This is a genomic window from Nonomuraea sp. NPDC049725 (genome assembly GCF_040674795.1).
In the GTDB taxonomy this organism is placed as follows: domain Bacteria; phylum Actinomycetota; class Actinomycetes; order Streptosporangiales; family Streptosporangiaceae; genus Nonomuraea; species Nonomuraea ceibae.
This window is the reverse complement of the sequence record NZ_JBFANJ010000002.1, coordinates 512,589-569,650: the sequence shown is the minus strand read 5'-3', so window position 1 is coordinate 569,650 and position 57,062 is coordinate 512,589. Positions and strand designations below refer to the sequence as shown.

The window sequence follows — 57,062 nt, the reverse complement described above, 5'->3', positions numbered from 1 at the left end:
GTGCCCGTGGCGGTGGGCGCGGGCTCGCCGGCGCCGCCGCCGGAGGATCGCAGCCGTGCCGTGGCCGTCGCGCTGCACCGCATCACCCGCGGCTACAGCCTCCTGGGCCTCGTGGTGCCCGCCGCCGGGCTGGTGCTCGCCTTCGCCCAGGGACGCAGCGGCGAGATCTGGATCACGCTCTCCATGATCCTCACCGCTGCCGCGGGCGTCCTGCTGGCCCTGCAGATCTACCCCCGCCAGCGCGACGCGCTCGCCACCCCCGGCGACCGCGACCGGCTGCGCCCGCTGTCCATGCTCGCCGGCGTCTACAACCTGCTGTGGGCCGCCGTCGTCGTCATGATGATCGTGCGCCCCGGCGCCGGCGGAGGTGCGTGACCGTGCTGCTCGCGCTCCGGATCGCCGCCGCCGTCGAGGCCGCCAGCCTGGTGGTCCTCCTCACCAACGTCTTCACCGTGCACCACGACGCGATCACGTCGCTCGGCGGCCCGCTGCACGGCTCGGCCTACCTCACCGTCCTGGTGACCACCATCCTGTCGCCCGCCGTGGCCTCGACCGCCACCCGCTGGCGCGCCGCGGTCCCCGGCATCGGCGGCCTGCTCGTGCTCCGGCACATCCGGCGCACCGACCCCCAAGGAGGCTGACGTGCTCGACACGTACGGGAACCTGACCTTCCCCTGGACCGGGCTGACGCTGAACGCCGTCCGCTTCGCCCGCGACCTGGTGGCGCGCCCGATCTTCAACCACTGCATGCGCGCCTACCTCTACGGACGCTTCCTCGGCGAGCAGCAGGGGCTGCGGCCCGGCCAGGACTACGACGACGAGCTGCTGCTGCTCGGCTGCGTGCTGCACGACGCCGGGCTGAGCGAGCGCGGCGACGGCGACCAGCGCTTCGACCTCGACGGCGCCGATCTGGCCGCCGGGTTCCTCGCCGAGCAGGGCGTCGCGCCGGAGCGGGTCGAGGTCGTCTGGGACGCGATCGCCCTGCACCTGCACCCGCAGCTCGCCGCGCGCAAGCGGCCGGAGATCGCCCTGGTCGCGGCCGGGTCCGGGTACGACCTCGGGCCCGACGGGCCGGCCCTGCCGCCGGGCTACGCCGACAGGATCCACGCCGTGCTGCCCCGGCTGCACGCCGCCGCCGTGCTCCACGACGCGATCGTGGGCCAGGCGGCCGCCAAGCCGCAGAAGGCGCCGCCGTACACCATGCCCGGCGAGCTCGTCCGCCAGGCGGCCGGGCAGCGCTGGCCCACCTGGCGGGAGCTGATGGAGGCCGGCGGCTGGGGCGACTATGACGGCTACGGGGGCTGAGCTCACGGCGGGCCCAGGACCTCCGGGGTGAGCAGGGCGCGGGCGGCGGCGGCGAAGTACGGCTCCGAGGCCGTGTCGGCCAGGCCGAGCACGACGCCCTGGCTCAGACCCGTCAGCAGCCCCCTCAGCGCCGTCTTCAGGCGCCGCGCCTGCCGCTCGGTGATCCGGGCGCCGTCGTGCGTCCTGCCGGTCAGCAGCGCCACCAGGCGCTCCTCCTGGAGGCGTACGGCCTCGGCGAGCTTGGGGCGCAGGGCGGGCTCGCGCAGCCCGAGATCCTGGAGGCTGAGCTCGAACGAGAGCCGCTGCCGCGCCTCGGGGTCGTCGCACAGGCGGCGGTGGTGGCGGGCGAAGGCGTCGACCGTCCCGGCGAGGTCCAGGTCGGGCGGGAAGGCGCGGGCCAGGTCCTCGTACTCGGGGTCGAGGTAGTCGGTGGCCAGCGCGACCAGCAGGCCGTTCTTGCTGCCGAACAGGGAGTAGACGGCCCCGGTGGTGAGCCCGGCCTGTTCGGCGATCTCCTCCAGCTTGGCGCGGTGGCCGTCCCTGGCGACGATCCGGCGCGCGGCGTCGAGCAGGGCGCGCCGGTTGCGCTCCTTCGTCTCCGCCCTCGTCATTCTCATAATCCGATTATTACAGTAATCTCGTTAGGAGTCGACACCAGGGAGAACGGACCTATGGACATCAGGGCGGCCATCGCGGCCGAACGCCGGGAGCTGGCGGACATGCTGGACGGCCTCTCACCCAGGCAGTGGGACGAGCCCACGCTGTGCGCCGGATGGCGGGTGCGCGAGGTCGCGGCCCACATGTCGCTCGGCTTCCGCTACCCGCTGCCCAGGATGGCGCTGGAGCTCGTCAAGGCCGGAGGCAACCTGAACCGGATGACCGACCGGTGCGCCCGCAAGGACGCCGCCGGCCTGTCCACCGCACAGCTCGCGGCGGCGCTCAGGGACAACGCGCACCACCCGTGGAAGCCGCCCGTCGGCGGCGTGGCCGCGGCGCTCGGGCACGACGTGGTCCACGGCCTCGACATCACCGTCGCCCTCGGCCTGGAACGCGCCGTCCCCGAGGAGCGCCTGCGCGTGCTCCTCGGCCAGGTCACCCCCAGGACCACCAGGTTCTTCGGCGCCGACCTGGCCGGCGTCGAGCTGCGCGCCATCGACCTCGACTGGTCCTTCGGCTCCGGCACCCCGCTCAGCGGCGCCGCCCAGGACCTCCTGCTGCTCGCCTACGGCCGCAGGCTCCCGCCGGGCCACCTCCAGGGCCAGGCCCGCGACCGCTACACCGCCGTGTGAACGCTCCACCGCCCGGGTGAGGGGCGATCCACCCGCAGGCTGACGACCGTCCGTGCCCGCGCTGCCTAACGTTCGCGGCATGCTCAACGACCAAGTGACCTTCAGGCGCGTCTCGGCGGGCCTGCTGCTGATCGTCGCGCCGCTGCTCCAGGCCGTGGCCGTCGTCGTCGACCCCGGCACGTGGGGCGACGACCGCGAGGCGGTCAGCTTCGGCGACAACCCGGCCCTCGCCCAGACCCAGTCCGTGCTCTACCACTGGAGCTGGATGCTCATGGCCGTGGCCGCGTTCGGGCTGGTCCACCTCACCCGGCGCAAGGCCGTCACGCTCGGCCACGTCGCGGGCGCGAGCACGGTGATCGGCTACCTGTCGCTGTCCGGGCTGCTGCTCAGCGACCCGGTGGAATGGTGGCTGGGCCAGCGCCACCCGCCGGAGGAGGCGCAGCGCATCCTCGACGAGATGCTCGGCCTGCCGGGCGTCACGTTCGGCTTCCAGCTGCCGTGGATGTTCCTCGGCTTCCTCGGGCTGCCCGTGCTCGTCGCCGCGGTCTGGCGGGCGGGGTTCGTCGGCTGGTGGGCGCCGGCGCTGGTCGCCGCCGGCTACGTGGGCTCCTTCACGGTCTCGTACGGGCCCCTCACCGTGATCTTCTGGACCGTGCCGGTCGTCGCACTGGGCTGGATCGGCGTGCGCATGCTGCGCATGGGCGACGAGGCGTGGGCCGCCTACTACCCGGCCCGCGCGTGAATGACGTGATTCAGCTCTTGACCGTGAGCGACGACGGCGCCGGCGGCAGGATGTGCACCCGCGCCGAGCCGATGTCGAAGTAGAGGCCCACCAGCTTCAGCCGCCCCGCCCTGACCTGCTCGTCCACCTTGCGGTAGGTGCGCAGGTTCTCCAGCTGCTGCTGGACGTTCACCCGGCACAGCACGTCCAGCGCGCCGCCGTCGAGCCGGTCGCCCTCCGTCTCGATGAACCTGGCCAGACTGTGGTTGCCGTGCCGCAGCCAGCGCCGCATCCCCGGCAGGCTGCCCGCCTTCACCCCGCCGCTCAGCAGCCCGGCCATCGCCCCGCAGCCCGAATGGCCGCACACCGTGATCGTGTGCACGCCCAGCACCTGCGTCGCGTACTCGATCGCCGCGCTCACCGAGTCGTCGCTCGGCTCGGCGCCCCGGCGCGGCACCAGGTTGCCGATGTTGCGCACGGTGAACAGGTCGCCGGGGCCGCTCGACGTGATCAGGCTCGGCATGATCCGCGAGTCGGCGCACGTGATGAACAGGTGCGTCGGCTGCTGCTGCTTGCCGGCCAGCTCGGTGAGGATCGGCCGCACCAGCGGCGCCGTACGCCGGTGATACTCCCGCGCCCCCACCGTGAGCTGGCAGTCGGCCGGGTGCAGCGGCAGCATCCGGTGCGGCTTGCGGCGACCCCGGTGCGACCACGGCAGCCACGACCGGTCCGGCGGGCGCGCCGGCGTCTTGGCCGGGTACATGCGGGCGCCGCTGGCCGCCAGTGTGTACCACTCGTCGTGCAGCTCGTCGATGTCGACGGTGCCGCCCGACCTCTCGTGGTCCAGCCGCCAGGAGTGGATCGCCTCGAACGCCGCGTTGTCCATGAAGTCGATGTTGAGGTCGAGGTCCACCGACGCCCCGGCGGGGATGGCGCGCAGCTCCTGGGTGAGCCTCGGCACCCCGAGGAACGTCAGCGAGCCCGAGATCGTCGCGTGGTGCCGCCCGCCGGCCTCCTGCCGCGTCCTGACCGTCACCCACGTCAGCCGCCGCAGCGCCAGCAGCGCCGCCAGCGCCAGGCCGAACAGCACCCCCTCGGCCAGCCCCAGCACCACCACACCGGCCATCGTCACCATGTAGACCGGGACCTCGCCGTGGCCGTGCACCTTGCGCACGTGCCCCAGGTTGACCATTTGCACGCCGATGAACACCAGCAGCGCCGCCAGCGCCTCCATCGGGATCAGCTGGATCGCCCAGCCGAAGCCCAGCGCGAACAGCAGCACCCACACGCCGTGCAGGATCGCCGACATCCGGCTGCGCGCGCCCGCCTTCACGTTCGTGGTGCTGCGCACGATCACGCCAGCGAGCGGCAGGCCGCCCAGCGCGCCCGCCACCATGTTGGCCACGCCCTGACCGGTCAGCTCCTGGTCCAGGTCGCCGCGCGGGCCCTTGTGCATGCTGTCGACCGCCACCGAGCACAGCAGCGACTCCACCCCGGCCAGCAGCGCCAGAAGCAGCACGGCCGCCACGATCACGTGCCAGTCGCCCTGCGGCAGCACCGGGAACGACCACTCGGTGAACGTGCCGGACAGGTCGATGCGGGTCACGTCCCAGCCGAACGCCCACGCGCTCAGCGAGGCGATCACCAGCGCGGCCAGCGGCGCCGGCACCGCCTTGACCGGCTTCGGCAGCCTGCTCCACACCGCCAGCACGGTGATCATGAGCAGGCCGACCGCGATCTTGTGGCCGTGCAGCTCCGCGAGCTGGCCGGGCAGCTCCACCAGATTCGCCATCGCCGAATACTGGGGGCTGCCGCCCAGCACGACGTGGAGCTGCGCGAGCGCGATGACCACGCCGACGCCCGCGAGCATGCCGTGGATCACCGCGGGCGACACCGCCAGCGCCGCCCGCGCCGCCCGGAACACCCCCAGCACGAGCTGCACCGCCCCCGCCAGCAAGGTGATCATGCAGGTGGCCCGCCAGCCGTAGGTTTGGACCAGGTCCGCCACCACCAGCGACAGGCCCGCCGCCGGGCCGCTCACCTGCACGGCCGAGCCGCCGAGCGCCCCGGCCACGATCCCCCCGACCACGGCCGCGATCAGCCCGGCGGCGAACGGGGCGCCCGAGGCCATCGCGATTCCCAGCGAAAGGGGCACGGCGACCAGGAACACCACGAGCGAGGCGGGCACGTCGTATCGGAGCGTGGCCATGACGCTACTCTTCGTGACGCGGAACATGCGAAAACCCTAATGCCGCTGGGGCCGCGCGTAAGACGTGCACCCCGGGTTTTACCGAAGGGCCACGAACCCTCGGCCTTCGAGCCCGGGAGGAACCGCTCCCTGACGGGACAGTCCGCCGCTCCCCGACGGACGTTCCTGCCGTCCCTGGCGGATGGTCCCGCGTCCCTGACGGATGGTCCGGCCGTCCCTGACGGACGGTCCTGCCGTTCCTGGCGGACGGTTCGGTCGTCCTGACGGGACGGTCCGGCCGGACGCGCGAGATCCCCGCCCTGGGAACCAGGACGGGGATCTCGGCCGCCGGATGTCAGCGGTAGTAGTCGGGGAACTCCTGCTCGGGAGTCGGCCGCGGGCGCGGGGCGGGTCTGCCACCCGGCTCGGGCGCGCCGTAGCCCGGCCACCCGGCGGCCGGCGCCGGCGGCTCCGGCCACGCGGCCTGACCCGGCTGGGTCATCGCGGGGCTGGTGAAGTCGCCCGTCTCGTACGCGTAGGACTGCCCGGGGACCTGCGCCGGAGGCGGCGCAGACAGCACGTCGTCGTAGGCCGACACCGCGCGGGCGGGCGCCGTCGGGGTGCCGGTGACGGGCGACGGGCCGGTCAGCGCGTCGGAGTCGTCGGCCACCGCCCACCCGGCGCGCACCTCGTAGGAGGCGGGGTAGGCCGGCTGCTGCGGCTCGAAGGCCGGCCAGGAGCCGCTCGGGGTGGAGGCGGGGCCCGGGTCGTCGAGGATGTCGGGAGAGGCCGCCCAGGAGCCGGACGTGGTGCCCGGGGAGGAGATGCCGGGGGAGGCGCCGGGAGGGGCGGGCCACGGGGAGTCGAGCGGGCCGGTGGAGCCCTGGGCGGAGCCGCCGTTGTAGGCCGGGAACGGGTCGCTGGTCGGGGCGCCGTGGATGGGGGAGGCGGGCACGGCGGTGAAGGCGCCCGTGGAGGCGGCGCTCGTGGCGGGGAACGAACCGCTCGACGGCGAGGCCGCGGCCGGGAAGGAACCGCTCGACGGGGAGCCCGCGGCGGGGAAGGAGCCGCTGCCCGGGTAGGAGCCGGTCGGCTCGGGGCGGGCGGGCGGCACCGGCTGGGCGCCCGCGCCGAGGATGGACAGCACGTCGGCCGTCGGGGCCGCGAACGTCATCGTGCGCTGGTCGGCCAGGTCGGCGCTGGAGCGTGCGGGCCGCTGCACCGGCTCGACCAGGTCGGCCAGGCCCGAAGCGGCGGCGGCCGGAGCCGGGGCCTTGGCGGGCCGCTGCGGCAGCGGCGCCTGCACGGTGGCGGCGTTGGGGTCGGCGGCGACGGGCTCGCGCTTGGCCCGGCGCGAAGGACGCTCCGGGCGCCCGGCGGGCCGCTCGGCGGCGGGCCGGTCAGCGGGCCGGTCAGTAGGACGGTCGGCGGCGGCGGGACGCTCGGCGGGCCGGTCGGCGGCGGGACGCTCGCGCTCGACCGGCCGGGAGGCGCCCTTGCGCGCCGCGACCGTGCCGCCCGCGCCGAAGCCGCCCTCCTCCGCGTCGCTGCGGATGTTGGCCCAGAACTCCTCGTCCTCGTCGTCGGAGTGCGGGTTGCCCCACTCGTCGACGCCACGCTTGCCACGCTGCCCCGTACGCACCGGTTTGGGCTTCGGCTCGTCGATCGGGCTGAAATCCGGGCTGAACTTGCTCATCCGCGGCTCGTGCGCGGCGAACTCGTCCGTCGACCGCGCGTGCGTCTTCTCCTCCTTCTCGGCCATCTCCTTCAGCCGTTCGGGAGGGAGAGAGCTCTCCCGCCGGTTCATGGAACGCATGCCCAGTGCCACGACGACGAGCACGAGGAGCACGACAGCGACCAAGCTCACGATAACCGCGGTCATTGCACCACCCTCAAAGCCATGGCCTCCCTGTGGCACCGGTGAGATCGCGCGGCCATCGACGCGATCTGCCCCCTTTGATCACCAGCGCCTAACAATTGGATCTGATTCTGGCGGACTACGACGAGCGTTGTCACACCCTAAGTGAAGAATTGGTAACCAGTACTACCGACTGCTTCCGGGCTGTCACTCAATGTCGACCGCCGTGAGCCGTCCGCGGGCAATGGTCTTGTCCGCGATCTCCTTCAAGATCGTGGAAAGCGGAGCGTCCTTCTCGGACTCCACCTTCCCGCTCAGTGTGTAGACACTGAAACGGTAGCTGCCCTTGTCGTCGCACGGGGGCTGATAGCCCGTCTTCCCTCCGGTGACCACCGCCTGACCCGAGCCCTCCGGCGGGCTCTCCGAGGCCCCCGGCCCCAGCTCGGTCGTGGTCGCCGGGATGTTGTAGATCACCCAGTGCACGGCAGGCTCGGCCTGGGTGTGGGAGTCCACCACGATCGCGATCGACTTCGCGTCGGGCAGCGGACGGCTCGACCAGCGCAACGCCGGGCTCCCCGCGGTGCCCTTGCAGGAGTGCTGGCGAGGCAGCGGCTTGCCCTCGCGAAGATCCGGCCCGGAGACGTTGATCCGCGCGATGTCGCTGGCTTCGGACCTTCCGAAGACGGTGGCGCACCCGGACAAAGCGAACGCGCTCGCCACCGCTGTCACCATGACGGCGATGCGTCGCACGCGTCCAGCCCTGTTACGCAGCCCCATGCCGGATGATGCTACGCGCGTCTCGGCGGTGCGCCGACCGTTTCGCCAGGGTCGGTGGCCGGTGGAGGGCCCGAAATCCGCCACAATCGAGGGATGGAGCGGGACACCAGCATCACCTTCGCCGTCCTCGGCCCGCTCGAGGTGCGGCGAGACGGCGAGCTCGTCGACATCGCGGGACGGCGCCTGCGCACCCTCCTTGGCCTGCTCGTTCTCGACGCCGGCCGGACCGTTCCAGTCGAACGCCTCGTCGCCGGGATCTGGGACGACCGCGAACCCGCCGCCGTCGCCAACGCCCTCCAGGCGCTCGTCTCCAGGCTCCGCACGGCGCTCGGAAAAAACTGGGCACGCCAGCTCGTGGTGGCCGATCCGTCCGGGTATCGGCTGATCGCGGATCCCGATCAGGTGGACGCGCGACGCTTCACCGTCCTCGCCGGGCAAGGGCACGCCGCCCTCGCCGCCGGCGACCCCCGCACCGCCGCCGCCCTCCTGCGCGAAGCCCTCGCCCTGTGGCGCGGCCCCGTCCTCGCCGGCCTCCCCGGCTGCGCCGCCGGCCCCGCCGCCGGCCCCGCCGCCCACCTGGAGAGCCGCCGCCTGTCGGCCGTCGAGGACCGCATCGAGGCCGACCTGCTCCTCGGCCGCCCCGCCGGCCTGCTCGACGAACTCGCCGGCCTCCTCGCCGCCCACCCCCTCCGCGAGCGCCTGCACGCCCAGCGCATGCGCGCCCTCCACGGCGCGGGCCGCCGCGTCGAGGCCCTGGCCGCGTACGAGGAAGCCCGCCGCACCTTCCGCGACGAACTCGGCGCCGACCCCTCGCCCGCCCTCACCTCCCTCCACCTCACCCTCCTCCGCGACGCCCACCCCACCCCGGAAACCACACCCCCTCGGGAAAGCACCCTGGACCTCCCGGAAGAGCCCCCCGGCACCGAGCCACCCCCTCCAGCCCCGCGCCCCTCCAACTCCACCTTCTGTCCGCACCTCTCCGGCGAGGGCGCCCACCCAGCGGAGGGGGTCCCGTCCGCCCTGGTGACGGGTCCCGCCGATGCGGCGCCTCCCGTACGTCCGCACCCCTTCGGGGAGGGCGCGCACCCTGCGGAGGGGGCGGCCCCTCACGGCGGCGCCCCCCGCCTGGGAGGCGCCCCGCGCCCCTCCAGCCCCACCCTCCGTCCGCACCCCTCCGGCGAGGGTGCACACCCCGAGGGGGAGGTGGCCCCTCACAGCAGCGCGCCCCGCCCAGGAGGCGCCCCCCGCCCGCAGGGTGCGCACCCTGCGGAAGGGGCGGCCCCTCACAGCGGCGTCTCCCGCCCAGGAGGCGCGGCCCGTGCGGAGGGGGTGTGGGCGGGGGAGGGGGGATCGGCCCGGGCCGGCGGGGTGGGGGCGTTCGAGTACGAGGGGGGCAAGCGGGGGAACGTGCGGGCGCGGTTGACGAGCTTCGTGGGCCGGGAGCGGGACCTCGCCTACACCGCCGGGCTGGTGGGCGGGCATCGGCTGGTGACGCTGATCGGTCCAGGCGGGGCGGGGAAGACGCGGCTGGCCACGGAGGTGGCCGGGAGCGCGGAGCTGCCCGACGGGGTGTGGCTGGCCGAGCTCGCGCCCGTACAGGACGAGGCGGGCGTGGTGCAGAGCGTCACGAGCGCGCTGGACGTGCGTGACGCGTTGCCGCAGGCGGCCGGGCTGGGCGTGACGGAGCCGCTGGACCGGCTGGTGGCGGCGCTGCGCGGCAAGCGGCTGCTCATCGTGCTGGACAACTGCGAGCACGTGGTGGAGCAGGCGGCCCGGGTGGCGGACCGGGTGCTGGCCGACTGCCCGGGGGTGCGGATCCTGGCGACGAGCCGGGAGCCGCTGGGCATCACCGGTGAGGCCACCTGGACGCTGCCGCCGCTGGGCCTGCCGCCTGCGGGGACGGGCGCGGACGAGGCCGGCGCGTACCCGGCCGTGCGGCTGTTCGCCGAGCGGGCCGCCGCCGTGCGGCCCGGGTACGAGGTGGGCGCGGACACCGAGGCGGTCGTGGCGATCTGCCGGGCGCTGGACGGGATGCCGCTCGCGATCGAGCTGGCCGCCGCCCGGCTGCGGTCGATGTCCGCCTCGGAGATCGCCTCCCGGCTGGGCGGCGTGGGCCAGTTCCGGCTGCTCAGCAGCGGCAGCCGGACGGCCCAGCCGCGCCACCAGACGCTGCGGGCGGTGGTGGAGTGGAGCTGGAACCTGCTGGACGAGCAGGAGCGGGCGCTGGGCCGGAGGCTGTCGGTGTTCGCCGGGGGCGCCGGGCTGGCGACGATCGAGCGGCTGTACGGGGACGTGCTGGAGCCGCTCACCCGGCTGGTGGACAAGTCGCTCGTGGTGTTCGACGGCGGACGTTATCGGATGCTGGAGACGATCCGCGCGTACGCCCACGAACGCCTCGCCGAGTCGGGCGAGCTGGAGGACGTGCGCCGCAAGCACGCCCATCACTTCACGGAGCTGGCCGAGGCCGCCGAGCCGGGCCTGCGCACCGGCGCGCAGCTCGACCGGCTGGCCGAGCTGACGGCGGAGCACGAGAACCTGACGGCCGCCCTGCGCTGGGCGACCGCCACCGCCACCGACAACGCCGCCGCGTCCGGCGGGGGAGCGGCCGTGGCGTTGCGGCTGGTCGGGGCGCTGGGCTGGTACTGGTGGCTGCGCGGCCACCGGCTGGAGGGCGCGCTCAGGGCGCGCGAGGTGCTGGAGGCCACGCCCGGCGCGCCGGGACCCGCGCGTGCCCTGGGCCTGGCCGTGTACGTGCTGAACGGGCTCGGCACGATGCTGTCGTGGGAGGAGGCGGGCGAGGCCCAATCGGAGATCGGCAGGCTCAAGGGCCCGCCGCCGCACCACCCGCTGGTGGCGATGGTGGGGCCGATGTTCGTGATGTTCGGCGCCACCCAGCCGGAGGCCGAGCAGCTCATGGCGGAGATGGCCCGCCACCCGGACCCGTGGGTGGTGGCGGCGGGGCAGCTGTGCGGCGGGCTGGCCCACTACGCGGCCGGGCGCATCGAGGAGGGCGAGCGCGACTACCTGGCGGCGCTCGACGGCTTCCGCGCGGCCGGTGACCGCTGGGGCGCCGGCACCGCCCTGGCCGGCATGTCGGACGTCCTCCTGCTGCGCGGCGAGAGCACCCGGGGCATCGCCGTCATGCGGGAGGCGCTGCGGGTGATGGACGAGCTGGGCGCCCAGGACGACACCGCGTACATGCGGGCCAGGCTGGCGCTCGGGCTCAACCAGCTGGGCCACCGGGCGGAGGCGGAGGAGATGCTGCGCGAGGTCGTCCGGCTGGTCACGGAGAACGGCGACCAGGTGGGCGAGGCGGGCGTGGTGGGCGCGTGGGGCGAGTTCGCCCGCCAGGACGGCGACCTGGCCACCGCCCGCGAGCTCTTCGCGCGGTCCGCGGAGATCATGGAGCGGGCGCGCGGGGTGCCGCTCCAGATGGTCTCGGCGGTCAACGCCTCCCGCGGCCTGCTGTCCGTACAGGAAGGCGATCTTCCCGAAGCGCGGCGGCTGGTGGCGCTCGGGCTGGAGCAGGCGGCGCAGTCGGGCGACGCGCAGCTCATCGGCATCGCGGTCATCGCCTGCGCCGCCGTCGCGCTCGCGGCCGGGCGGGCCGAGGACGCCGCCGCGCTGCTGGGCGGGGCCGAGGCGGTCAAGGGCATCGCCGCCGTCGTGGACTTCGACCATGTACGGATCACCGGCGACACCGAGGCCGCGCTCGGGGCGGCGGAGTTCGGACGCCACCTCGCGCGCGGCCGCCGGATGGACCGGGACGCCGTCATCGCCCTCGCCCTGCGGGTCTGACCCGCGAGACCCGGAACCGGGCTCGCGGGAGCCGGTCAGAGCCGGGTGCGGAAGACCCTGATGGCCAGCGGCGCGAACACCACCACGAAGCCCGCCGACCAGAGCAGCGACACCAGCGCCGGGGAGGCCACCTCGCCGCCGATCATCAGCCCGCGGATCGCGTCGGACAGGTGGCTCACCGGGTTGACGTCGGACCACGCCTTCAGCCAGCCCGGGAACGTGTCGGGCGACACCAGCGCGCTGCTGGTGAACGTCAGCGGCATCATCACCGAGAAGGCCACCATCTGCACCTTCTCCGGGCTCGACGCCTTGAGCCCGATCAGCACCGACATCCACGACATCGCCAGCGCCACGACCACCAGCAGCGCCAGCGCGCCCAGCAGCCCGGCCACGCCGGTCGTGACCCGGAACCCGAGCGCCATCCCGAACCCGACCAGCAGCGCGAACGCCCACACCTGCTTGAACGTGTCGGCGATGACCCGCCCGGCCAGCGGCGCGGTGCGCGCGATCGGCAGGCTCCGCAGCCGGTCGAAGACGCCCTTGGTGATGTCGGTGTTGAGCCCGATCGCCGTGGACAGCGTGTAGAACAGCGCGTTCTGCACGAGCAGGCCGGGCAGCGCGAACTGCAGATAGTCGCCCGTCGAGCCGGAGATCGCGCCGCCGAACACGTACGTGAACAGCAGCAGGAACATGATCGGCTGGATGCTGAGATCGAGCAGCTCCCACGGGTTGTGCTTGATCTGCACCAGGCTGCGCCACGCCAGCGTCATCGTCTGGCCGACCGTGGCGCCGGGGCTCACCCGCCTCGGCGGCGCGGGCAGGGAGGCGGTGGTCGCGGTCATGCGTAGGTCTCCTCGTCGGTCTTCTCCGGCTCCTCGGCGCGGTGCCCGGTCAGCGCCAGGAACACCTCGTCGAGGCTGGACTTGCGCAGCGCCAGCTCGGTGGCCACGATGCCGAGGTCGTCGAGGCGGCGCACGACGGCGGGCACCACGGCCGGGTCGCGCACGGCGGCGGTGACCTTGCCGCCCGCGATCGCCGGGGTCTCCTCCACGACGTCGGTGACGACCTTGGCCACCAGCTCCAGCTGGTGCTCCTCCATCGGCCGCACCTCCAGCACCTGGGCGCCGGTGGTGGCCTTGAGCTGGTCGGAGGTGCCGGTCGCGATCACCTTGCCGTGGTCGAAGACCACGATGTCGTCGGCGAGCTGGTCGGCCTCCTCCAGATACTGGGTGGTGAGCAGGACGGTCACCCCGTCGGCCATCAGGCCGCGCACCACGCCCCACAACTCGGTGCGGCTGCGCGGGTCGAGGCCGGTGGTGGGCTCGTCGAGGAACAGCACCTTCGGCCGGCCCACCAGGCTCGCGGCCAGGTCGAGCCGCCTGCGCATGCCGCCCGAGAACGTCTTGGCGGCCCGCCCCCCGGCCTCGGTCAGGTCGAACCGCTCCAGCAGCGCCGTCGCCTCCCGCCGCGCCTCGCTCCGGGACAGGCCGAGCAGCCGGCCGATCATGATCAGGTTTTCCACCCCGGTGAGCATCTCGTCGACGGCGGCGTACTGCCCGGTGAGGCCGATCAGCGACCTGACCTGGTGCGCCTGGCGGCCGATGTCGTAACCGAGCACCGAAGCGCGCCCGGCGTCGGGCACCAGCAGGGTCGCCAGGATGCGCACGGCCGTGGTCTTGCCCGCGCCGTTGGGCCCGAGCACGCCGAGCAGCCGGCCGGCCGGCACGGCGAGGTCGACGCCGTCGAGCGCCTTGGTCTCGCCGTAGTGCTTCACCAGGCCTTCGGCTTCAATCGCGTATCCCATGGGCATCACCCTGCCCGACGCCACTGACACTTTGCCCACATGCTCCACCGGCCGCTGACAGATCGCTGACATGGGCGCGAGCCCTAAGCTGGAGTCGTGAACTCAACTGGCCCGCTCCGCGATCCGGCGAACCGCGTCTCGCCCAGAGCCCGCGGGCTCTGGCTGCTGGAGGCGCTGATCGGGTTCGTGCTGCTCGTGGGCGGGTCCATCCTCGTGGGCGGCTGGGTGGGCGGCAGCGGCTGGTCGTGGGTGCCCGGCTGGTTCGCCAGCGCGCCGTGGCTGCTGCCGGTCGTCGTGGGCGTGCTGACGACGCCGTTCCTGGTGGCGGAGCCGTTCGTGCGCTACGCGGTGCACCGGTGGGAGTTGTCGGGAGATGTCGTCTACGCCCGGCAGGGGTTCCTGACCCGGGAGTGGGTGTTCGTGCCGGTCAGCCGCATCCAGACGGTCGACAAGGGACAGGGGTGGATGGAACGGATGCTCGGGCTGGCGACCCTGGAGATCCGCACCGCCTCGCACGCCGGGTCCTCCACGATCAAGGGGCTCGACTACCAGGTGGCGGCCGGGCTCGCCGAAGAGCTCGCCCGCCGCGCCGAGCAGCTCAGGGACGACGCCACGTGACCGGCGCCCCGCCTCCGCCCCCTCCGCCGCCGTCCCTTCCGGAGGGTCCCGCGGGCCCGCCGCCGGAGGGGCCCGGTACGTTCCCGCCGCCCCGGGCGCCGCTCAGGCTGAGCCCCAAGGTGCTGCTCATCGACCCGGTCCGGATGCTGCCGTCGCTGCTCGTGCCGCTCGTCGGCGTGCTCGTCGTGGGCGGCTTCTCCGGCCGGTCCTACCTGTGGGCGGCGCTGGGCCTGGTCGGCACCGTGGTGTTCGCGGTCGTCCGCTGGGCCACGTTCACGTACGAGATCATCGGCGACCGGCTGGAGATCAAGCGCTCGCTGATCAGCCGGTCGGTGCGGACGATCCCGCTCGAACGGGTGCGCGGCGTCGACGTGTCCACCCCGCCCATGCACCGGCTGCTCGGCCTGTCCGTGCTGAAGATCGACACGGGGGCGAGCGGCGGCGACGGCGAGGCCACGCTCGACGGCGTCACCCGCCACGAGGCCGAACGCCTCAAGCCCGTCCTCCTGCGCCGCGCGGCAGCCGCCCGCCACGCGCACCCCGCCGGTTCCGGGGTCGCGACCGCCGTGCCCGAGGGCGTCCTCGACCCCGCCGGGCCGGGCGCCGTGCCGGAGCGGCCGCACGAGCCGGAGGAGCGCGTCATCACCGCCGTGCCGCGCCGGTGGCTGCTGTACGGGCCGCTGTCGGGGGCCTACCTGCTCACCCCGTTCGCGCTGGCGGGCGGCGCGGTGGGGCTGGCGTTCCAGTGGGGGGACGAGCTCGGGTTCGGCAGGGACGCCGCCTGGACGGCCGGCACCTGGCTCTGGGAGCACCCGTGGCTGCTCGTGGCGATCGCGGTGCTGCTCGTGGTGGCCATGCCGTTCGTGGGCGGCGTGATGTACGCGGTGTTCAACTGGGACTTCAAGCTCAAACGGCGCGACGGCTACCTGGTCGCCGAACGCGGGCTCGTCAACCGGCGCAGCGTGTCGCTCGAGTCGCGGCGCGTACGCGGCTACGAGATCGCCGAGGGCCTCGCCGAACGCTGGGCCGGCGTCGCCAGGGCCTGGGCCATCGTGACCGGCCTGGGCGACTCCGAGACGCGCGGCCAGCTCCTGCCGGTGGTGCCCAGGGCCGTCGCCCGCCAGGTCACCGGCGACGCCGTCGGCCCCTACCGGGCGGAGCTGCGCCCCCATCCGCCGGTGGCGCGCAACCGGCGGCTGTTCCGCGCCGTCTTCCCGTGGCTGGCCGTCGCCGCGCTCGCCACCGCGGCCGCCGTGCTGACCGCCTCGCTGATCTGGTGGATCGTCCTGGTGCTGGCCCTGCTGCTGGCCGCCGTCGGGGTGCCGCTCGGGCTCGACCGCTACCGCTCGCTCGGCCACGGCTACGACGGCGAGCGGGTGACCGTCCGCGGCGGGTCGCTGCGGCGTACGCAGGCCGTGGTGGAGCGGCGCGCCGTCGTGGGGTGGCGGCTGCGGCAGACCTGGTTCCAGCGGCGCGCCGGCGTCGTGACGCTGACGGCGGGCGTGGGCGCGGGCCGGGGCGGCTACTCGGCCGTCGACGTCTCCGAGGCCCAGGCCAGGGACTTCCCGGCCGAGGTGACGCCCGACTGGCTGGCCCCCTTCCTGGCACCCGTCCCCGAGCGGGGCGGGCACGTCCCCGAGCGGCACGGGGAGCTCTCTGAGCGGCAGGGGGACGGCTCCGAGCGGCACGGGGACGGCTTCGAGCAGGGCGGCGAGAGCTCTGACGGCCCGGACGGCCCGGACGGCCCGGGAGGGTCCTGAGGGCCGGTCAAGCGGGGCGGGCGGCCAGCCTGGCGGCCACGGGCCGGTCGATGGGCGGCGATGACGGCCGTCGGCCTGGAACGCCTCGTGAGCCCGGACCCCGCCGACGCCCTAGCCTTCTTCGACGCTCTGCAACCGTCCTGACCGCGCCCGTTCTTGGGGGATCCGGGGGCGAAGAAGGTCGCTTACGGCGGGTTTGTGACCGGGTGGGGCTGTCATCCAGCTCCACCCGGTCGTTCTGCGCGGATGTGGCGGGTCAGTCCTGGCGGCGGGCGCCGAACATGATCTCGTCCCACGTCGGCACCGAGGCGCGACGGCCCCGCGAACCCTTGCGGGCCTGCCGGGCAGCCGGGGCGGGCGGGGGAGACGGGACCGGCACCGGCGGCTCCTCCTTGGCCGCCGGCTTGTCCTTCGCGTCCTCCTCGCTCGGCCGTGCCGCGGGCACCGGCTTGGGCCCGGGCTTCGGCCCCGGCTTGGGCGCCGCCCCCTTGGCTTCGGCCTCAGCCTGTACGTCAGGCTCGGGGGGCGTGGTGGAGGCGGCGGCCTCCTCGGGCTCGCTCTGAACCTCGGGCTCGGCGGGCTCTTCTGCCTTCGCGGCGGTGGGCTCCTCGGCCTTGGTGGCGTCCGCCTGTGCGGGCTCGTCGGCCTTGACCGCGACCGGCTGTGCGGGTTCCTCGGGCTGGGCGGGCTCGTCGGACTTGGTGACGACGGGCTCTTCTGCCTTGGCGGCGGCTGGCTCCGCAGGCTCCTCCGCTGTGGTGGTGTCGGGCTGCGTGGGCTTTTCGGCCTCGGTGGGCGCGTCGGACTTGGCGACGGGCTCCTCGGCCTTGGCCGCCTCGGACTGTGCGGGCTCGTCGGCTGTGGTGGTGACCGGCTGGGCGGGCTTGTCCGGCTCGGCGGCCTGTGCGGCCTCGGGCTGGGTGGGCTCCAGGGAGTCCTCGGTCTTCGCGGGCTCGGTGGGCTGCGCGGTGGCGGGCTCCGGGAGCGGGGTGGCCGGCTTCTCGGCGGCCTCCGGCGCTGGTTCCGGGGTGGCGGCGGCCTGGGGCGCTGCGGGTTCCGGGGTGGCGGCGGCCGTGGGGGCCTCGTCCTGGGTTGCCTCGGCAGGGGTGGCGGACGGGGCCGGAGCCTCCTGGGCAGGGGGCTTCGGCTGGTCCGCTGTGGTGGGCAGGGTCGCGTCGGTGCGGGCGCTCTCTTCCTGTACGGGGAGCGCCGGGGCAGCGGGCGCCGGGGCCTCCGGGGAGGCGGTGGCCGCCTCGACGGGGGTCGGGGCGGCGGCGGGCGTTTCCGGGGCGGCATCCGGCGTTGCCGGTGCGGTGTCCGGGGTGGCGGGCGCGGTCTCGGGGGCGGCTGCTTCGGCGGCCGGCGTGGGCGTGGGCTGGGACGGCGTTGCGGCAGGCTCGGGGGTCGCTGCCTGAGGCGTGGTGTCGCTGGTCGCCGGTGAAGGCTCCGGGGCGGCGGGCTCGGCGGGCGTGGCAGCCAGCGGGGCCGGGGCCGGCTCCTGGTGGGCGGCCGGTGCCGTCGCGGGCTGGGCCTGCGCGGGAGCCTCGGTGTCCGGGGCTGGGACGTCGGCGGCCGGGGGGGCCGCAGCGGCGGCGGCGGGCAGGGACGGGACGGCGGTGTCCTCGGGCTGGGCGGAGGACGGTGAGGCCGATGGCGGCAGGAAGGAGGGCGGCGACGACCTGTACGGCGACGGCGGCTCGGGCGACCGGGTCTCGGCAGGCGGCCGCGACTCGGCGGGCGCGTACGGCTCGGCCGAGGGCGAGGACGCGGCGGGCGATGGCGGGGCCGGTGGCGCGGCCGGTGGCGGGGTGAAGGAAGGCTGGGGGTCGGGGTCGCGGGTGGGGCGGGGGGCGTAGAAGGACTCGGAGTCCGTCGCCCGTGACTGGCCGAAGTCGGGCAGCCAGGGTGAGGAGCCGGCCCGGCGGTGCGGGTCGGCGGCGGGGCGGGTCTGGCCGGTCTCCCGGGCGGGGTCGCGCGGCGGCTGCCGGTCGAACGGCGCCTCCAGGGCGGGCTCCGGATCGGGCTCGTTGCGGATGACCGAGGGGAACGGCAGCGGGTCGGAGGCCAGCGGCGGCACCGGCTGGAGCTTGGCGACGCGGGGCGTGAAGGGCGTGACCGTGGTGTCCTCGGTCACGGGGTCGGGGTCGAAGTCGGCGGACGACAGGCGCAGCGCCTCGTCGTCGTGCGGGGTGACGTGGCGGCGGCGCGGGTCGAAGAGCCATTCGGCGTGTCTCGTGTGACCGTTCCACACGTAGCCGAGCTTGACCCGCCACAGGCCGTCGTCGCGCTTGGCGGAGTCCCAGTCGATCTCGTCGGTGGGCACGCCGCGGCGGTTGAGGCGCTCGGCGACGAGCTCGCCGAGGGTGGGGCCGGGCGAGGACTCGCCGGGCATGCGGACGGTGACGCGCTGGGCCTGCTGGGCGACGTACTCGCGCTCCTGGAGGACCGGGCCCTCGAACCAGCGGACGCGCTCGACCGGGATGCCGGCGGTCGCGGCGATCTCTTCCGCGGTCTCACCTGCTCGGATGCGGGCCTGGATCTCCTTGGGACGCAACGGGCTCTCCACTTCGATCTCGTACTGGCCGAGACGGGAGAAGTTGCCGCGGACGGCAGCACGGAGCCGGTCGTCCACGGGGAGCGTGAAGCGTGTACCCCGTCCGGCAGTCGCCAGCACGAGGTAGGTGCCGTCCTCACTCACCGCGACGAGTCGGAGCTCCTGCATGCGAGTCCCTTCGTCAGCGTCGCCATTCTTCCCCCGGACCCTTGAGTCTCTCGCGTGTGCCGGTTGCCTGCCAGCACCGTACCCGGCATGTCCGAACATCGCCTTCCTGGGATAGCCCGGAGGCGATGTGACGCCGGTCACATTTGACGAATCCATCCCCTTCAGAGCCCACCGGTGCGCAGGAGGAGGTTAGAGCTCCTCGACGGATTCTGGCGAATCGCGCCGCGCACCGCCGGGCACTTGAGCCAAGTCGCCAGATCCGCCGGATTCGCGCCCGGATGGGACTCCAGGTATCCGGCTGCGGCGCCGGCGAGATGGGGTGCGGCGGCGGTGTAGGCGGGTTCGCCGGGCGCGGTCCGGCAGGCGCCGGGGCCGGTGGCGGTGACGAAGACGCCGGATCTGACGAGGGCGCGCAGGGCGGTGGTGAGGGCGGGGGAGCCGGCGGTGTCGAGCGGGACGCTGGTGACGGCGGGGCCGCGCGCGTGCCGGCGCACCCAGTCGAGCCCGGCGAGCACGTCCGAGAGCCTGCCGGCGCCGTGGCAGCCGAGCGTCCGGACGGAGGCGATCCTGGCCTGGGGCGCGGCGGCGGCGACGGCGCGGGCGGCGCGGGTGCCGTGCCCGGTGCAGTCGTGGCCGGTGCCGCCCGTGGCGTCGAAGGCCCGCCAGGCGCGGTCGCCGAACCGGTCCACGTCCATGCCGCTGCCGACCACGTACACGGTGACGCCGCGCCCGCCGGGGGTGCGGGCGGGGGTGGCCGCGCGCCCGGGGGCGGGGCGGATCGCGCGGTCGGGTTCGAGGGCGAGCACGCGCGGGTCGGCGCGCAGCTCGGCCTCCTCGGCGGCGTTGAGCACGGTGGCGAAGCCGGGCAGGGCGGCGGTGTAGTAGCGGCGCACCCGCCAGCGCACCTCGCCGACGAGGTCGCGGGCGGCCGCCCGGTCGCGCGCGGTGACGATGTACGGGCGCGCGGGCTCGGCGTGGCGGGGCCGAGCGGCCAGGCCGGAGGCGGGCGTCATGAGGGGGACAGCGGTGGTGACGGCCGTCGCGGCGGCGGTGACCACGGCCGCCGCGAGGTACAGGGAGGGCAGGCCGAATCGTCGGGGCACGAGCGAAGAGGGTGCCGCCCGCGGGCCGCTCACGGGGTACGGGACACGCGATCCCGTCGATTCGCCAGCCGGTTCTTTACCAAAGGCTTAGCCGAGGACGGTGTCCAGGTAGGCGTTGGCGAACAGGCGCCCGGGGTCGAGCCGGTCGCGCAGCGCGGTGAAGTCGGCGAAGCGCGGGTAGACGGTGGCCAGGTAGGCGGCGTCGCGGGTGTGCAGCTTGCCCCAGTGGGGCCGCCCGCCGAGCCGGGTCATGATCTCCTCGACGCCGGCGAAGTAGGCGGGGTTGGGCGTGGGCCGGTAGACGTGGCAGGCGAGGTAGGCGGTCGGCCGCCCGTAGGCGGTGGACAGCCACGCGTCGCTCGGCGGCGTGACGCGGACCTCGACGGGGAAGGTGATCTTCCAGTCCGTCCGCTCGATCAGGTCGCGGGTCTCGCGCAGCGCCTGGCCGAGCCGTTCGCGCGGGATCGCGTACTCCATCTCCAGGAAGCGCACGTCCCGCCGGGCGGTGAAGATCTTGTACGAGGTGTCGACGGAGGCGGAGTCGCCGAGGGCGGCGGCGCTGACGGCGTTGATGCGCGGGATCAGCGCCGGGACGCGGGCGCCGGCGGCGCACGCGGCGCCGAACAGCGTGTTCTCCAGGAGGACGGCGTCGAGCCAGTGCCGGAACGCGCCGGGCGGGCTGGCCGGTCCGGGGTGGCGGTTGTTGGTCTTGACCAGGCACGCGTCGGTGTGCGGCAGCCAGAAGAAGTCCAGGTGCTCGTTGCCCGAGGTGAGCTCGTCGAGCGAGTCGAGGATGCGGGTCAGCGGCATCCGCCGGCGCTCGTTGCGCAGCAGGAACGCGGGCTCGACGCGGAAGGTGACGGTGGTGAGCACGCCGAGCGCGCCCAGGCCGACCCGGGCGGCGTCGAACAGGTCCTCGCCGGGCCCGGCGGTGGTCACGGTGCCGTCGGCGAGCACCAGCTCCAGGGCGGTGACCTGGTCGGCCAGGCCGCCGGTGTCGCGGCCGGTGCCGTGGGTGCCGGTCTGGATGGCGCCCGCGACGGTCTGTTCGGTGATGTCGCCCATGTTGGCCAGGGCCAGGCCGCGCTCGCCGAGCAGCTCGTTGAGCGTGCGGAGCGGGGTGCCGGCCAGGACGGTGACGCTGTCGTCGTGCCAGGAGACGACGCCGGTCAGCCCGTCGGGGCGGAGCATGAGGCCGTCGGTGAGGGCCACTCCGGTGAAGGAGTGGCCCGTTCCCACCATGCGCAGCCGCCGCCCGCTCGCCGCCGCGTCACGCACGGCCCGGACGACGTCGCCGGTGGAGGTGGGGACGCGTACCTCGGCGGGTTCGATGGCCTGGTTCCCCGCCCAGTTGATGAAGGCCACGCGCACACCCCTGTCGTCCGACTAAACGCGAACGATACTCACTTATCCCAGCCCTCGGGGAGGGGGAACGTGTCACCGGCCTTCAGATTCTCGTGCTTGACGATGTCGCTCACCTTGACGAGGTGGTAGCCGTTCTTCTGCAGCGTCCGGATGATCGACGGCATCGCGTCGACGGTCTGCTTCACCCAGTCGTGCATGAGGACGATGCTGTTCTGCTTGGCGACCTTGAGCGTCTGCTTCTTGATCGCCTCCTCGTTCTTGGAGCTCCAGTCGGCCGAGCCGCCGGTCCACAGGATGATCGGCATGCCGAACTCGGCGGCGACCTCCGACGTCGTCAGGTCCGACATGCCGTACGGCGGACGCAGCAGCTTGGGCTCGACGCCGGCCGCCTTCTTGATCTCGTCGTTGGTCCGCTGGATCTCCGAGCGGATCGCGGGCGCGGTCAGCTTGGTGAAGTCGGGGTGCTTGTAGCTGTGGTTGCCCAGCTCGTGCCCCTCCGCGGCCATCCGCTTGACGTAGGAGGGGCGGCTCTTCACGTACTGGCCTTCGAGGAAGAACGTCGCCTTGGCGTCGTACTTCTTCAACGTGTCGAGCAGCGTGCCCGCGTACTTGCCGGGGCCGTCGTCGAAGGTCAGCGCCACGCACTTGACCTTCGTGCAGTCGACCTCCTCCTCGGCGGGGGCCGCGAGCGCGGGGGCGGGAGCGAGGGCGACCGTGACAGCCGCGATGGCCAAGAGTGAACTGAGATGTCGGGACATAAGCAATGTTTCCAATGTGATGGATGTTGCGAGGGATGTCTCGACCGTAGCGGATCAGCTCTTGGCCGGTGAAGGCGCTTCGGGAAGTCTCAGGAAACCCGAACCTGCGAGCCCGACCACGACGGCGAAGACCGCGGCCCCCAGGGAGAAGGCGTAGGCGTTGGACGGCCCGTACAGCTCGGTGAGCTGACCGCCGGCCCAGGCGCCCAGCGCGACGCCGAGCCCGATCGCCGTCGAGATCCACGCCATGCCCTCGGTGAGCAGCGACGACGGCACCAGCCGCTCGGTGAGCGAGAAGCCGGTGATGAGCGTCGGCGAGATGGCCAGCCCGGCCAGGAACAGCCCGGCCGCCATGACCGGCACGCTCCCGATGAACATGATCGGCAGCAGCCCGACGACGAACACGCCCAGCGAGCGGACGAACCGGCCGCGCAGCGAGATCTGCCAGTGCCGCGAGCCGAACCACAGGCCCGACACCATCGAGCCGCCCGCGAAGGCGGCCAGCAGGAATCCCGACATGCCCTTCGCGCCGTGCTCGGTGGCGAAGGCCACCGTGATGAGGTCCACCGACCCGAAGACCGCGCCGAGCCCCAGGTAGACGCACGACAGCAGGGCGATGCCGGGGATGAGGATCGGGCTGCCGCCCCCGCCGGTCCTGACCGGCTGGATCGGCGGCTGGGTGCGCCGCTGGAGCGCGAGCGCGAGCGAGCCGGTGAACATGCACACCAGCGCCACGACCAGCCCGGCGAACGGGTTGACGGCCGTGGCCAGCACGGTGACCAGGGCCGGGCCGGTGACGAAGATCACCTCGTCGATGACCGACTCGAACGCGAAGGCCGTGTGCAGCTTGGCCGACCCGCTGTGCGCGTGGGACCAGCGGGCCCGCACCATCGAGCCGAGCGACAGCGACGTGGCCCCGACCAGCAGCGCCGACACGTACAGCGTCCAGTCGGGCAGGCCGAGCCCGGCGCTGAGCATGAGGGCGGCGAGCGCGAGCGCGTTCAGGGTGGCGAAGGGGACGATCACCCGGCTCTGGCCGAACCGGTCCGTCAGCCGCGCCGACATGGGGGCGGCCACGGCGAAGGCGACGTTGCAGGCCCCGGCCACCGCGCCGGCGACCGCGAAGGAGTCCGTGACGCCCTCGATGAGCAGCACGACCCCGATGCCGAGCATGGACATCGGCATCCGGCCGACGAAGCCGGCCAGCACGAAACCCTTGACGCCGGGCCCTTTGAACAACCCCCGGTAAGGCCCGACCATCCGCGTTTCTCCTTACTGTGCCGACACACCCTCGCGCATCATCTGTCCGGATCGCAACCTGTTTCCGGCACGTGGGTTAACGTGTGCCGCGTGTCCGGTCTTCCCTCTTTGCGCGGCGCACTGCTCATGGTCGCCGCGGTGCTCACCGTCACGCTCGCGGCCGCGGGCGTCGTGCTGCTCCTGGGCGAGGACCCGTTCGAGACGACGACGGCGCCGCCGCCCCGGACCGTGCGGCGGGAGACCCCCGCGCTCGACAAGCTCGTTCCCACGACGGCCCCTGTCAAGGACTTCGGCCAGGGCGGCGCCGGTGTCACGCCCACCCCGCCCCGGGTGCTCGCCATCGCCCCCGGCACCGTGCCCCAGCAGGCCCGCCACCGGCTCGCCGCGCTCAAGCACGTGCAGAAGGCCCTCGTGGTCGACGCCGGCTCGGTCAAGGTGTCGGGCACCGGGCTGAACCTGCTCGCCGTCGACCCCGCCGACTTCCGCTCCTGGACCCCCAAGGTCGTCGCCGACCAGCCCGGCGTGTGGAGCGCGCTGGCCCGGGGCGAGGTCGTCGCCGACTCGGCGGCCATGCGCAAGTACGGCCTGACGCTGGGCGCGTACTACCAGGTGGACGGCGGGCCGAGGCTGCGCGTGGGCGCGTCGGCCCCGCTCGGGCTGACCGGCGTCGACGGCCTGGTCGGCGCCGACCTGGGCCGCACCCTCGGCATGGCGCAGGGCGTGGCGGTGCTGCTGCACGGCAAGGAGGGCGGCATCAGCGAGAAGGGCGTGCGCAAGGTGCTCGGCAAGGGCAGCCAGGTCGTCATGCTGGGCGCCGCGCGGCGTACCGAGGCCAAGCGCGAGCAGCCCGCCACGGCCACGGCCGCCCGGCCCGGCAGCTACCTGGAGCTGTACAAGCAGTCGGCGACCCGCTGCCCCGGCCTGTCGTGGACCGTGCTGGCCGCGATCGGGCAGGTGGAGAGCGGGCACGGGCGCAACAACGGCCCGTCCAGCGCGGGCGCGCTCGGGCCGATGCAGTTCATGCCCGCCACCTGGAAGGCGTACGGGGTCGACGGCGACGGGGACGGCGAGCGTGACATCTGGAGCCCGTACGACGCGGTGCCGGGCGCGGCCAACTACCTGTGCAAGACGGGCGCCGGCCAGGGCGGCGAGAAGCTGCGCAAGGCCGTGTGGCACTACAACCACTCGTGGGACTACGTGAACAAGGTCCTGAGCATCGCCGAGGCCTACGCCCGCGCCTACGCCTGACGGCGGCGCGGGGCCGGGCAGCAAGTCAGCGCGCAGGCGACCGGCTCGGGCTCGTCCATCAGCTCGCGCACCATCCGCACGAAGGCCGGATGAGTGCCCGCGGTCGCCGCCCGCTCCATCGGCAGCCCGATCTCGGCGGCCACCTGACGGGCCTCGGTGTCGAGGTCGTAGACGACCTCCATGTGGTCGGAGACGAACCCGATCGGCACCAGCACCACCGAGCCCGCGTCGACCTGGCGCAGGTGGTCGCAGACGTCCGGCTCCAGCCACGGCACCTGCGGCGGGCCGCTGCGCGACTGCCACACCAGGTCCCAGGGCTCGTCGCGGCCGAGAGCCTCGCTGACGAGCCGGGCCGTGCGGCGCAGCTGCGTCTCGTACAGGCCGCCCGCCGGGCCCGCGGTCTCGGCCATCGTGACCGGGATGCTGTGGGCGGTGAACACCAGCCGGGCGTCGTCGCGGCCCAGCCGCTCCAGCGCCTGCCGGGTGTGGTCGGCCATCGCCTCGACGAACGACGGATGGTCGCCGAAGTGGCGCATCTTGACCAGCTCGGGGCCGCCCTCGAAGGAGATGCGGGCGATGTCCTCGTAGTACTGGCGGCAGCTCGAATAGCCGGCGTAGGCGGAGGTGGCGAAGACCGCCGCCCTGCGCACCCCGTCGCCGGCCATCCGCTTGACGGTCTCCTCGCCGAACGGGTGCCAGTTGCGGTTGCCCCAGTAAACCGGCACGCCGACGATCGGGCGCAGCGCCTCGACCAGGTCGCGGCACTGCTGGTTGATCGGGCTGACGCCGCCGAAGCTCTGGTAGTGCTCGGCGACCTCCATCAGCCGCTCCCGGGGCACCCCGCGGCCCCGCACCACGTTTTCCAGGAAGGGCAGCACGTCGTCGGGGCCCTCGGGACCGCCGAACGACAGCACCAGCAGCGCGTCGTAATCTCCCACGTGAGCAACCTTATGCGCGCGTGCCCGTGGTCCTCTCACGAGGTAGGTTCGGATGGGTGACCGCATTTCACGACATTCGCGATTATGTCGCGATCCCCCGAGTTCTCTCCCTGAAGCTCTCACCCGACGGCTCCCGCCTCGTGTCGGCCGTGCAGTCGCTCAACCCCGACGGCAAGTCGTACGGGACCGCCCTGTGGGCCGTCACGCCGGACGGCGAGCCCGGCAGTGAGCCCGGCAGTGGGCCCAGTGGCGAGCCGTACCGGCTGACCAGGTCGGCCAAGGGGGAGACCCAGGCGGTCTTCACCGCCTCCGGGGACCTCCTGTTCACCTCGGCCCGCCCCGACCCCACCGCGAAGGACGACGGGGACGAGACGCCCGCGCTGTGGCTGCTGCCGCGCCAGGGCGGCGAGGCCCGCCAGGTGGCGAGCCGCCCCGGCGGCATCGGCGCCGTCCGCACCGCCGGCGACGTGGTGGTGTTCGCCTCCGACGTGCTCGACGGCGACGAGGCGGACGAGGAGGAGCGGCGCAAGGCGCGCAAGGACGCCGGGATCAGCGCCATCCTGCACGAGGGCTACCCGGTGCGCTACTGGGACCACGACCTCGGCCCCGGCCGTACCCGGCTGTTCACCGGCAGGCTCGGCGCCGACCGCCTGGAGGACGTGCGCGAGCTGACCCCAGAGCCCGGCGAGGCGCTGCGCGAGGCCGCCTTCGAGCTCACCCCCGACGGCCGCACGGTGATCACCACCTGGCGCGTCCCGCTGTCGGCCGGGCAGAGCCGGATCGACCTGGTGGCCGTCGACGTGGCCACCGGCGAGCGGCGCACGCTCCTCAGCGAGGAGGGTCACGACTTCGGCGGCCCGCTGGCCGTCTCGCCCGACGGCACCAGGCTGGCGTGCTCGCGCGAGCGCCACACCGACCTGGACGTCTCGGCCCGGGTCGAGCTGTGGATCGCCGACGTGGCCACCGGCGAGGGCGGCCCGCACGCCGGCGACCTGTTCCCGATGGACGTGGCCTGGGCGCCCGACTCCTCGGCCGTCTACCTGGTCGCCGACTTCCGTGGCCGCCGCCCGGTCTTCCGCGTCACCCCCGGCGGCGGCGAGGCCGTCCGCCTCACCCAGGACGACGCCTCCTACCTCGGGCTCAACGTCTCGCCCGACGGCCGGACCGTGTACGCGCTGCGCAGCGGCATCGCCCTCGCACCCGCCCCGGCCCGCGTCGACGCCGGCACCGGCGAGGTCACCGACCTGCTCTCGCCCGTCCCGCGCCCCGAGGTGCGCGGCACGCTCACCGAGATCACCGCCACCGCCGACGACGGCGCCGAGATCCGCGGCTGGCTCGTCCTGCCGGAAGGCGCCTCGGCCGAGTCGCCCGCGCCATTCCTGCTGTGGATCCACGGCGGCCCCGTCGCCTCCTGGAACGACTGGCAGTGGCGCTGGCAGTCGTGGATCATGGCCGAGCACGGATACGCCGTGTTGATGCCGGACCCGTGCCTGTCCACCGGATACGGTCAGGACATGATCGACCGAGGCTGGGGCGACTGGGGCCCGCGCACCCAGGCCGACCTCGACGCGATCGTGGACGTGGCCCTGGCCAGGGACGACATCGACGCCGAGCGCATCGGCGCGATGGGCGGCTCGTTCGGCGGCTACATGGCCAACTGGATCGCCGGCCACAGCGACCGCTACCGCGCCATCGTCACGCACGCCTCGCTGTGGAACCTCGACCAGTTCGCCGGCACCACCGACGCCTCCGCCTACTGGCAGCGCGAGTTCGGCGCGCCCGGCTCCGACCGCTACGCCCGGCTCTCCCCGCACCGCGCGCTCGACAAGATCAGCACCCCGATGCTCGTCATCCACGGCGACAAGGACTACCGGGTGCCGATCGGCGAGGCGCTGCGCCTGTGGTGGGACCTGCGCCGCTCGGAGGTCGAGTCGAAGTTCCTCTACTTCCCCGACGAGAACCACTGGATCCTCAAGCCCGGCAACGCCGTCGCCTGGTACGAGACGGTCCTGGCCTTCCTCGCCCAGCACGTGCTCGGCCAGGAGTGGAAGCGCCCGGACTCGGTGGCGTGATGACGGACTTCCTGCGCCTGGCCGAGGACATCGCCCGCGAGGCCGGCGACATGCTGCTGGCCAAACGGCCCACGATGTCCGTCGAGCCGGGCGCCGTCCAGACCAAGTCCAGCCCCACCGACGTGGTCACCGCGCTCGACCGGGCCTCGGAGGAGCTCATCCGCGAGCGCATCCGGGCCGCCCGGCCGGACGACCGCGTCCTGGGGGAGGAGGGCGGCGAGGAGGGCGGCGACGGCTCCGGCGTGCGCTGGGTCGTCGACCCCATCGACGGCACCGTCAACTTCCTGTACGGCCTGCCGGACTGGGCCGTGTCCATCGCGGTCGAGGCCGGCGGCCGGATCGTCGCGGGCGTGGTGAACGTCGCGCCGCGCGGCGAGGTGTTCACCGCGGCGCTCGGCGAGGGCGCGTGGCTGGGCGGCGAGCGGCTGCGCGTCAACCCGGCGGCGCCGCTCGGGCAGGCCCTGGTGGCCACCGGGTTCGGCTACGACGCGGCGCGCCGGGCGGAGCAGGCGGCGGCGCTGACGGCCGTGCTGCCCCAGGTGCGCGACATCCGGCGCGGCGGCTCGTGCGCGGTCGACCTCTGCTCGGTCGCGAGCGGCCGGGTGGACGCCTACTTCGAGCGCGGCGTCAACTACTGGGACCACGCCGCGGCGGGCCTGGTGGCGGCCGAGGCCGGGGCCAGGGTCGGCGGGCTGCGCGGCCGGCCGGCCAACATCGACCTCACGCTCAGCGCCGCACCGGGCCTCTTCGAGGAGCTGCACGACCTGCTCGCGCCGCTGCACCCCGAGCGCGACTGACCCTGCGGCTGACCCGCGACCGACCGGTGCCGCGCATGCGACGGCCGGAGCCCCTTGCCCGGGGCTCCGGCCGTCGGTGGTTCAGCGGGGCAGCGGGACGCCGTGATCGTCGGCCAGGCGGCGCAGGTCTTCGATCTCGGCGGTGAGCGTGTCGGCGAGGTAGTCGTCGCCGGAGCTCCTGGCATCGCGCAGGCCCTGGTAAGCCTGGTTCAGGCGGCTTTCGATCGTGGTCGTGAACTCGCCCATCTCACCTGCTCTCTCGGGGTCCGTTCTCGTGGGGGCGAAAGGTGTTTGGCTGGTGTACCCAGGCACCCGCGGTCCCGAAACATGAAATTGACTGTCGCTTGTGTCACCGCTGTCCGGGCGGGCCCGCACATGCCTTACCGTGCGCTTATCGAGGCTGTGGGCAGAATGAGGCACCACGATCGGGAAGAGGTGTACCAGGGTGCGAGTGCTGGTGGTCGAGGACGAGCGGGTGCTCGCCGACGCGATCGCGACAGGGCTGCGACGCGAGGCCATGGCCGTCGACGTCGCCTACGACGGCGGCGGCGCGCTGGAGCGCACCTCCTACATCGACTACGACGTGATCGTCCTGGACCGTGACCTGCCGGTCGTGCACGGGGACGAGGTGTGCCGCCGCCTGGTCGAGCAGCGCACCGCCTCGCGCATCCTCATGCTGACCGCCTCGGGCGACGTGGACGACAAGGTCGAGGGTCTCGGCCTGGGCGCCGACGACTACCTGGCCAAGCCGTTCGTGTTCATCGAGCTGGTCGCCCGGGTACGTGCCCTGGGCCGCCGCTCGGCCCCGGCGCTGCCGCCGGTGCTGGAGCGCGCCGGGATCCGGCTCGACCCGGGCAAGCGGCTGGTGGAGCGCGAGGGCAAGGAGATCGTGCTCACCAAGAAGGAGTTCGCCGTCCTGGAGGAGCTCATGCGCGCCGAGGGCGCCGTGGTCAGCCAGGAGGACCTGCTCGACAAGGCCTGGGACGAGAACATCGACCCGTTCACCAACGTGGTGCGGGTGACCATGATGACGTTGCGCAAGAAGCTGGGCGAGCCTCAGGTGATCGAGACTGTGCCTGGAGTTGGGTACAAGTTGTGACGGAACGGCCGGACCGTGCGTCGGCGCCGACGCATCCGATGATCAGCCCGCACTCGGAGCGGAAGGGGGTGCGCCCGCAGGCGCCGCCTCCTCAGGGGCCGCCCGCCTGGGACGGTCCGCCCCCGCCGTCGTCGCCGCCGTCCTCGCGCTCCACCATGGAGCGTGTGAAGGAGCTTCCCGGCAGGGTCAGCATCCGCTGGCGGCTGACGATCACCTACAGCGCGCTCGTCTTCGCCGCCGCCGCCGTGCTGCTGTTCTCGGTGTACGCCATCGTGGGCAACGCGATAGACGACGCCTGGCCGACCCTCGACACCGGCGGCTGGCTGAGCCAGGCCCAGGAGCAGCAGACGCAGGCGATCTGGGACGCGGCCAGGCTGGAGGCGGTGGCCAGGGCGCGGGACGCGCTGGTGCAGAGCTCGTTCATGGCGCTGGCCGGCGTCGGCATCCTGGCGCTCATCATCGGCTACTTCGTCGCCGACCGGGCGATGCGGCCGGTGGCGCAGATGACCGCCTCGGCGCGCAAGCTGTCGGAGAGCACGCTGGCCCACCAGCGCATCGACCTCAAGGGGCCGGATGACGAGCTCAAGGAGCTGGCCGACACCTTCGACGACATGCTCACCCGGCTCAACGTCGCCTTCGACGCCCAGCGCCGGTTCGTCGCCAACGCCTCCCACGAGCTGCGCACGCCGCTGACCATCAACCGGACGGTCCTGGAGATCGCCCTGTCGGACCCCGAGGCGTCGGAGGACCTCAAGGCGCTGGGCCGCACCCTCCTGGAGGTCAACGCCCGCAACGAGAAGCTGATCGAGGGCCTGCTGCTGCTGGCCAGGAGCGAGCGCGAGCTGGCGGTGCGCAAGCCGCTGGACGTCCGGGAGGTCGCCCAGACGGCGGTCGACCAGGTGCTGCCGTTCGCCGAGCAGCACGGGGTGACATTCACCACCGAACTGGTCAGCGCGCCTACCGTGGGCGACCCGGTTCTGCTGGAACGCTCGATCAGCAACCTCCTTGAGAACGCGGTCAAGTACAACATTCCCGAAAACGGAAAAGTCTGGATCCGGACGGGAATGGTGGACGGTGCCTTGGTTGTTCAGGTGGCCAACACTGGGCAGCACGTCCCGGCGTACGAGGTGAACAGCCTGTTCGAACCGTTCAGGAGGCTCAATGCCGATCGGGTGGATTCGGCCAAGGGAGCGGGCCTTGGGCTGTCCATCGTCCGCGCCGTGGTGCAGGCGCACGGCGGCAACGTCAACGCCGTCCCACGGGAGGGCGGAGGTCTTGTGGTCACCATGAGGCTTCCAAGACGTTGATCGGCGTGTTGCCCTGCACGGGGCGTCTCGTTCGCGTCGCACATGTGGTTGGATGTGCCGTCGAACACGGTGGGGCATGACGCCAAGGCTGTGGGTTCGGCCATATTTGGCTAACCATTGCCGGACGCGTCACGCCCTGGCGTGTTGGGAGGTTCGCCGTCCGTTCCCGCGGGGTACCGATGGGAAATCTCCCCGGCGGAACGGGCACAAGACGGGCCTCCCGGACGTTAGAAGACGCGCGACGAGCGCGACGACATATTTGATGAGGGGGATGGAGTAATCATGGCTACCGACTACGACAGCCCGCGCAAGACAGACGACGATCTTGGGGAGGACAGTCTCCAGGAGCTTCAGGCGCGGCGCACCGACAAGTCGTCCGGCAGCATCGACATCGACGAGACCGATCTGGCCGAGTCGCTCGAACTGCCCGGCGCCGACCTGTCGAACGAGGAGCTCAGCCTGCGCGTGATCCCGCGCCAGGCCGACGAGTTCACCTGCGCGCGCTGCTTCCTCGTGCACCACCGCAGCCAGCTGGCCTCCGAGAAGAACGGCCAGCAGGTCTGCCGGGAGTGCGCCGCCTGATAAGGAGGCAACCGCGTGGCCGCACCTGAAAAGGATCAACAACCAGGCGACGAGGTCGCCGCCTCCGAGTCGGAGGTCGGCGAGCTCGTGGGCAGGCTCACCGCACCCGGTGAGCTCGAGCCGGCCGAGCGGCGCAGGCTGCTCGGCCGACTAGCCCGTGCCCTGTCCACGGGCGCGAGCAAGGCCAGGAAGAGCGGCGCGGGCCGCGGTCGCTGGCTGGCCGACGTCTTCCTCAACATCGCCCCCCGCATCCCCATCAGGGACCTGCACACGCTGTCCGAGCACCACCAGGGGCTGACCGGCGAGGAGCTCGCCGACGACCTCGTCCGCACCGCGCAGAAGGCCACGATGACCGTCGGGGCCATCGGCGGGGCGCTCGCCGCGGCGGAGTTCGCCGCCCCACCCCTCCTCCTCTCCGCTCCCGCCCAGCTCGTCGCCGAGACCATCGTCGTGGCCGCCATCGAGGTCAAGCTCCTGGCCGAGCTGCACGAGGTCTACGGCGTGCACGTGCAGGGCACCGGCGCCCAGCGCGCGGTGGCGTTCACCGCCGCCTGGGCCAAGCAGCGCGGCATCGACCCGCTGGCGCCCGCCTCGGTGACGCTCGCGCTCGGCGCGGCGACCAAGACCGCGCTGCGCAACCGGCTGATGCGCACGCTGGGCCGCCACCTGACCACGCTGGGCCCGTTCCTGACCGGCGCCGTGGCCGGGGGAGCGCTCAACCGGATGGCCACCAAGAAGCTCGGCGAGGCCATCCGCAACGACCTGCGGATCAAGAGCCCGCTGCCGCCGGGGGAGCGTCCCGAGCTAAACCCGTAGCCCGCCGAACGTCATCGCGACCAGCGCGTCGGCCAGCTCGCCGGGCGAGCCGCCGCGCCCCGGCCGGTACCACTCGGTGATCGAGTTGACCGCGCCGAACAGCAGCCGCGTCACCAGCGCCGGATCGAGGTCCGGCCGGATGCTCCCCTCGGCCGCCGCCTCCTTGACCAGGTGGCTCACGAACGCGTCGAACTCCCGCCGCCGCTCCAGCGCCCGCTGCTCGGTCGCGCTGTTGCCGCGCACCCGCAGCAGCAGCGTCACGTACGGCAGCCGCTCCACCAGGATGCGCACGCTCTGCCGCACCACCCGCTCCAGCCGCTCGATCGCCGGGCCCGAGGCGGCGCGCTCGTCGGCGACCAGCGCGGTCAGCCCGTCGAGCGCCCGGTCGAGCGCCCGCGCGAGAAGCTGCTCCTTGCCCGGCACGTGGTAGTAGATGGCGGACTTGGTGACGCCGAGCGCCCTGGCCAGGTCCTCCATGCTGGTCCCGTCGTAGCCGCGCTCGTTGAAGACGCGCACGGCCACGGCGAGCACGGACTCCGGGTCATGTCCGCGTTTGCGTTCGCGTTCCACGCAAGTCTTCCTTGTCAACTGACCGAATGTTCGGTAAACACTCAACCGTCCGGTCGTTCCCTGTCAAGAGGGTGAACAACGATGTTCGAACGCAACCGCGAAACCCTGGACCAGGCCCTGACCGCCGTCGCCCGGCGCGCCTACTGGAGCGCCTACCCCGAGTCGCCGAGCCCCCGCGTCTACGGCGAGGGCGCGGCCGAGCGGGGCAAGGAGGCGTTCGACAGCCTGCTCGGCAAGCCGTTCCCGCTGGAGCAGCCCGGCGAGCGGATCGGCGCCGAGCGCTCGCCGTACGGGATCGACCTGGGTGTCACCTACCCGCGCACGCCCGCCGGCGAACTGCTCGACGCCGCGCGGGCGGCCATGCCCGCCTGGCGCGACGCCGGCCCCGAGGCCCGCGCGCTGGCCTGCGTGGAGATGGTCCGCCGGATCAACGAGCGCAGCTTCGAGCTGGCCCACGCGGTGCAGCACACGACCGGGCAGGCGTTCGTGATGGCCTTCCAGGCGGGCGGCCCGCACGCGCAGGACCGCGCGCTGGAGGCGATCGCGTACGGCTACGCCGCCATGACGGCGTCGGCCGCCACGGCCCGCTGGGAGAAGCCGGGCAAGGGCGAGCCGGTCGTGATGGACAAGCGGTTCACCGTGGTGCCGCGCGGGGTCGCGCTGGTCATCGGCTGCAACACGTTCCCGACCTGGAACGCCTACCCGGGGCTGTTCGCCTCGCTGGTCACCGGCAACCCCGTCGTCGTCAAGCCGCACCCCCGGGCGATCCTGCCGCTGGCCATCAGCGTGGGCGTGGCCCGCGAGGTGCTGGCCGAGGCGGGCTTCGACCCGGCCCTGGTGCAGCTCGCCGTCGAGGAGGGCAGGGGCCTGGCCGTCGAGCTGGCCACCGATCCCCGGGTGCGGGTGGTCGACTTCACCGGCTCCACCGAGTTCGGCGACTGGCTGGAACGCAACGCCGGGCAGGCGCTCGTCCACACGGAGAAGGCCGGGGTCAACACAGTCGTCGTCGACTCGACCGGCTCCTGGCGTGGCATGCTCGCCAACCTCGCGTTCTCGCTGTCGCTCTACAGCGGGCAGATGTGCACCGCGCCGCAGAACATCCTGGTCCCCGCCGGCGGCATCGACACCGACGAGGGGCACAAGAGCTTCGACGAGGTCGCCCGGGGCCTGGCCGCGGCGGTCGACCGGCTGCTCGGCGACGACGCCAAGGCCGTCGAGCTGACCGGCGCGATCGTCAACCCGGAGGTGCTGGCCAGGGTCGAGCAGGCGCCGGAGCTGGGCGAGCCGGTCCTCGCGTCGCGGGCGATCAAGCATCCGGCGTTCCCCGACGCGGTGGTCCGCACCCCGGCGATCGTCCGCGTCGGGCCCGAGCGGGCCGACGTCTTCGGGCGCGAGCACTTCGGGCCGATCTCGTTCGTCGTCCCGACCGACTCCACCGCCGCGAGCCTCGACCTGCTGCGGCGCACGATCACCGAGCGCGGCGCGCTCACCGCGTCGGTCTACTCCACCTCGGAGGACGTGCTGGAGCAGGCCGAGCGGGCCGCGCTCGACGCGGGCGTCAACCTGTCGTGCAACCTCACCGGCGGCGTGTTCGTCAACCAGTCGGCCGCCTTCTCCGACTACCACGGCAGCGGCGCCAACCCGGCCGCCACCGCCTCGCTCACCGACCCCGGCTACGTCGCCGGCCGCTTCCACGTCGTCCAGTCGCGCCGCCCCGCCTCATGAGGATCGGCGTCATCGGCGGCGGCCGCATGGGGGCCGGGATCGCGCAGGTGTTCCTGGCCGCCGGCGACACCGTCACCGTGCAGGAGCCGCAGGCCGACGCCGCCCGCGAGCGGATCGTCCACGGCCTCGGCGTGGCCGAGTCGCGCGGCGGCGGCAGCCGGGCGCGGGCGCTGGAGCGGCTGGCGTTCGGGCCGGTCCCGGCCGACGCCGACCTCGTCGTCGAGGCCGTGCCGGAGGACCCGGCGCTCAAGGCCGTAGTGCTGGGCGAGGCCGAGTCACGGCTGGGGCCCGGCGCGGTGCTGGCCACCAACACCAGCTCGCTGTCGGTCACCGAGCTGTCGGCCGGGCTGGAGCGGCCCGGCCGCTTCCTCGGCCTGCACTTCTTCAACCCGGTGCCGGTGCAGCGGCTGGTCGAGATCGTCGTCACCGCCGCCACCGAGCCCGCCGCCCTCGACCTGGCCCGCGCCTGCGCCGAGCGGCTGGGCAAGACGAGCGTCGTCGTCAACGACTCGCCCGGCTTCGCCACCAGCCGCCTGGGCGTGCTGCTCGGCCTGGAGGCCATCCGCATGGTCGAGGAGGGCGTCGCCTCGGCCGAGGACATCGACACCGCCATGACGCTCGGCTACAACCACCCGATGGGACCGCTCAAGCTCGGCGACCTGGTGGGCCTGGACGTGCGGCTGGCCATCGCCGACTACCTGCACGCCCGGCTGGGCCCGCGCTTCGAACCGCCCCGGCTGCTGCGCGAGATGGTCGCCGAGGGCAGGCTCGGGCGCAAGAGCGGGAAGGGGTTCTACACGTGGTGAGCAGGCCGTTCGCCTCCTCGGCGGACCTGGAGGACAAGCAGCGCAGCTTCGAGGACCTGGGCGGCGGCGTCCACGCGCTCACCGCCGAGGGCGACCCCAACGTCGGCGCCGTCGAGGGCGAGGACTTCCTGGTCTGCTTCGAGGCCATGGCGACCCCCGTGGCGGCCCGCGAATGGCTCGCCCTGCTGCGCGAGCGCACCGACAAGCCGGTGCGCTACCTGGTCCTGTCGCACTACCACGCGGTCCGGGTGCTGGGCGCCTCGGCGTTCGGCGCCGACGCGATCGTGGCCCACGAGAAGACCGCCGAGCTGATCGAGGAGCGCGGCGAGCAGGACTGGGCCAGCGAGTACGGGCGGATGCCCCGGCTGTTCAAGGACCCGGCGTCGATCCCCGGCCTGACCAGGCCCACGGTGACGTTCGGCGACCGGATGACGATCGAGCTCGGCGGCGACCGGGGCCGGGTGGAGCTGCACTACTGCGGGCGCGGCCACACCGAGGGCGACCTGGTGGCGTGGCTGCCCCGGCAGGGCGTGCTGTTCGCCGGCGACCTGGTCGAGTCGCAGGCCGCCCTCTACACCGGCGACGCCTTCCACCGCGACTGGGCCGGGCCGACGCTGGACCGGGTGGCCTCGTTCGGCGCGACGACGCTGGTCGGCGGCAGGGGAGCGGTGGCGCGCGGCAAGGCCGGGGTGGACGCGGCGATCGGGCAGACCCGCGACTTCCTGGCCGTCATGCTCGCCGAGACCGGGCGGGTCCGCGAGCGCGGCGGCACGCTCAAGGACGCCTTCGAGGCCGTGCACCGGGCGCTCGCCCCCCGCTACGGCTCCTGGCCGATCTTCGAGCACTGCCTGCCGTTCAACGTCTCCCGGCTGTGGGACGAGCTGGACGGCGTGACGCGCCCGCGCGTGTGGACCGCCGAGCGCGACCGGCAGGTCTGGGCCCAGCTGCAGTCCTGAAGGGAGCCTCTCGTTGGCCGAGCCGCAGGTCATCGTCGTCGGCGCGGGCCCGGTCGGGCAGAGCGCGGCGCTGCTGCTGGCCCGCTGGGGCGTGCCGGTGCTCGTGCTCGACCAGCGCGAGCGGCGCGACGCCACCGGGTCGAGGTCCATCTGCCAGCAGCGTGACGTGCTCGACATCTGGGCCGCCGCGGGCGCCGGGCGCGTCGCCGAGGAGGGGCTGGCGTGGACCACCGCCCGCACCTACTACCGGGGCGAGGAGCTGTTCTCCTGGACGTTCGGCGGCCAGGGCCCGCTGCCGCCGTGCGTGAACATCTCCCAGGCCCGCACCGAGGAGATCCTCGACGAGGCCATCGCCGCGCAGCCGCTGATCGAGGTGCGCTGGGGCCACCGGGTGACCGGGATCGAGCAGGACAGTGGCGGCGTCACCGTGCGGTGCGGCGAGCGCGTCCTGCGCGCCCCGTACGCGGTCGTGTGCGCGGGGGCGCGGGCGCAGGAGCTGCGGCGGGCGCTCGGCGTCACGTTCGAGGGGGAGACGTTCGACGACCAGTTCCTCATCTGCGACATCCGGGCCGACCTGCCGGGCTGGGAGCACGAGCGCCGCTTCCACTTCGACCCCGAGTGGAACCCGGGGCGGCAGGTGCTCGTCCATCCGTGCCCGGGGTCGTCGTACCGGATCGACTGGCAGATCCCGCCGGACCACGTCCCGTCCGCGGAGGAGGTGGACAGGCGGATCCGGCAGGTGATCGGCGGGCGCGACTACGAGCTGCTGTGGCAGTCGACCTACCGCTTCCACGCGCGGGTGGCCTCCCGGATGCGGGCCGGGCGGGTGCTGCTCGCGGGCGACTGCGCGCACCTGGTGGCGCCGTTCGGGGCGCGCGGCCTCAACTCGGGCGTGCCCGACGCCGAGAACGCGGCCTGGAAACTGGCCTTCGTGCTCCACGGGTGGGCGCCGGAGGAACTGCTGGAGAGCTACCACGCCGAGCGGCACGCGGCGGCGCTGGAGAACCTGGAGGTGACCGGCGCCACCATGCGCTTCCTGGCGCCCCGCACCGAGGAGGAGCGGGCCCGGCGGCGCGCGGCGCTCGGCAGCGGGCGGCCCGAGCAGGTCGACTCCGGCCGCTTCGCCGAGCCGTTCTGGTACGTGGACTCGCCGCTCACCACGCCGGAGCCCACCCGTCCGTTCCGGGGCCGGCCACCCAGGGGATCGCCGTGCGAGCCCGCGCCGGGAGTGATCGTGCCGGACGTGCCGCTGCCCGGGGGACGCCTGCGCGAGCACTGCCGCGATGGATTCCTGGTACTCCTGGGTGAAATGTGCGATTCGGGTTTGTTTGCCCAGGTCTTGGGCAAGGTCACCTTGGCGCCGCTCGCCGTACGCGAGCTCGCGGAGATGGACGGGACCGGCACGCTCGCTGAGAGGCTCGGCGCTGGACCTGGCGAAGCATGGCTGATCAGGCCGGATGCCCACATCGCCGCGATCATCCCCCACGCGGGGCCCGAGACGGTGGCGGACGCCGTGAGACGCGCGTCGCGTCTCGCGTACCAATGAGCCTTTGGGAGGAGATCTCGGGTGGTTGGCCGTAGTTCGTTTCTGATCGTCGCGAACCGGTTGCCGGTGGACCGGACCGTCGACCCGGACGGAACGGCCTCGTGGCGCAGAAGCCCCGGCGGGCTGGTCACCGCCATCGCGCCGGTCATGCAGCGCCGCCACGGCGCCTGGCTCGGCTGGCACGGCGCGGCCGACGAGGAGCTGGAGCCCTTCGAGCAGGACGGCATGAGCCTGATCCCGGTGCCCCTGTCGGCCGAGGAGGTCGAGCTCTACTACGAGGGCTTCTCCAACGCCACGCTCTGGCCGCTCTACCACGACGTGGTCGCGCCGCCGGTCTTCGAGCGGCCCATGTGGGAGACCTACCGCGCCGTCAACGAGCGCTTCGCCGCCGCCGCGGCCGAGGCCGCCGAGGAGGGCGCCGTCGTCTGGGTGCAGGACTACCAGCTCCAGCTCGTGCCCGCCCTGCTGCGCAAGCTCCGGCCCGACCTGCGCATCGGCTTCTTCCTGCACATCCCGTTCCCGCCGGTCGAGCTGTTCTGGCGGCTGCCGTGGCGCAGGGAGCTCGTCGAAGGGCTGCTCGGCGCCGACCTGGTCGGCTTCCAGCTGCCCGGCGGCGCCTCGAACTTCCGCCGCCTGTGCCGCCGGCTGCTCGGCGTCCCGTACAAGGGGAACGAGATCTTCCTGGAGGACCGGGTCGTCACCACGCAGGCGTTCCCGATCTCCGTCGACTTCGGCGAGCTCGACTCCCTCGTCCGCGAGCCGAACATCATCTCCCGGGCCAAGGAGATCAGGGCCGAGCTGGGCGACCCCGAGCACGTGCTGCTGGGCGTGGACCGGCTCGACTACACCAAGGGCATCGGCCAGCGCCTGGAGGCGTTCGGCGAGCTGCTCAAGGACGGCCGCATCGCCCCCGGCGAGGCGACGTTCGTGCAGATCGCCACCCCGAGCCGCGAACGGGTCGAGGAGTACAGGCGGCTGCGCGACGACATCGAGCTGCAGGTGGGCCGGATCAACGGGGAGAACGCGGTCTTCGGCGGCCAGCCGATCCAGTACTTCCACCAGTCCTACGGCAAGCAGGAGCTGGCCGCGCTCTACCTGGCCGCCGACGTCATGGTGGTCACGCCGCTGCGCGACGGGATGAACCTGGTGGCCAAGGAGTACGTCGCCTGCCACCACGACCTGAGTGGCGCGCTGGTGCTCAGCGAGTTCGCCGGGGCGGCCGACGAGCTGCGCCAGTCCTACCTGGTCAACCCGTACGACGTCGAGGACGTCAAGCGTCAGATGCTGGCCGCGATGCGGGCCACGCCGCACGAGCTGGCCCGGCGCATGCGCACGATGCGCCGCCGGGTCGCCACCTACGACGTGGACCGCTGGGCCAGCGAGTTCCTCACAGCTTTGGAGACGCCTGCTTCAGAGCCCGCCACGAGTCATAGCGCTTCTTGGCGGTCCGGTTGACCACGATCTGCGCCACCGACATGCCCACGCCCATCACGACCGCGTAGCCGATCGCCTCACCCATGTTGACCTCGGGCGAGTCGGGATCGACAGGAGGCTCCTTGCCCGTCGCCTTGACCCAGGCGTAGCCGAGGAGCTTCCTGGCCGCCCACGCGGTCACCAGCCCCACCAGACCGCCGACCACCCGCCAGGCGACATCGGGCTTGTCATCAGCCATCCGACCTTCTCCCTTCCCCTTTGTAACGAACACTAGTCTCTACCGCTTCTGCGCCCGCCAAGCCGTACCATAAGGAGGCATGACTCAGCAGCGACTACGCCATGCCCTCATGCCCGAGAAACCGACTCTCGACGGCTTGGAGCAGGTATGGGTAGCCCGCTGGGACGAGCAGGGCACCTACCGCTTCGACCGCACGAGCCCGCGTGAGCGGGTCTACGCGATCGACACGCCGCCGCCCACCGTCTCCGGCTCGCTGCACGTCGGTCACGTCTTCTCCTACACCCACGCCGACATCATGGCCCGTCACCAGCGCATGCTGGGCAAGTCGGTGTTCTACCCCATCGGCTGGGACGACAACGGCCTGCCGACCGAGCGGCGGGTGCAGAACGTCTACGGCGTGCGCTGCGACCCGTCCCTGCCCTACGACCCCGGCTTCACTCCGCCGGACAAGCCGGGCAAGCGGGAGATCTCCATCTCGCGGCGCAACTTCGTGGAGCTGTGCCACAAGCTGACCGAGATCGACGAGCAGGCGTTCGAGGAGGTGTGGCGGCGCGTCGGCCTGTCGGTCGACTGGTCGCTGCTCTACACCACGATCGGCGACGACTCGCGGCGCGTGTCGCAGCGGGCGTTCCTGCGCAACCTGGCACGCGGCGAGGCCTACCTGGCCGAGGCGCCCACCCTGTGGGACGTCAGCTACCGCACCGCCGTCGCCCAGGCCGAGCTGGAGGACCGGGAGTGGCCCGGCGCCTTCCACCGGATCTCCTTCTACGGCGAGAAGGGCCCGGTCTGGATCGAGACGACCCGGCCCGAGCTGATCCCCGCCTGTGTGGCGCTGGTCGCCCACCCCGACGACGAGCGCTACCAGCCGCTGTTCGGCACGTCGGCGCTGTCGCCGCTGTTCGGCGTCGAGGTGCCGATTCTGGCCCACCACCTGGCCGAGCCGGACAAGGGCTCCGGCATCGCGATGATCTGCACATTCGGCGACATCACCGACGTGACCTGGTGGCGCGAGCTCAACCTGGAGACCCGCCCGGTCATCGGCTGGGACGGCCGGCTGCTGCCCGAGCCCCCGGAGGGCGTCGAGCCCGGCCCGTACAAGGAGCTGGCCGGCAAGACCGTCCACAGCGCCCGCGAGCGGATCGTGGAGCTGCTGCGCGAGTCCGGCGACCTCGACGGCGACCCGCGCCCGGTGCAGCGCACGGTGAAGTTCTACGAGCGCGGTGACAAGCCGCTGGAGATCGTCACCACCCGGCAGTGGTACATCCGCAACGGCGGGCGCGACGAGGCGCTGCGCGAGCGGCTGCTGGAGCGCGGGCGCGAGCTGGAGTGGCACCCGCCGCACATGCGGGTCCGCTACGACAACTGGGTGCAGGGCCTGTCCGGCGACTGGCTGATCTCCCGGCAGCGCTTCTTCGGCGTGCCGTTCCCGGTGTGGTACCGGCTCGACGAGGCCGGGCAGCCCGTCTACGACGAGCCGATCACGCCGCCCGAGGAGTCGCTGCCGATCGACCCGTCGTCCGACACCCCGCCGGGCTACACCGAGGACCAGCGCGGCGTGCCCGGCGGGTTCATGGCCGACCCCGACGTGATGGACACCTGGGCCACCTCGTCGCTCACGCCGCAGATCGCGGGCCGCTGGGAGACCGACGACGACCTGTTCCGGCGGGTCTTCCCGGCCGACCTGCGCCCGCAGTCGCACGAGATCATCCGCACCTGGCTGTTCGCCACCGTGGTCCGCTCCCACCTGGAGTTCGGCAGCACGCCGTGGAGCGACGTGGCGATCTCCGGCTGGATCCTCGACCCCGACCGCAAGAAGATGTCCAAGTCCAAGGGCAACGTGGTCACCCCGATGGACCTGCTGGAGCAGCACGGCTCCGACGCGGTCCGCTACTGGGCGGCGGGCGGCCGCTACGGCGTCGACACCGCGTTCGACGCCGGGCAGCTCAAGATCGGCCGGCGGCTGGCCATCAAGATCCTCAACGCGTCGAAGTTCGTGCTCGGGCTCGGCGAGGGCGGCGGCGAGATCACCGAGCCGCTCGACCTGTCGATGCTCGCCGCCCTGTCCGCCACCGTCCGCGAGGCCACCGAGGCGTTCACCGCCTACGAGCACACGCGGGCGCTGGAGGCCGTCGAGCGGTTCTTCTGGACGTTCTGCGACGACTACCTGGAGCTGGTCAAGGCCAGGGCGTACGAGGAAGGCGCGGCGGCGGCGTCGGCGCACGAGGCGCTGCGGCAGGCGCTCGACGTGCTGCTGCGGCTGTTCGCGCCGTTCCTGCCGTTCGTCACCGAGGAGGTGTGGTCGTGGTGGCGCGACGGCTCGGTCCACCGGGCCGCCTGGCCCGAGGCCGGGCAGCCGGGCGGCGACCCCGCCGTGCTGGAGGCCGCCTCCCAGGTGCTGCGCCAGGTCCGCAAGGCCAAGTCCGAGGCCAAGGCGTCGATGCGGGCCGAGGTGTCCCGGCTCACCGTGACCTCGCCGCAGGCCGCCCTCATCCGGCTCGCCCAGGACGACCTGTGCGGGGCGGGCGCGGTCGAGGAGTTCGTCCTGGAGCAGGGCGAGAGCCACACCGTCGAGGTCCTGCTCGGCTCCCCGGCCGTAGCAGCCGTCCAGTAGCCGCTGTTCAGTAGTCGCACACGCCCGTCGGGAAGATCTGCTCCAGGCGGGCGCGTTCGGCCGCCGAGGGCGTCCACGCACCGTAGAGGCCGCGGGCGATCGCCTTCGACACCGGCTGGAGCCGGCACGCGTAGACGCCGCCCTCGATCGGCCCGCCCGCCACCACGCGGGAGGTCGAGTAGAGCGGGAACGCCTTCGTGCACGCCCCCGGCTCCCGCCGGTCCAGGATGCCGTCCCACACGTGCGGCCCGGCCGCGATCTGCGTGCCGTCCACGGCGAAGCAGCGGTCCACCGCCCCGGCGGGCCTGTTGCCCGTCACGCCGCGCCACGGCCGCTCCCGGATCGCGGTCAGCCACTCCTCCATCACGGCCAGCGCCTCGGGCGTCGCGTCGGAGCGCGGCTCGGGCCGGGCGTCGGTGAACCAGATGACCTGGTTGCCCGCCCGGCCGTCGTGGTCCAGCATGCGCTTGCGCGTGGCGAACGACTGGTGGGCGTTGTGCATGTTCAGCCGCTCCTCCAGGTACGGCCGCCAGTCGATCACCGGGATGTCGATGTCGCCGCCGAACACCAGGCCGCTGCGCAGCACGTTCCTGACCGCCACCGGGTCGGGCGCGCGGCGCGGCGCCGGGTCGCCCAGGTTCATGTTGCGCGCGCTCCACGGGTCGACGTCGCCGGGGCAGGCCGACGGGGTGAACGGGCAGCCCTCCTGCACCATGTCGGCCTGCTCCTTCCACGAGCCGGCCTTCGCGTTCACGTCCAGGAACTCCGCGGGCGTGATCACGCCGTCCGTGAGCGCCTTCAGCCCGTACTGGACGCCCACGTTGCCCCACGCCGAGCGGGCGTATCCGGCGGCGTCCACCCCGTACACCTTGCGCAGGTCGTCCCAGTGCGTCCACTGGACGCTCTCCTTGACGCCCGGCGGGTCGGTCCGCTCCCATTCCGGAGCGTCGTCGTCGGTCCAGCGCGGGTTCATGGCCAGCGGGGTCAGGCCGCGCCAGCCGGTCACGCACTCGTCCGAGCCGGGCTTGCCGGTGAACGGGTTCACGACCGTGTCGCTCGCGTTCATGCCGATGAGCGCGGTGCGGTCCTCCCAGCGGGCCCAGCGCGGGTTGCCGTCCATGTACCGTTCGAGCAGCTCGCAGTCGCCCACGTGGATGGTCTGGGTGACCATGTCCGGATAGGAATACTGCGCGATGGCCGCGTCGATGATCCGGTTCCCGTGGTTCTGTCCGTAGATGTACTGCTGGATGCCGCCGCCCGAGCCGCCCACGCCCACCGTGTACAGCGGCACCCCGTACGTCTCGACGAAGCGCTCCTTGACCATGAGCGCCGTCTCGCCGCCCAGGATCAGGTTGTAGTGGGTCGAGGTGCGGGTGCCCGACGAGTGCAGGATCGCGTACCCCTGGCCCAGCCCGTACGGGTCCAGCGCCCCGGAGCCGAGCGTGCCCTGGTCGTGGCCGATCGCCACGCCGCCGTCGAACTGGTAGACCGCCCGGCCGGTGTAGCCGTCCTCCAGCGCCGCGATCGAGTAGACGAACCGGTTGATCACGCCGCGCTCGCGCCGCACCACGAAGTCGACGGTCCGGCCGTCCAGCGTCGTGGTCGTCGCCAGGTCCGCCGGGCGGCCCCGCGGCGGCATCGGCTTGAACGCGCCGCCGGTCGAGCGGTAGAGGCGGTCGGTGACCGGGGGCGCGAAGCAGTCGCGGCTCCAGCCGCCCGCCACCCGCATGCCCTGACCGTCCCGGTTGTCGGCCACGGGCGGGCCGAGCCCGCTCCGCTCCGTCTTGCACACGAACGGGTACTGGTGCTCGCCGGAGAAGATCGGGCCGGAGATCGGGTGGTTGCGCACCCGCAGCGAGTCACGGTGCCGGCCCGCGTACGCGGTGATCGTGCCCGTCCCGGCCGCCAGCCCCGTCACCAGGCCCGTGTACGTGCGCCCGCCCGGGTCGGCCCGGAAGGCCGCGCTGACGTCGGCGCCGTCACGCAGCACCCTCGGCCGCTCGCCGCGCGGCACCCGTACCCGGACCAGGGCGTCACCGCCGCTGACCTGGTCGGCGCGGCTGGAGAGCACCTCGACCGAGACCTTCACCGAGAGCTCAGTCGAGAGCTCAGTCGAGACCTCAGTCGAGAGCTCGCCCGCGGCTGTGCCCCCGCCCGCCCGCGCCGGGGAGGCCGGAGCCGCCGCCAGCCCCAGGACGACCGCGAGCGCCACCGCGCCCGCTTTCCTGGCCCCGCCCGCCTTCACGGCCCCGCCCGCCTTCACGGCCCCGCCTGGATTCACGGCCCCGACTGGATTCATGACCATGACGGTGACACGGCGGCACCGCCTTGCCCAGGCCCGAACTTTTAACCGCGCGCATCCTCGGCTCCGGCGTGCCAGTCTTGAAACGTGCTGACCGACCGACCCACCAAACTCGTGCCCCCCGTGCTCGCCCGCATGGCCGCGTGGTGCCTGTGCCTGGTCCTCGTCGGCGTGGTCGTCTACTTCTTCGTCCAGGTGATCGCCCGGCTCAGCTTCGTGGCGCTGCCCGTCGCGATCGCGCTGCTGCTGACCGCGCTGCTCTTCCCGCTGACCCGGAGCCTGCGCGAGGCCGGGCTGCGGCCCATCTGGGCCACCTGGCTCACCATGCTCGCCGCGCTGGCCGTGCTGGTGGGCACCGGCTGGCTGGTGGGCGTGCGCGCCACCGAGGAATTCCCCAACCTGGTCAAGCAGGTCGAGGCCACCGTCGCCGACGTGCAGCAGTGGCTCACCACCGGGCCGCTGCACCTGGAGCAGGCGCAGATCAGCGCGTACGTCGCCGAAGTCGTCAAGATGATCAACGCCCAGCGCGACGCCATCACCGGCACCGTGCTGTCCGCCGGGGCGGTGGCCGTCGAGGTGCTCGCCTCCATCGTGCTGCTGCTGTTCGTGACGTTCTTCCTGCTCAAGGACGGCGAGCGGATCTGGTCGTGGTTCCTCAAGGGGTTCGGCGGGATGTCGCCGCGCGTCGACCGGGCCGGGCGGGCCGCGTGGACCACGCTGTCGCACTACGTGCAGGGCAGCGTCCTGGTGGCCGCCGTGCACGGCGTCGTCATGGGCATCGTGCTGGCCGGCATGGGGGTGCCGCTGTGGGCACCGCTGGCCGTGCTCATCTTCTTCGCCAGCTTCATCCCGATCGTCGGCATCTTCTTCGCCGGCACCGTCGCCACCCTGGTCACGCTGGGCGCCAAGGGCATCGTCTACGCGCTCATCTTCGTCGGCATCCTGGTCATCGAGCAGCAGCTGGAGAACCACGTGCTGCAGCCGCTGATCGTCGGCCGGGCGCTGCGGTTCCACCCGCTGGCGATCATCCTCGTGCTGTCCGTGGGCGGCATCCTGGCGGGCATCGCGGGCGCCGTCGTCGCGGTGCCGATCGCCGCGGTCATCTACCGCGCGCTGCCCGAGCTGCGCTCCGACCCGCCCTCGCTGCCGCCCCCGCCCCGCCCGGCGGGCGACGCCGGGACAGGCCCGCCGGACGGGCCGCCGGACGGGCCCACGGACGGGCCCACGGACGGACCCACGGACGGGCCGTCGGGCGGCCCTTCGGACGGATGCCCCGACGGAGGCCCCGACGGGCCCACGGACGGGCTCCCGGATGATCCCCCGGAACAGGGACGTTCCCCCGCCGCGACCCGGGCCGGTGCCGACACGGAGTAGCCTCGTCACCCGTGACTCGTTCCACCGTTACCACCCCGCCGCCCGGCGCCGAGCCGCCCAAGGCGCACCCCGGCGCGCCCGGCCCCGGCGCCGCCCTCGGCTCCCACTACAGCCGCTGCTTCGGCTGCGGCGCCGACCACCCCACCGGCCTGCACATCAACGCCGTCACCCCGGACGGCAACACCGTCGAGGCCGAGTTCACCGTGGGGGAGGCGCACCAGGGCGCGCCCCGGCTCGCGCACGGCGGCGTGCTCGCCGCCGCCATGGACGAGGTCATCGGAATGTCCGTCTGGCTGTTCCACAAGCCCTATGTCACGGGACGGCTGGAGACCGACTACCTCCTCCCCGTTCCCGTGGGCACAACACTCCACCTGCGTGCCTGGTGCAACGGGATCTCGGGCCGCAAGGCGTACCTTGAGGCGGAGGGGCGCATCGGCGCCCCCGACGGCCCGGTCGCCGTCCGCGCGGCGGCGCTGTTCATCGAGGTGGACATGGCGCACTTCGCCGAGCACGGCGACCTCGCGGCCATCGCCGCCGAGCACCAGGACTACGAGGTGAACCCGTGACCGAGGTGGAGGTCCTCATCCAGCGCCTCGACCCCGGGCTGCCGGTGCCCCGCTACGCCCACCCCGGCGACGCGGGCGCCGACCTCTACTCCGCCGAGGACGCCGAGCTGCTGCCGGGGGAGCGGGCCGTCATCCGCACCGGCGTGGCGATCGCGCTGCCCGACGGCTACGCGGCCTTCGTCCACCCTCGCTCCGGCCTGGCCGCCAGGCACGGCATCACGATGGTGAACGCGCCCGGCACGGTCGACGCCGGCTACCGGGGCGAGGTCAAGGTCACGCTGATCAACACCGACGCGAAGGAGCCGTTCCGCCTGCGCCGCGGCGACCGGCTGGCCCAGCTCGTCTTCCAGCGGGTGGAGCGGGCGGCCTTCCGCGAGGTGGAGAGCCTGCCGGAGTCCGCTCGGGGCGCCGGCGGGCACGGTTCGACCGGACGCTGAAAGACACTGACAAGATCAGGGAGAGTGAGACAACGTGTTGCGACGTCGCCGTCGTGAGCAGCCGGAGCAGGTGGCGGAGGAGACCGCCGCCGTCCCTGCGCGCGAATCCGGCCCGTGGGACGCCGACGAGCCCCACCCCGACCACGACCGCACCGACCTGGGCGGGCTGCGCCTGCCCCACAACCCGGCCTTCGACGTCCGGCTGGCCTCCGTGGGGGACCAGCACGTCGGCGTGGTCGCGCTGTGGGAGGAGAGCTCGCTGCAGCTCCAGGCGCTGGCCGCGCCGAAGAGCTCGGGCCTGTGGGACGAGATCAGGACCAAGATCAAGGCGAGCGCCCCGGCGCTGGAGGAGCGCGAGGGCCCGTTCGGGCCCGAGCTGGCCGGGCAGATCCCCGTCGAGGGCGGCAGCCGCCCGGCCCGCTACCTGGGCATCGACGGCCCCCGCTGGTTCCTGCTCGCCGTGATCAACGGCCGCGCCGCGGTCGACGACACGGTGGCCGAGGCGTTCGTCGAGTTCGTCAAGGACGTCGTGGTCGTCCGCGGCGACGAGCCGATGGCCCGCGAGGAATCGATCCCGCTGCGCCGCCCCAACGAGCAGCCGGTCGCCGAGCAGCCCGAGGCCCAGCAGCAGAACCCGTTCAAACGCGGCCCCGAAATCAGCGAGATACGCTGACGCGTCCTTATCACATAGGCTGAACCATCATGAGTACGGCAGAGCCTCCGAAACGCGGAGGATTGCGGGCCTTCTTCAGCAGGCTGGCCACGAGCCGGTCCGAGCTGGAGGCACAGGAGCTTCGTGAGGGCGCCGACGAGGCAGGCGCCACGCCCATCGCCTCGTGTGGCGGCCGACGCCGGTTCTGCGTAGCCGGTACGCTACGGACGGTCACCCTGCGTCCGCGAGGCGGCGCCCCCGCCCTGGAGGCCGAGCTGTACGACGGCTCCGACGTGATCGACCTGGTATGGCTCGGCCGCCGCAAGATCGCGGGGATCGAGCCGGGCCGGCCGGTCAAGGCCGAAGGGCTGGTCAGCATGCAGGACGGCCGCAAGGTGATGTTCAATCCGCGATACGAGCTGCGCCCAGGGAGTTGATCAGGTGAGTGCTGAGGCCGGAGAAGCCGCCCACGACACCGTCGAGGCGGCGGTGCGAGCCCAGCTCGCCAAGGCGTTCGGCGGCGTGCGCGGCATCATCGAGGCGGCGGTGCCGACGATCGCCTTCACGCTGACCTGGATCACGACCGAGCAGCTCCGGCTGTCGCTGATCGTCAGCATCACGCTGGCGGTGGCGCTGCTGCTGGTGCGGCTCGTGCAGCGGTCCACGCCGCAGTTCGTGATCAACAGCCTCATCGGCATCGCGATCGGCGCGTTCTTCGCCAGCCGCACCGGTGACGCGAAGGACTACTTCCTGCCCGGCATCCTGTGGAACGCCGCCTACTCGGTCGGGATGCTGGTCTCGATCGTCGCCCGGTGGCCGGTCGTCGGCTTCCTCATCGGGTCGGTCACCAACGACCCGGTGGGGTGGCACAAGGACCCCGGCATCGTGAAGCTCTGCACCCGGCTCACCTGGCTGCTCATGATCCCGTGCGTGGTGCGGGTGGCCGTGCAGCTTCCGGTCTACCTGTTCGGCGGCGGCGACCCGGCGGTGGCGGCGCTCGGCTTCGCGAAGATCGTCATGGGCTGGCCGTTGCAGGTGGCGGCGCTGGCCGCGATGGTGTGGGTGCTCGGCCGCGGCCGCACCCCGCTCAACCCGCCCGCCCCGGCCTGACCCCTTCCGCCCGGCGAACCCGTCTCTCGAACGAGAGGCGGGTTCCGCCATTCCCGGGCGGGCCCGGACCGGAGAAGCCGGGGCTGGAGTGGGCGGGGGCCGGAGGCGGGCGGGGGGCCGAAGGGGGCGGCCCTCGTCGATCGCCTGGTGGACGAGCCCCACCTGGTTGGCGGCCACGCCCGCGAGGTGGCCGATCCGGCGGCGCAGCCGGGTGGACTCCGTCAGCCGCTGCCGTCCGGCCCGGTCGATCCCGTCGCCGTCCTCCGCCGGCGCCGTCATGGGTCAGTGCTGGGAGAGCAGGTGGGCGAGCTCCTGCTCGACCTCCTGGTTGGCCACGAACAGCAGCTCGTCGCCCGCCTCCAGGGGGTCGTCGGCGGTCGGCACCAGGACGCGGCCCTCGCGCAGGATCGCCACCAGCGCCGAGTCCGTGGGCCACGGCACCGTGCCGGCCCGCTGGCCCACCACCGGCGCGTCGTCGGCCAGCGTGAGCTCGACCAGGTTGGCCTGCCCCTGGCGGAACGTCATCAGCCGCACCAGGTCGCCGACGCTGACCGCCTCCTCGACGAGCGCGCTCAGCAGGCGCGGCGTGGAGACCGCGACGTCGACGCCCCACGACTCGTTGAACAGCCACTCGTTGTTGGGGTGGTTGATGCGCGCGACCACGCGCGGCACCCCGTACTCGGTCTTGGCCAGCAGCGACACGACCAGGTTGACCTTGTCGTCGCCGGAGGAGGCGACGACGACGTGGCAGTTGCTGAGCCCGGCCTCGTCGAGGGAGGCGATCTCGCAGGCGTCGGCGAGCAGCCACTCGGCGCGCGGCACGCTGTCGATCTTGATGGCCTTGGGGTTGACGTCGATGAGCAGGACCTCGTGGCCGTTCTCGAGGAGCTCGGCGGCGATGGAGCGGCCGACGGCGCCGGCCCCGGCGATGGCGACGCGCATCACTCGTCCTCTTCCGGTGCCTCGGCCAGCACCTGGTTGATCCGGTCCATGTCGTCCTCGGCGGCGATGACGTGCAGCACGTCGCCGTCCTGCACCATCGTGGTGCCGGTGATGACCACGGCCTCGCCCATCCGGTTGAGGAAGGCGATGCGGGCCCCGGCGTGCGCCTCCAGGTCGACGACGCGGGTGCCGATCCAGGCCGGGTTGACCGTCACCTCGGCCAGCACGACGGTGCCGGTCGGGTCGCGCCACAGCGGCTCGGCCCCCTCGGGCAGGACGCGGCGCAGGATCTGGTCGGCGGTCCAGCGCACGGTCGCCACGGTCGGGATGCCGAGCCGCTGGTAGACCTCGGCGCGCCGGGGGTCGTAGATGCGCGCCACCACGTCGTCGACGCCGAACGTCTCGCGGGCCACGCGGGCGGAGATGATGTTGGAGTTGTCGCCGCTGGAGACCGCCACGAACGCGGCGGCGGACTCGACGCCCGCCTCGGTGAGCACGTCGCGGTCGAAGCCGATGCCGGTGACCCGGCGGCCGCGGAACCCGGCCCGCAGCCTGCGGAACGCCTGCGGGTCCCGGTCGATGATCGCGACCGAATGCCCGTTGTCCTCAAGGATGTGCGCGAGGGTCGATCCGACCCGGCCACACCCCATGATCACTATATGCATACTCCCCCGCACTCCGCGGTCGGCCCGTTGCTCGACACCAGTATGGCGTCCACCGGGAGCGCCCCGTCGGCGGCACAGGCACATAGGACTAGCATTCCGTAACGTGGCGAAAGCATCGGATCTTGTCAAACGCCTGCTCGTGGGGCGGGCCCTGAGAAGCGGCCAGCTTCACGAGCAACTCCTGCCGAAACGCATCGCCCTGCCCGTGTTCGCCAGCGACGCGCTCTCCTCCGTCGCCTACGCGCCGCAGGAGATTCTGGTCATCCTGTCGCTGGCGGGTGTCTCGTTCTACGCCTACAGCCCGTGGATCGCGATCGCCGTCGTGGTCGTGATGCTGACGGTCGTGGCCTCCTACCGGCAGAACGTGCACGCCTACCCGAGCGGCGGCGGGGACTACGAGGTGGCCACCACCAACCTGGGCGCCAACGCGGGGCTCACCGTGGCCAGCGCCCTCATGGTCGACTACGTGCTCACGGTCGCGGTGTCGGTGGCCAACGGCGTCGACTACGTGGGCGCGACGATCCCGTTCGTGGCCCAGCACAAGCCCGCCGTGGCCATCGGGATCGTCATCCTGCTCACCGTCGTCAACCTGCGCGGCCTGCGCGAGTCGGGGGCCGCGTTCGCGATCCCCACGTACGCGTTCATGATCGCGGTGCTCGGCATGATCGCCGTGGGCGGGTTCGAGGTCGTCTTCCTGAAGGAGGAGCTGCGCGCGCCGAGCGCCGACTTCGACATCGTGCCGGAGCAGACCGACCTGACCATGTTCGCGGCGGCGTTCCTGGTGCTGCGCGCCTTCTCCACCGGCTGCGCGGCCCTGACCGGCGTCGAGGCCATCAGCAACGGCGTGCCCGCCTTCCGCAAGCCCAAGAGCCGCAACGCCGCCACCACGCTGCTCATGATGGGCCTGATCGCGATCAGCATGTTCGGCGGCATCATCGCGCTGGGCCTGGCCTCCGGGGTCAAGGTGGCCGAGCCGTCGGTGGCCGCCACCGACCTGCTGCGGCCCGACGGCACGCCGGTCGGCCCCGGCTACCACCAGCAGCCGATCATCTCGCAGGTGGCCGACGCGGTCTTCGGCGGCGGGTCGCTGCCGTTCGTCGTCATCTCCGGCGTCACCGCGCTCATCCTGTTCCTGGCCGCCAACACCGCCTTCAACGGCTTCCCGGTGCTCGGCTCGATCCTCGCCCAGGACCGCTACCTGCCGCGCCAGCTCCACACCCGCGGCGACCGGCTCGCCTTCTCCAACGGCATCATCATCCTGGCCCTGATGGCCTGCCTGCTGCTGTGGGGCTTCGACGCCGACGTCAGCCGCCTGCTGAACCTCTACATCGTCGGCGTCTTCGTCTCGTTCACGCTCAGCCAGACCGGCATGGTCATCCACTGGACCCGCCGGCTCAAGACCGAGGAGGACCTGAAGGCCCGCCACCAGATGCACCGCTCGCGTACGATCAACTTCTTCGGCGCGGTCATGACCGGGCTGGTGCTCGTGGTGGTGCTGCTCACCAAGTTCGTGGTCGGCGCGTGGATCGTGTGCATCGCGATGCCGATCCTGTTCCTCATGATGAAGGCCATCAGGCGCCACTACGACAACGTCGCCGCCGAGCTGGAGATCACCGAGGAGTACGACGAGTCGACGCTGCCCGCCCGCAACCACGCCATCGTGCTCGTCTCGAAGATCCACAAGCCGACGCTGCGGGCCCTGGCCTACGCCCGCGCCACCCGGCCGTCCACGCTGGAGGCCATCACGGTCGGCGTCGAGGGCAAGGAGGCGCGGGCGCTGCAGGAGGAGTGGGAGCGGCGCGGCATCCCGGTGCCGCTCAAGATGCTCAACTCGCCCTACCGGGAGATCACCCAGCCGATCCTCGACTACGTCAAGACCGTGCGCCGCCGCTCGCCGCGCGACGTGGTGACGGTCTTCATCCCCGAGTACGTGGTCGGCCACTGGTGGGAGCACCTGCTGCACAACCAGAGCGCGTTCCGGCTGAAGGCGCGGCTGCTGTTCAAGCCGGGCGTCATGGTGACGAGCGTGCCGTGGCAGCTCCACTCCTCCGACCGGCTGCGCGGGCGTCCCGAGCAGTACGCGCCGGGCGTGGCGCGGCGGTCGGGCGGCGAGCAGGTCAAGAACCGCTGAGCAGCAGCCCGCGCAGCCTGGCGGTGTCGGCCTCGCTCCACCCGGGCGGCGCCGCCACGGCGGCCCACCCGTCGGCGATGTTCGGGCCGTAGCGGTGGCCGTGGCCGGGCGGCACCGACAGTCCCGCCGTCATGTCCACCAGCACCTGCCAGAACGTGACCAGCGGGAACCAGTTCATCTGCGGGTTGACGCCGGGCCCGCGCGGCCCCTCCAGCCAGCCGGGCCGGTCGTAGATCAGCCGGGGCGTCCACCACACGACCGGGTCGGAGGCGTTCTGCAGGTAGACGACCCGGGGCTCCTTCCACGGGCCGGGCGGCCGCTCCAGGTCGCCGGGCCGCTGGGCGAACCGGACGGTGACGCCGTCCTGGTAGACGGGCCGCCACAGCGGGCTGCCCCGGTCGCGGCCGGCGGTGACCTCGTTCCAGATCGGGTTGGCGTTCGGCGGCCCGACGAACAGCGCGCCGTCGGTCCTGGCGGCCAGGTCGTCCACGTCGCGGAAGGCGTTCTCCAGCGCGAACGAGCCCAGGCTCTCGCCCGAGACCACCAGCTTGGGCCGGTCGCCGGCGGGCAGCTGCTCCCACCGGGAGCGCACCGCGTCGAACAGCGCCGCCCCGGCCTGCGCCGCCTTCTTCTGGTCGACCAGGAACGACACCCAGCTCGGCAGGTAGGAGTACTGCAGCGCGACCAGGGCCGAGTCGCCCCCGTACATGTACTCCAGCGGATCGGCCATGCCCTGGTCGACCCAGCCGGTGCCGGTGGTGCCCAGCACGGCCAGCACCGCGCGGTCGAACGCGCCCGTGCGCTCCAGCTCGCGCACCGCCAGGGCCGCCTGGTCACGCGGTGAGGCCGTCGTGTCGAGCCCCACGTACACGCGGATGGGCTGCCGGGCGGGCTGCCCGGTGAACTCCCGCAGCCGGGCCGGGGTGGTGGCCGTGCCGACGAACCTGCGCCCCTCCCTGCCCAGGGAGTCCCAGCTCACCAGTGACCCGGGGCCGCCGGACAGCGACGCGGAGGCCGGCCGGTGGACGCCCGGGTGCGTGGTGGCGTTGGTCACGGACGAGATGTCGCTCATCGTCCGGACGAACCCGGAGAACAGCACGTCGTTGGCGAACACCGCCACCAGGAAGCCGACGACCAGCACGCCGAGCACGTGACCCACGTAGAACGGGACGAACCTGTCGAGCCAGGCGATCAGCTTGCGCCCGCCGAGCCGTACGAGCCTGGCCAGGCCCAGGAACAGCGCGAACAGCACCACGGCCAGCGCCAGGATGACCGGCGGGAACCAGGTGATCGCGGTGTCCATGCCCATGAGCGCCCGCAGGTCGCGCTGCCAGTCGTAGCTGTACCACAGCGCGGCGGCGGTCAGCAGCGCGCAGCCGGTCAGCATGATCCGCCAGGCCGGCCGGCGCCAGCGCTCCGGCGGGCGGCGGCGCACCAGCGCCCGCCACACCGCGCCCGCCGAGGCCCCGGCGGCGTAGCCGAGCACGGCCGTGACCGCGCCCATGACCCCCTGGTAGAGCCACGTCCGGGGCAGCAGCGACGGCGTCAGCGACGCGCAGAAGAACAGCGTGCCGAGCAGAGTCCCCCCGAACCCCAGCTTCCACAACTCAGCGTCCCCCCGAACCACTGACGAGCGTGCGACCACTCAGCGTAACCGGAGGAGTGCCACCCGGCTGGGCATAGGGTATGCGTGTGGAACAGGTATCACTCGAGCTGACAGTAGGTCCGGTCGCCCACGGCGGCTGGTGCGTGGCGCGCCACGAAGGGCGCGTGGTGTTCGTCCGGCACGCGCTGCCGGGGGAGCGGGTCCGCGCCGAGGTCACCGAGGAGACCACCCGGTTCCTGCGCGCCGACGCCGTGGAGATCCTTGAGCCGTCGCCCGACCGCGTCGTCCCGCCGTGCCCCTATGCCGGGCCCGGGCTGTGCGGCGGCTGCGACTGGCAGCACGCCACGCTGGAGGCGCAGCGCGGGCTCAAGGCGGCCGTGGTCGCCGAGCAGCTCCACCGGCTGGCCGGCATCGAGCGTGACGTGGTCGTGGAGGAGGTGCCGGGCGCCAAGGACGGCCTCGGCTGGCGCACCCGCGTCCAGTTCGCCGCCCTGCCCGACGGCCGGCTCGGGCTGCGCAAGCACCGCTCGCACGACCTCCAGCTCATCGACGCCTGCCTGATCGCGCACCCGGAGGTGGAGGCCGTCGCCGCCGAGGACCACCAGTGGCCGGGCGCCGCGTCGGTCGAGGTGATCGCCTCCTCCGAGGGCGACCGGGCCGTCGTGGTCGCGCCGCGCCCGCGCCGCAAGGTGGCGGTGCCCGACCTCGACGCGCCCGCCTCGATCCTGCTCGACCAGGGCAAGGGCCGCACCGTGCCGCGCCACGGCTCCGGGCTGCTGCACGAGCGGGTGGGCGACCGCGAGTTCCGCGTCTCCGGGAGCGGCTTCTGGCAGGTGCATCCCGGCGCGGCCGAGACGCTCCTCGACGCCGTGCTCGCCTACGCGGCGCCGGAGCCGGGGGAGTGGGCGCTCGACCTCTACTGCGGCGTGGGCCTGTTCGCGGCGGGCCTGGCCGAGGCGGTCGGACCCGAAGGGGCGGTGTTCGGGCTGGAGTCGGAGGCCGCCGCCGTGCGCGACGCCCGCGCCAACCTGCGCGACCTGCCTCAGGCGAGGGTCGAGCGGGGCCGGGTGGAGGAGGCGCTGGACCGCTTCCAGATCGAGCGGGCCGACCTCGTCGTGGTCGACCCGCCCCGCTCGGGGCTGGGCCTCGACGTGGTGGAGCGCGTGGTGTCGCTGGAGCCGCTGCGCGTGGTGTACGTGTCGTGCGACCCGGCGACGCTGGCCCGCGACCTGAAGTGGTTCGCCGAGCGCGGCTACGAGCTGGGTGACCTGCGCGCCTTCGACGCCTTCCCGCAAACTCACCACGTGGAGTGCGTGGCGCTGCTCACCCGCCGGCCGAGCTGATCAGCGCGGCGACGCCGTCGAGGATGCGGGCGAGCCCGAACCGGTAGTCCAGCCGCCGCTCCTCGGCCGGGGTGCCCGCGGGATAGTCGTAGGCGCCGGCGTCGACGGCGGCCCGCAGCGCGGGGAAGCGGACCCCGTCGACCAGCCTGCCGAGCAGGTCGCTGTAGGCGGCGATCGACTCGCCCGAGGCGGCGGGCCCGAGGTCGGCGCCGAGCCGCGCCACGGTGTGCAGGTGGCTGGCGACCAGCAGGGCGACGCCCGCCTTGTCGGCCTCGCTCAGCCCGGTGCCGCGCAGCGTGCGCAGGGCGCGGTCGGTCCAGGCGAGCTGGTTGGGCGTGATCGGCGGCCCGGTGATCGGCAGGTGCACGATCCAGGGGTGGGCGTGCAGCATCTCCCACTGCGCCCGGCACCAGCGCTCCAGGCCGTCGCGCCAGCCGTCGAAGGGCTCGTCCAGCTCGGGGGGCAGGGCCGCGACGCGGTCGAGCATCAGCAGCAGGAGCTCGTTCTTGCTCTTGAGGTGCCGGTAGAGCGACATCGTGGTGTAGCCGAGCCGCTCGGCGACCCGGGCCATCGACACGGCGTCGAGCCCGTCGGCGTCGGCCAGCTCGACGGCCGCGCCGGTGACGCGGGAGAGCGTCAGCCGGTTTCTCGGCGCGGGCTCGGGCGCGCCGAGCCGGTCCCACAGCTCGGCGAGGCCCGCGGGCAGCTCTTCCTTCATCGCTCCGCCTTCACTCGTTGACTCCTCCCGAAGTGTATGCCATATATTCGAGTGTATGACATACACATCGCTGATCGCGGGCGGCGGCATCGCCGGCACGCTGAGCGCGATCGCGCTGCACAAGGCGGGCATCGCCGCCGTCGTCCACGAGGCCTACGACCGCGACGCCGACAACGCCGGCGCCTTCCTGACCCTCGCGGTCAACGCGCTCCACGCCTTACGCACCCTCGGCGTCGACGCCAGGGAGATCGGCTTCGCGACGCCGAGGATGGCCCTGACCAGCGGCTCCGGCAGGAAGCTCGGCGAGCTGCGCTACGGCGACCCGCTCCCCGACGGCACCGTCAGCCGGACCGTCAAGCGCGCCGACCTCTACCGCCTGCTCCGCCTGCACGCCGAACGGCTCGGCGTGCCGATCGAGTACGGCAAGCGGCTCGTCGAGGCCGAGAGCGACGGCCGCCGGGTGCTGGCCAGGTTCGCCGACGGCGGCACGGCCGAGGGCGACCTGCTCATCGGCGCCGACGGGCTGTGGTCACGCACCCGCGAGATCATCGACCCGCACGCGCCCGGCGTCCGTTACTCGGGACTGCTCAACACCGGCGGCTACGCCCGCGGCGTGTCCACCGGCGCCGAGCCGGGCCTGATGTGCGCGATCTTCGGGCGGCACGCCTTCTTCGCGCACCTCACCCACCCGGACGGCGAGGTCTGGTGGGCGGCCAACCTCACCAGGAAGGCCGAGCCCACCCGCGCCGAGCTGGCCGCGACCGGCCCGGAGGAGTGGCGGGCCCACCTGCTCGGCCTGTTCCGCGACGACGAGGGCCCCGCCGCCGACCTCGTCGCGGCCTCCGGCAAGATCTTCGACGCCTGGAAGACGTACGACGTCCCGGCCGTGCCCCGCTGGCACCGCGACCGGATGATCGTCATCGGCGACGCCGCCCACGCCACCGCCCCGTCGATCGGGCAGGGCGCCGCCATGGCCATCGAGGACACCGTCGTCCTGGCCAAGTGCCTGCGCGACAGCCCCGGCGTCACGGCCGCCTTCACCGCCTACGAGCGGCTGCGCCGCGCCCGCGTCGAGCGCGTCGTCGCCCAGGGCAACAGCACCGGCGGCTGGAAGGGGCTCGGACCGATCGCCCGCATCCCGCGCG

At 73.1% G+C, this 57,062-nt stretch carries 50 protein-coding genes (2 of these 50 cut by a window edge); 30 read left to right on the top strand and 20 right to left on the bottom strand.

Annotation, left to right across the window (positions count from 1 at the left end):
* The 3 genes in view from AB0J53_RS07035 to AB0J53_RS07025 are tightly spaced (at most 2 nt apart) and all read left to right on the top strand, a layout consistent with a single transcriptional unit that may run on beyond the window.
* Nucleotides 1-375, top strand: partial view of a hypothetical protein gene (locus AB0J53_RS07035; RefSeq protein WP_364169382.1) — the 3' portion only. 102 nt of this gene lie to the left of the window's left edge; the window shows 375 of its 477 coding nt (coding positions 103-477); its start codon lies beyond the left edge, outside the window; it ends in the stop codon at nt 373-375.
* Nucleotides 376-377: 2 nt separating this feature from the next.
* The gene (locus tag AB0J53_RS07030) at nt 378-641 is read left to right on the top strand and encodes a hypothetical protein (RefSeq protein ID WP_357591604.1); all 264 of its coding nucleotides are present in this window, start codon (nt 378-380) and stop codon (nt 639-641) included.
* Nucleotide 642: 1 nt separating this feature from the next.
* Nucleotides 643-1,305 carry an HD domain-containing protein gene (locus AB0J53_RS07025; RefSeq protein WP_364169378.1) on the top strand — a complete coding sequence of 221 codons (663 nt, stop codon included), beginning with the start codon at nt 643-645 and terminating at the stop codon, nt 1,303-1,305.
* Between the two features lie 2 nt (nt 1,306-1,307).
* On the opposite strand, the gene AB0J53_RS07020 is transcribed toward AB0J53_RS07025, so the two are convergent.
* On the bottom strand, nt 1,308-1,922 hold the full coding sequence (locus AB0J53_RS07020; RefSeq protein WP_364169375.1) for a TetR/AcrR family transcriptional regulator: 615 nt from the start codon (nt 1,920-1,922) through the stop codon (nt 1,308-1,310).
* 54 nt (nt 1,923-1,976) lie between these two features.
* Between AB0J53_RS07020 and AB0J53_RS07015 the strand changes: the two genes are divergently transcribed.
* Nucleotides 1,977-2,594: a maleylpyruvate isomerase family mycothiol-dependent enzyme gene (locus tag AB0J53_RS07015; protein WP_364169371.1), complete on the top strand. Its 618-nt coding sequence runs from the start codon at nt 1,977-1,979 to the stop codon at nt 2,592-2,594.
* Nucleotides 2,595-2,673: 79 nt separating this feature from the next.
* Complete coding sequence (locus AB0J53_RS07010; protein ID WP_364169368.1) at nt 2,674-3,336, top strand: hypothetical protein; 663 nt, start codon at nt 2,674-2,676, stop codon at nt 3,334-3,336.
* A 10-nt stretch (nt 3,337-3,346) separates the two neighbouring features.
* On the opposite strand, the gene AB0J53_RS07005 is transcribed toward AB0J53_RS07010, so the two are convergent.
* From AB0J53_RS07005 to AB0J53_RS06995, 3 genes are all read right to left on the bottom strand, one after another.
* The gene (locus AB0J53_RS07005; RefSeq protein WP_364169365.1) at nt 3,347-5,524 is read right to left on the bottom strand and encodes a bifunctional SulP family inorganic anion transporter/carbonic anhydrase; all 2,178 of its coding nucleotides are present in this window, start codon (nt 5,522-5,524) and stop codon (nt 3,347-3,349) included.
* A 334-nt stretch (nt 5,525-5,858) separates the two neighbouring features.
* Complete coding sequence (locus tag AB0J53_RS07000) at nt 5,859-7,370, bottom strand: hypothetical protein (protein ID WP_364169362.1); 1,512 nt, start codon at nt 7,368-7,370, stop codon at nt 5,859-5,861.
* A gap of 198 nt (nt 7,371-7,568) precedes the next feature.
* The gene (locus AB0J53_RS06995; protein ID WP_357591592.1) at nt 7,569-8,138 is read right to left on the bottom strand and encodes a YbhB/YbcL family Raf kinase inhibitor-like protein; all 570 of its coding nucleotides are present in this window, start codon (nt 8,136-8,138) and stop codon (nt 7,569-7,571) included.
* A gap of 93 nt (nt 8,139-8,231) precedes the next feature.
* Between AB0J53_RS06995 and AB0J53_RS06990 the strand changes: the two genes are divergently transcribed.
* Nucleotides 8,232-11,936, top strand: a complete 3,705-nt coding sequence (locus tag AB0J53_RS06990; protein ID WP_364169359.1) for a BTAD domain-containing putative transcriptional regulator — start codon at nt 8,232-8,234, stop codon at nt 11,934-11,936.
* Nucleotides 11,937-11,971: 35 nt separating this feature from the next.
* Here the strand turns inward: AB0J53_RS06990 and AB0J53_RS06985 are convergent, their stop codons facing one another.
* Both AB0J53_RS06985 and AB0J53_RS06980 read right to left on the bottom strand, forming a co-directional pair.
* Entirely contained in the window at nt 11,972-12,778 is an 807-nt protein-coding gene (locus AB0J53_RS06985; RefSeq protein ID WP_364169356.1) for an ABC transporter permease, read from the bottom strand.
* Nucleotides 12,775-13,740, bottom strand: coding sequence for an ATP-binding cassette domain-containing protein (locus AB0J53_RS06980; RefSeq protein ID WP_219507728.1), 966 nt, complete (start codon nt 13,738-13,740; stop codon nt 12,775-12,777). Before AB0J53_RS06980 ends, AB0J53_RS06985 begins: the two co-directional genes overlap by 4 nt.
* Nucleotides 13,741-13,836: 96 nt before the next feature.
* Between AB0J53_RS06980 and AB0J53_RS06975 the strand changes: the two genes are divergently transcribed.
* On the top strand, nt 13,837-14,358 hold the full coding sequence (locus tag AB0J53_RS06975) for a PH domain-containing protein (RefSeq protein WP_357591588.1): 522 nt from the start codon (nt 13,837-13,839) through the stop codon (nt 14,356-14,358).
* A gap of 119 nt (nt 14,359-14,477) precedes the next feature.
* Nucleotides 14,478-16,118 (top strand): PH domain-containing protein, encoded by a 1,641-nt coding sequence (locus AB0J53_RS06970; protein ID WP_364169351.1) that lies wholly within the window; start codon nt 14,478-14,480, stop codon nt 16,116-16,118.
* A gap of 256 nt (nt 16,119-16,374) precedes the next feature.
* On the opposite strand, the gene sepH is transcribed toward AB0J53_RS06970, so the two are convergent.
* From sepH to AB0J53_RS06945, 5 genes are all read right to left on the bottom strand, one after another.
* A complete protein-coding gene (sepH, locus tag AB0J53_RS06965; RefSeq protein ID WP_364169348.1) occupies nt 16,375-18,840 on the bottom strand; it encodes a septation protein SepH in 2,466 nt (821 codons plus the stop codon).
* 161 nt (nt 18,841-19,001) lie between these two features.
* On the bottom strand, nt 19,002-19,943 hold the full coding sequence (locus tag AB0J53_RS06960) for a hypothetical protein (RefSeq protein WP_364169345.1): 942 nt from the start codon (nt 19,941-19,943) through the stop codon (nt 19,002-19,004).
* Between the two features lie 87 nt (nt 19,944-20,030).
* Nucleotides 20,031-21,308: a D-arabinono-1,4-lactone oxidase gene (locus AB0J53_RS06955; protein WP_364169343.1), complete on the bottom strand. Its 1,278-nt coding sequence runs from the start codon at nt 21,306-21,308 to the stop codon at nt 20,031-20,033.
* Between the two features lie 38 nt (nt 21,309-21,346).
* A complete protein-coding gene (locus AB0J53_RS06950; RefSeq protein ID WP_364169340.1) occupies nt 21,347-22,042 on the bottom strand; it encodes a polysaccharide deacetylase family protein in 696 nt (231 codons plus the stop codon).
* 78 nt (nt 22,043-22,120) lie between these two features.
* Entirely contained in the window at nt 22,121-23,326 is a 1,206-nt protein-coding gene (locus tag AB0J53_RS06945) for an MFS transporter (protein ID WP_364169337.1), read from the bottom strand.
* A gap of 90 nt (nt 23,327-23,416) precedes the next feature.
* Between AB0J53_RS06945 and AB0J53_RS06940 the strand changes: the two genes are divergently transcribed.
* Entirely contained in the window at nt 23,417-24,574 is a 1,158-nt protein-coding gene (locus AB0J53_RS06940; protein ID WP_364169334.1) for a lytic transglycosylase domain-containing protein, read from the top strand.
* Here the strand turns inward: AB0J53_RS06940 and AB0J53_RS06935 are convergent.
* Nucleotides 24,565-25,512 carry a ferrochelatase gene (locus tag AB0J53_RS06935; RefSeq protein ID WP_364169331.1) on the bottom strand — a complete coding sequence of 316 codons (948 nt, stop codon included), beginning with the start codon at nt 25,510-25,512 and terminating at the stop codon, nt 24,565-24,567. The genes AB0J53_RS06940 and AB0J53_RS06935 overlap by 10 nt on opposite strands.
* A gap of 56 nt (nt 25,513-25,568) precedes the next feature.
* Between AB0J53_RS06935 and AB0J53_RS06930 the strand changes: the two genes are divergently transcribed.
* Both AB0J53_RS06930 and AB0J53_RS06925 read left to right on the top strand, forming a co-directional pair.
* Nucleotides 25,569-27,584: a prolyl oligopeptidase family serine peptidase gene (locus tag AB0J53_RS06930; protein ID WP_364169328.1), complete on the top strand. Its 2,016-nt coding sequence runs from the start codon at nt 25,569-25,571 to the stop codon at nt 27,582-27,584.
* Nucleotides 27,584-28,381 (top strand): inositol monophosphatase family protein, encoded by a 798-nt coding sequence (locus tag AB0J53_RS06925; protein ID WP_219507739.1) that lies wholly within the window; start codon nt 27,584-27,586, stop codon nt 28,379-28,381. The genes AB0J53_RS06930 and AB0J53_RS06925 overlap by 1 nt, the downstream gene beginning before the upstream one ends.
* 81 nt (nt 28,382-28,462) lie before the next feature.
* On the opposite strand, the gene AB0J53_RS06920 is transcribed toward AB0J53_RS06925, so the two are convergent.
* Entirely contained in the window at nt 28,463-28,627 is a 165-nt protein-coding gene (locus AB0J53_RS06920) for a hypothetical protein (protein ID WP_364169324.1), read from the bottom strand.
* Between the two features lie 199 nt (nt 28,628-28,826).
* On the opposite strand from AB0J53_RS06920, the gene AB0J53_RS06915 reads away from it, so the two are divergent.
* The 4 genes from AB0J53_RS06915 (at nt 28,827) to AB0J53_RS06900 (ending at nt 32,185) form a co-directional block, all read left to right on the top strand.
* Nucleotides 28,827-29,480, top strand: coding sequence for a response regulator transcription factor (locus AB0J53_RS06915; protein WP_219507742.1), 654 nt, complete (start codon nt 28,827-28,829; stop codon nt 29,478-29,480).
* Nucleotides 29,481-29,635: 155 nt separating this feature from the next.
* A complete protein-coding gene (locus tag AB0J53_RS06910; protein ID WP_364169320.1) occupies nt 29,636-30,787 on the top strand; it encodes a HAMP domain-containing sensor histidine kinase in 1,152 nt (383 codons plus the stop codon).
* Between the two features lie 282 nt (nt 30,788-31,069).
* Nucleotides 31,070-31,369 (top strand): DUF4193 domain-containing protein, encoded by a 300-nt coding sequence (locus AB0J53_RS06905; protein ID WP_049570503.1) that lies wholly within the window; start codon nt 31,070-31,072, stop codon nt 31,367-31,369.
* A 15-nt stretch (nt 31,370-31,384) separates the two neighbouring features.
* On the top strand, nt 31,385-32,185 hold the full coding sequence (locus AB0J53_RS06900; protein ID WP_364169316.1) for a hypothetical protein: 801 nt from the start codon (nt 31,385-31,387) through the stop codon (nt 32,183-32,185).
* On the opposite strand, the gene AB0J53_RS06895 is transcribed toward AB0J53_RS06900, so the two are convergent.
* Entirely contained in the window at nt 32,174-32,755 is a 582-nt protein-coding gene (locus tag AB0J53_RS06895; RefSeq protein ID WP_357591568.1) for a TetR/AcrR family transcriptional regulator, read from the bottom strand. The two genes, AB0J53_RS06900 and AB0J53_RS06895, sit on opposite strands and share 12 nt — an antisense overlap.
* Nucleotides 32,756-32,836: 81 nt before the next feature.
* On the opposite strand from AB0J53_RS06895, the gene paaN reads away from it, so the two are divergent.
* Genes paaN through AB0J53_RS06870 form a run of 5 tightly spaced genes read left to right on the top strand, consistent with a single transcriptional unit; the run spans nt 32,837 to nt 39,243 of the window.
* Nucleotides 32,837-34,480 carry a phenylacetic acid degradation protein PaaN gene (gene paaN, locus AB0J53_RS06890; RefSeq protein WP_364169312.1) on the top strand — a complete coding sequence of 548 codons (1,644 nt, stop codon included), beginning with the start codon at nt 32,837-32,839 and terminating at the stop codon, nt 34,478-34,480.
* Nucleotides 34,477-35,286 carry a 3-hydroxyacyl-CoA dehydrogenase family protein gene (locus AB0J53_RS06885; RefSeq protein WP_219507744.1) on the top strand — a complete coding sequence of 270 codons (810 nt, stop codon included), beginning with the start codon at nt 34,477-34,479 and terminating at the stop codon, nt 35,284-35,286. The genes paaN and AB0J53_RS06885 overlap by 4 nt, the downstream gene beginning before the upstream one ends.
* The gene (locus AB0J53_RS06880) at nt 35,283-36,242 is read left to right on the top strand and encodes an MBL fold metallo-hydrolase (RefSeq protein WP_364169856.1); all 960 of its coding nucleotides are present in this window, start codon (nt 35,283-35,285) and stop codon (nt 36,240-36,242) included. Before AB0J53_RS06885 ends, AB0J53_RS06880 begins: the two co-directional genes overlap by 4 nt.
* A 13-nt stretch (nt 36,243-36,255) precedes the next feature.
* Nucleotides 36,256-37,788 (top strand): FAD-dependent monooxygenase, encoded by a 1,533-nt coding sequence (locus AB0J53_RS06875; protein ID WP_364169309.1) that lies wholly within the window; start codon nt 36,256-36,258, stop codon nt 37,786-37,788.
* 21 nt (nt 37,789-37,809) lie between these two features.
* Nucleotides 37,810-39,243 (top strand): trehalose-6-phosphate synthase, encoded by a 1,434-nt coding sequence (locus AB0J53_RS06870; protein ID WP_364169306.1) that lies wholly within the window; start codon nt 37,810-37,812, stop codon nt 39,241-39,243.
* Here the strand turns inward: AB0J53_RS06870 and AB0J53_RS06865 are convergent.
* Nucleotides 39,176-39,460 (bottom strand): DUF4235 domain-containing protein, encoded by a 285-nt coding sequence (locus AB0J53_RS06865; protein WP_219507747.1) that lies wholly within the window; start codon nt 39,458-39,460, stop codon nt 39,176-39,178. The genes AB0J53_RS06870 and AB0J53_RS06865 overlap by 68 nt on opposite strands.
* Nucleotides 39,461-39,569: 109 nt before the next feature.
* Here AB0J53_RS06865 and valS point away from each other — a divergent pair, with 109 nt between their 5' ends.
* Nucleotides 39,570-42,071, top strand: a complete 2,502-nt coding sequence (gene valS, locus AB0J53_RS06860; protein ID WP_364169302.1) for a valine--tRNA ligase — start codon at nt 39,570-39,572, stop codon at nt 42,069-42,071.
* A 7-nt stretch (nt 42,072-42,078) separates the two neighbouring features.
* Here the strand turns inward: valS and AB0J53_RS06855 are convergent, their stop codons facing one another.
* Complete coding sequence (locus tag AB0J53_RS06855; protein ID WP_364169299.1) at nt 42,079-44,370, bottom strand: DUF6351 family protein; 2,292 nt, start codon at nt 44,368-44,370, stop codon at nt 42,079-42,081.
* A gap of 90 nt (nt 44,371-44,460) precedes the next feature.
* On the opposite strand from AB0J53_RS06855, the gene AB0J53_RS06850 reads away from it, so the two are divergent.
* From AB0J53_RS06850 to AB0J53_RS06825, 6 genes are read left to right on the top strand one after another with little or no spacing between them, the layout of a single operon-like run.
* Entirely contained in the window at nt 44,461-45,747 is a 1,287-nt protein-coding gene (locus tag AB0J53_RS06850) for an AI-2E family transporter (RefSeq protein ID WP_364169296.1), read from the top strand.
* 11 nt (nt 45,748-45,758) lie between these two features.
* A complete protein-coding gene (locus tag AB0J53_RS06845; RefSeq protein WP_357591561.1) occupies nt 45,759-46,313 on the top strand; it encodes a PaaI family thioesterase in 555 nt (184 codons plus the stop codon).
* On the top strand, nt 46,310-46,750 hold the full coding sequence (dut, locus tag AB0J53_RS06840; RefSeq protein WP_219507754.1) for a dUTP diphosphatase: 441 nt from the start codon (nt 46,310-46,312) through the stop codon (nt 46,748-46,750). Before AB0J53_RS06845 ends, dut begins: the two co-directional genes overlap by 4 nt.
* A gap of 34 nt (nt 46,751-46,784) precedes the next feature.
* On the top strand, nt 46,785-47,423 hold the full coding sequence (locus tag AB0J53_RS06835; protein ID WP_308125868.1) for a DUF3710 domain-containing protein: 639 nt from the start codon (nt 46,785-46,787) through the stop codon (nt 47,421-47,423).
* A 29-nt stretch (nt 47,424-47,452) separates the two neighbouring features.
* Nucleotides 47,453-47,839, top strand: coding sequence for an OB-fold nucleic acid binding domain-containing protein (locus tag AB0J53_RS06830; RefSeq protein ID WP_049570465.1), 387 nt, complete (start codon nt 47,453-47,455; stop codon nt 47,837-47,839).
* Between the two features lie 4 nt (nt 47,840-47,843).
* Entirely contained in the window at nt 47,844-48,512 is a 669-nt protein-coding gene (locus AB0J53_RS06825; RefSeq protein WP_308125869.1) for a DUF3159 domain-containing protein, read from the top strand.
* A 282-nt stretch (nt 48,513-48,794) separates the two neighbouring features.
* Here AB0J53_RS06825 and AB0J53_RS06820 read toward each other — a convergent pair whose 3' ends face one another.
* Nucleotides 48,795-49,454 (bottom strand): TrkA family potassium uptake protein, encoded by a 660-nt coding sequence (locus AB0J53_RS06820; RefSeq protein ID WP_219507758.1) that lies wholly within the window; start codon nt 49,452-49,454, stop codon nt 48,795-48,797.
* Nucleotides 49,454-50,119, bottom strand: a complete 666-nt coding sequence (locus tag AB0J53_RS06815; RefSeq protein WP_219507760.1) for a TrkA family potassium uptake protein — start codon at nt 50,117-50,119, stop codon at nt 49,454-49,456. Before AB0J53_RS06815 ends, AB0J53_RS06820 begins: the two co-directional genes overlap by 1 nt.
* 103 nt (nt 50,120-50,222) lie before the next feature.
* Between AB0J53_RS06815 and AB0J53_RS06810 the strand changes: the two genes are divergently transcribed.
* The gene (locus AB0J53_RS06810) at nt 50,223-52,250 is read left to right on the top strand and encodes an APC family permease (RefSeq protein WP_364169289.1); all 2,028 of its coding nucleotides are present in this window, start codon (nt 50,223-50,225) and stop codon (nt 52,248-52,250) included.
* On the opposite strand, the gene AB0J53_RS06805 is transcribed toward AB0J53_RS06810, so the two are convergent.
* Nucleotides 52,237-53,856, bottom strand: a complete 1,620-nt coding sequence (locus AB0J53_RS06805; RefSeq protein ID WP_357591557.1) for an alpha/beta-hydrolase family protein — start codon at nt 53,854-53,856, stop codon at nt 52,237-52,239. The genes AB0J53_RS06810 and AB0J53_RS06805 overlap by 14 nt on opposite strands.
* Nucleotides 53,857-53,942: 86 nt before the next feature.
* Here AB0J53_RS06805 and AB0J53_RS06800 point away from each other — a divergent pair, with 86 nt between their 5' ends.
* Nucleotides 53,943-55,199, top strand: coding sequence for a class I SAM-dependent RNA methyltransferase (locus tag AB0J53_RS06800; RefSeq protein ID WP_364169285.1), 1,257 nt, complete (start codon nt 53,943-53,945; stop codon nt 55,197-55,199).
* Here the strand turns inward: AB0J53_RS06800 and AB0J53_RS06795 are convergent.
* Complete coding sequence (locus tag AB0J53_RS06795; protein WP_364169282.1) at nt 55,180-55,917, bottom strand: TetR/AcrR family transcriptional regulator; 738 nt, start codon at nt 55,915-55,917, stop codon at nt 55,180-55,182. The two genes, AB0J53_RS06800 and AB0J53_RS06795, sit on opposite strands and share 20 nt — an antisense overlap.
* 55 nt (nt 55,918-55,972) lie before the next feature.
* On the opposite strand from AB0J53_RS06795, the gene AB0J53_RS06790 reads away from it, so the two are divergent.
* On the top strand, nt 55,973-57,062 hold the 5' portion of the coding sequence (locus AB0J53_RS06790) for an FAD-dependent monooxygenase (protein ID WP_364169279.1). The gene runs 113 nt beyond the window's last position; the window shows 1,090 of its 1,203 coding nt (coding positions 1-1,090); its start codon is at nt 55,973-55,975; its stop codon lies beyond the right edge, outside the window.

Bases quoted from the DNA above. Each gene is read 5' to 3' on its own strand.
- AB0J53_RS07020 (WP_364169375.1), bottom strand. From the start codon at position 1,922: ATGAGAATGACGAGGGCGGAGACGAAGGAGCGCAACCGGCGCGCCCTG.
- AB0J53_RS07015 (WP_364169371.1), top strand. From the start codon at position 1,977: ATGGACATCAGGGCGGCCATCGCGGCCGAACGCCGGGAGCTGGCGGAC.
- AB0J53_RS07010 (WP_364169368.1), top strand. From the start codon at position 2,674: ATGCTCAACGACCAAGTGACCTTCAGGCGCGTCTCGGCGGGCCTGCTG.
- AB0J53_RS07005 (WP_364169365.1), bottom strand. From the start codon at position 5,524: ATGGCCACGCTCCGATACGACGTGCCCGCCTCGCTCGTGGTGTTCCTG.
- AB0J53_RS06995 (WP_357591592.1), bottom strand. From the start codon at position 8,138: ATGGGGCTGCGTAACAGGGCTGGACGCGTGCGACGCATCGCCGTCATG.
- AB0J53_RS06990 (WP_364169359.1), top strand. From the start codon at position 8,232: ATGGAGCGGGACACCAGCATCACCTTCGCCGTCCTCGGCCCGCTCGAG.
- AB0J53_RS06985 (WP_364169356.1), bottom strand. From the start codon at position 12,778: ATGACCGCGACCACCGCCTCCCTGCCCGCGCCGCCGAGGCGGGTGAGC.
- AB0J53_RS06980 (WP_219507728.1), bottom strand. From the start codon at position 13,740: ATGGGATACGCGATTGAAGCCGAAGGCCTGGTGAAGCACTACGGCGAG.
- sepH (WP_364169348.1), bottom strand. From the start codon at position 18,840: ATGCAGGAGCTCCGACTCGTCGCGGTGAGTGAGGACGGCACCTACCTC.
- AB0J53_RS06945 (WP_364169337.1), bottom strand. From the start codon at position 23,326: ATGGTCGGGCCTTACCGGGGGTTGTTCAAAGGGCCCGGCGTCAAGGGT.
- AB0J53_RS06925 (WP_219507739.1), top strand. From the start codon at position 27,584: ATGACGGACTTCCTGCGCCTGGCCGAGGACATCGCCCGCGAGGCCGGC.
- AB0J53_RS06920 (WP_364169324.1), bottom strand. From the start codon at position 28,627: ATGGGCGAGTTCACGACCACGATCGAAAGCCGCCTGAACCAGGCTTAC.
- AB0J53_RS06910 (WP_364169320.1), top strand. From the start codon at position 29,636: ATGGAGCGTGTGAAGGAGCTTCCCGGCAGGGTCAGCATCCGCTGGCGG.
- AB0J53_RS06905 (WP_049570503.1), top strand. From the start codon at position 31,070: ATGGCTACCGACTACGACAGCCCGCGCAAGACAGACGACGATCTTGGG.
- paaN (WP_364169312.1), top strand. From the start codon at position 32,837: ATGTTCGAACGCAACCGCGAAACCCTGGACCAGGCCCTGACCGCCGTC.
- AB0J53_RS06885 (WP_219507744.1), top strand. From the start codon at position 34,477: ATGAGGATCGGCGTCATCGGCGGCGGCCGCATGGGGGCCGGGATCGCG.
- AB0J53_RS06865 (WP_219507747.1), bottom strand. From the start codon at position 39,460: ATGGCTGATGACAAGCCCGATGTCGCCTGGCGGGTGGTCGGCGGTCTG.
- valS (WP_364169302.1), top strand. From the start codon at position 39,570: ATGCCCGAGAAACCGACTCTCGACGGCTTGGAGCAGGTATGGGTAGCC.
- AB0J53_RS06855 (WP_364169299.1), bottom strand. From the start codon at position 44,370: ATGAATCCAGTCGGGGCCGTGAATCCAGGCGGGGCCGTGAAGGCGGGC.
- AB0J53_RS06830 (WP_049570465.1), top strand. From the start codon at position 47,453: ATGAGTACGGCAGAGCCTCCGAAACGCGGAGGATTGCGGGCCTTCTTC.
- AB0J53_RS06820 (WP_219507758.1), bottom strand. From the start codon at position 49,454: ATGCGCGTCGCCATCGCCGGGGCCGGCGCCGTCGGCCGCTCCATCGCC.
- AB0J53_RS06815 (WP_219507760.1), bottom strand. From the start codon at position 50,119: ATGCATATAGTGATCATGGGGTGTGGCCGGGTCGGATCGACCCTCGCG.
- AB0J53_RS06795 (WP_364169282.1), bottom strand. From the start codon at position 55,917: ATGAAGGAAGAGCTGCCCGCGGGCCTCGCCGAGCTGTGGGACCGGCTC.